Below are 51,945 nucleotides of genomic sequence, written 5' to 3'. Positions count from 1 at the left end.
CCCCTTTTCGGCGTGTCAGATGGAAGTGCGAAGCTGCTGATCACCCCCGATCAAAGACGTCCTCCCGGTTGGAGTCGCCGCATTCCATTCCAGCTATCGGGATTGCGGCTCCGCTCATCGCAGGCAAAACCCGGCTGGACATGTCGTTAATGTGAGAGACAGCTTGTCAAAGCATTGCTAGCCCGACCGTCGGTTAAGATCGGTAAAGGGGAGGGTTCCAAACATGACTTTCTTGCGGCTTTTCCGCGTAAGGCTACGCCCGGGCGCTGCCGGTCCCGACTGGTAGCAATATTCTTTAAAATCAAAGAGACAGCCTGTCAACAGCGGTTTGCCGTCTCTGCGGCAGCCCCTGTGGCGAATGGCGGAGACAATCATAAACCTTGAAACGCAATCATTGTGAAACATGGGTGAACGTAAAAGGCTGAGCTGAACAGCTGGCATTTCCTGTGTTTTCCATCTTCGGGTCCAAAAACATTCATCAGGAGTAAGCTATGCCTCATACAGGCATGTATGTTTTGCAGGGAATTGTTCCTTCTCAGATCGCCGCTGCGCCATTTGACGTCAAGGTCATCGATATTTACGATGATAATGGCAATGCATTCACACCCACGCAGGTTACTCAAATGGGTGGAGGGCCGGAAAGCTCTCTATTATTGGGTTATTTCAGCATTGGAGAGGCTGAGGATTACAGGGATTACTTCAAGACCATCCCTCAGGCAGCTCTTGGTCCTGAAAACCCCCAGTGGGAGGGCAACTATCAGGTCGCTTATTGGACGCAGGAGTGGCGTACCGTTGCCACGACATACATCGACAGGATAATCACGGCCGGATATGACGGGGTCTATTTCGACGTCGTCGACGAGTATCAGCAGGCCTGGGCCAAAGCCAATGCCCCTGGCGGTGCTGCCGGAGCGGAACAGGCCATGGCCGATCTGGTGGCTTATCTCGCGGATTATGCGCACGCAAAAAACCCGAACTTCAAGATCTGGGCCAATAACGCCGAGGAATTGCTGTCGAACAACACCTATTTCACTCACCTCGATGGCATGTATAAGGAAAATCTATATTATACGGACAGTGGATCCAAGCAGCCTGTCAGCGAAACGCAGGCGAGCCTCGATCTGCTGCATAAGATGATTGGCGCGGGCAAGGACGTCATCGCTATCGAATATGTCTCCTCCCAAACAGCCATCGCCGATGTGGAAGCGCAAGCGGCACATGATGGGGTCGGCTATTATACCGCCGACATCGATCTGAACGGGATCAGCTACAGCGGCGTGCTGCCGGGGCAAACCATTCACGCGGATTGGGGCACGACCACCGCTGCTCCGCCGCCTCCGCCGCCAGCCACTCCCGTTGATCTGGTCCTGACGGGCGATAGTTACGCCAATAATCTTGCCGGAGGTGCCGGCAATGACAAGCTATATGGCCGGGCTGGCAACGACAGTTTGACCGGCAACGCCGGCAACGACTGGCTGGATGGCGGCAAGGGCAATGACAAGCTTATCGGTGGCAGTGGCGCCGACACCTTCGTCTTCAACGCTTCCGGCAGCAAGAATGTCGATAAAATAATGGATTTTGAGCATAATATCGACACCGTGACTTTGGACCATATGACCTTCACGGCGGCTGGCCCGGTTGGCGATTTGCCCGTTAGTGCTTATTGGGAAGGAACGCGGGCTCATGATGCAAATGACCACGTCATCTACAATCCCGCGACGGGCGCCGTTTATTATGATCCTGATGGAACAGGCCGTGCATCCCAGGTCCAGGTGGCCATGGTGCAATTAGGCGTTCATTTGGATCATACGGATTTTTCCATATTCTAAGGCTTGTGGGGATTCAGTTCAGGGTGAGGCGAAAATGGTGGATTTCGAGAACCGGCGCGCAGCGACCTTACGGGTCGTGAGCACCGGAAGCGCAGAAAGCCGGCATTTGCAGCCCATCATGGGCTGAATCCCCACATATCCTAGAGCGGTTTTTGATCTGATTGGATCAGATTGCCGCTCTAACTTCCTTGTTTGCCGCGATTTCTTAACCAGCGATCGATTCCGATCGCTTGGAAATCGTTCTAAAGGCGCAAAACCGGTTCCTACTTTTGCGCACGATGCTTTATGACTGTTTGGGCCCGGCGGCGAAGCGTGATGGCATCATCGTGGCAGTCGCTGTGCCCATCATTGCCTGTCCCTGCAACTGCGGTATGCCGACGAATTCGTCATAGACATTATGCGGACTCTGGCCGCTGACCGCGGCGTTGATCTCGCCCCAATGGGTGGCGATGTCCTCGGCGCTCGGCGCGTCCGTTCCGTCCGGCGACATCCAGCCATCGCAGAGCGCCGCGTGCAGGGCGGCATAGCGGCCGCCGGCCGAGGTGAAGCAGCCCTTCGTTGTCGTGCACTCTTCGCTCACCAACCAGATCGCGAGCGCGCTGGCGAAGTTCGGATCGACGCGTTTGCCCAGCCATTCGAGGTCGACCTTGTGGAAATCCTCGGCGAAGCGCGGCGTTTCGAAAAAACCGCTGCCCATCTCGTCGCCAAAGCGCCCGCTGGCGACCGGCAGCAGCAGATTGCAGTTGATGCCATATTGTTCGCCTTCGAGCGCGATCACCTGCGTCATGCCGAAGATCGCGCCCTTGGCCGCGCCATAGTTGGCGGCCCAGGCATGGCCGAACATGCCGCTGCCCGATCCGGTGAAAAGGATGCGGCCATAGCCGGCCGCCCGCATGTGGCGATAGGCGGGCTGGGTGACGTTGAACCCGCCCATGACATGGACGTCGAGGACCGAGCGGATATCCTCTTCCGACATATCCTCGAAGCGGTCGGTGCGGATGATGCCGGCGTTGTTGATGACGATGTCGATCCGGCCAAAATGGTCCATCGCCACCTCGACGATCGCCTTGCCCCCGGCGCGATCCGCAACGCTGTCATGGTTGCCGACCGCTTCGCCGCCCGCCGCCTTGATCTGCGCCACAACCCTGTCGACCGGCTCGCTCGAACTGCCGACCCCGCGCGTTGATCCGCCAAGATCGTTGATGATGAGCTTCGCGCCGCGCTTCGCCAGTTCGAGCGCATGAGCCCGGCCGAGCCCGCTGCCCGAACCGGTGACAATGGCCACCCGGCCGGTGAAATCGAGTTGACTGGTCATGCTGGTCCTTGTCGTGGGAAGCGGTCGGAGACGGCGTGGGATCAGCCGTCGACCAGCTGGCGCTGCGCCGGGCGGTCGAACAGCCATTGCGTCGGTTCCATGTTGTTCACATGCCCGAAATGGCCGCGATACCGGCTGAGGCCGCACAGTTGCTGCAGGCGCGGCGGGAAGGTGCGCAGCTTCTCCATCTCGGTGCCGGCGATGAAATTGTCGCACTGGCGCATCCAGCCCTGGATGTAGTTCATGATGATGCTGGGGCGGCGTTCGCTGGTGCGGTTGCCGCCCGCGCCATGGAGCAGGCGCACGTCATAGACGATGACCGAACCCTTGGGCGCCTCCGCGATGATCGGCTTCCATCTGGTGCCGTAACCCGCCGGATGGCCACCTGGCACCTGCTTGTAGGTGGGATCGTCCGACTCATAGCTGATCTCTGCCTCGGTCCATTTGTGGGTGCCGGGGACGAGATTGGTCGCGCCGTTCGCCTCGGTGAAATCGGTCAGGCAGAAGATCGTGCCGAGCATGAAGGGGAAATCGAAGCGCCGACCGTCGAGCCACCAGTTATCGGCGTGGATCGGCTGCTGCGGTTCACCCGGCCCGATCGTCGAGCTGTCATAGGCCGAGATCAGGCACTCGCGGTCGATATAGCGTTCGGCCAGGCCCAGATAGGCCGGATTCAGCGGGATTTCCTGAAAGATGTCGTCATATTGCAGCAGGTTGAAGATGCGGGTCGTATTGCGCCCGGCGAAATCCATCTCCATCGGCTTGATGTCATGTTCGATTTCGATCCGGTCGAAAGCGCTGACGATCTCATCGCAATAGGATTCGCTCAGCAACCGATCGAGGATGACATATCCGTCGCGGTCGAGTTTCTCATAATCCTCGTCGATATTCCGGGGCATCGCATCCCTCTCCGTCATATATTTCATTGTACTGATGGCGCGAAGTCTGACAAAGCTCGGGTCATCCAAATAGTCCCCATATGGTGAGGGGCCGATGCGGCAGGACGATTATGATGCGGCGGTGCGCGCCGCCTATGATGGCCCGTTCGAGGCGCGCCCCTTCGCATCCCTGCTCGGCGTGCTGCGCTGGCAATTGGGGGCGCATCTCGTCAACATCGTGCTGTCGCATGGCGGGGTCGACGAACCGTCGCGTGACATGTGGGTGTGGGATGGCCTGAGCGACGGCGATGCGATGGTCCGTGCCTATCCCCAATATCGCGCGCTCGATCCGATAGATTATGAAGGGCTCGCGCCTGGCCGCGTCTATATCCATCGCGAGTTGATGGACGTGCAGGCGCGCGACCGCGATTTTTACCAGGATTATCTCGCGCGTTACGGGATGGAGCATGCGATGGTGACCAAGCTCGTTTCGGATCATGGCCAGCCCGCCTGGCTGACCTGCGCGCGCACCGCGGCGCAGGGTCCGTTCGGGGCGAAGGAGAAGGCCTATCTCGGGCGGGTGGCCGGGCATGTGCGACAGGCGCTGCGGCATTTCGATCTGTTGTCGTCGCAGGCGCTCAACAAGGCGATCATGCGGCGGCGCAATCCGCACAACACGGTCGTGACCCTGCTGCTCGACGATCAGATGCGCCTGCTCAACGGCGATGAGGATCAGCTACGCGCGATATCGAAGGGGGGACTCTTCCGGATGGCGAGCGACAATCAGCTATCGGGCGCGACCCCGCATATCCAGCAGGCGCTGCTCCGCGCCGCCCGGCGGGTGCGCAGTGGCAGCGTCCCGATCGCGCCGATCTGGGTGCAGGGCAAGGCGCTCCGCCTGAGCCTGCAGGCCTTTCGTGACGAGCAGATCGTCGCCGGCCGCCTGAAGGCCGCCTTCGCGATCCGCATCCGCGAGGCCGATCCTCCGACGATCGATCCGGGCGAGGCCGCGGCGCAACTCGGCATCAGCCCGTCCGAGGGGCGGCTGGCGGCGCTGCTCGGCGAGGGGAGGACGATCGCTGAGGCGGCGGGCGTAATGGGCGTCTCGATCGAGACTGCGCGGACCTATTCGAAGCGGATTTATGCGAAGACCTCGTTGCGGAACCAGGCGGATCTGGTGCGGGAGCTGATTGGCGGTGGGTTGTTGCAGTAGGAAGCTTTGCGGTGCCGGCGCAAAGATGCCGGGTGTGCTCCATTCGTCATAAGCTACGCGCCGCGCCACATCATATCCGGTTCGACCCAGTCTACGGTCCGGGCGAGCGGACATTCCCTACCTTCACCTTCATGTGATAAATTTGTGACATTGTATGGATTTATGCCATGGCCGGGAAATCAGGCCGGACATGTTTGTTTTACCCGTCGAAGGCGTTGAGTGAGGGGGCTGTTCGGAAATGGCAGCAACGGTGACGGCGATGCCATCTACGACAATATCGGCCGATTCATGTATATGGGCGTATCGGTCAAACTTTGATGGACGATCGGGACGGGAAAAGGTGCGGGAAGGGTCCCGCGCCTTTTTTCAGGCGAAAGCCATGATGCTGATTGCCCGTGAACGGCTTTCTGATTCCTGTCAGCCTTTCTGCCCCCGTTGGAGTGTGGGTGCAATGATCCCGGAAGGTTCGGCTGCCGCATGACGATTCCGCAATGGCTCTCCGTCGCTACGCTCGTCGGGATGATGGGCCTCTTTCTATGGGGGCGCTTTCGCTATGACGTCACGGCGGTGATTGCGCTTCTGACGGCGGTGTTCATCGGCATCGTCAAGCCGGCGGATGCCTTCAAGGGCTTTTCCGATGACATCGTCATCATCGTCGGGTCGGCGCTGATCCTGTCCGCCGCAGTCCAGCGCTCGGGCGTGATTGAGCTTTTGCTGGGCTTCCTGTCGCAACATATTCAACGCATCCGATCGCAACTGCTCATGCTCACAGCTTCTGTGGGCTTTGCCTCGGCTCTTATCAAAAATGTCGGCGCGCTCGCCATGCTGATGCCCGCCGCGCTGCAGATAGCGAAGAAAAACGAAACCAGCCCGTCTGTCTTCCTGATGCCCATGTCCTTCGCGTCACTGCTTGGCGGGTTGATGACGATGGTCGGCACCTCCCCCAACATCATCGTCAGCCGCGTGCGGGAGGAAATGACGGGCGAGCCGTTTCGCATGTTCGATTATTTTCCGACCGGGTTCGGCCTGCTCATCGTCGGCCTTGTCTTTCTGCGCTTCGGCTTTCCGCTTCTGCCGCGCAACCGGCGGGGAGCGCCCACAATGGGTGAGGCGCTCAACCTCTCGGACTATGTGACGCAGGCGACCGTCGGCGAGGGTTCGCCGCTCGTGGGCAGAAGCATTGCCGAATTCCTTGAACGGAACGAACAGCAGGTGGCGGTGACCAGTTTGCTGCGCGGAGACATGCGCGGCGAGGTGCATCCTGCCGTCCACTTCCAGGAGGGAGACATCCTCATATTGGGGGGTGCTCCCGATGCACTGGAGCGCGCGATTGCCCGCGACCAGCTTTCGCTCGTGGGACAGGACAAGGGCCGTGACAGTGAAGGCGACGAAATCGGCGTGATCGAAGCAGTAGTAACGACCGATTCCGCTCTGATCGGGCGGACGGCCGGACGACTGCTGATGCGCGAACGGCTGGGGATCAATCTGATCGCAGTCTCGCGCGCCGGCGAGCGCCTGACCGACAAGCCAGGCCAGATCGTCCTGCGCGCGGGCGACGTGCTGGTGCTTCAGGGGCCGGTAAGCCGGCTTCCGGATCGCCTTCGTCAACTCGGCGCGCTTCCTCTGGCGCAGCGATCGATCCGGCTTGGATTGTCCAAGCGCGGCTGGTTGCCGGTCATCATCCTCGGCATGGCGATGGCCGCCACCGCGACCGGCGTACTGCCCGTGGCTATTGCCTTCTTCGCTGCAGCCAGCCTTATCGTCATCACGGGAGCACTCCCGGTTGGCGAGGCATATGAAGCCGTCGAATGGCCCATCCTCATCATGCTCGGCGCGTTGATCCCGGTCAGTGGCTCGCTTCAAAGCACGGGAGCATCGGACGTGCTTGCAACGCAGCTTGCCCATGCGGCGACCGTGCTTCCGCCGTGGGGCGCCGTGGCGCTGATCCTCATCACCGCCATGGCCGTGACGCCCTTCCTCAACAATGCGGCAACCGTTCTCGTCATGGCACCCATCGCCGCCGTGTTCGCCCATGACCTCGGCTATCGTCCGGACGCGTTCCTGATCGCGACGGCAGTTGGCGCAGGATGCGATTTCCTGACGCCGATCGGTCATCAGTGCAACACGCTTGTCCTGGGCCCCGGTGGCTATCGCTTCAGTGACTATGCGCGCCTGGGCGCGCCCTTGTCCCTGCTGGTCATAGTGATCGGCACGCCGTTGATCCTGTGGACCTGGCCACTCTGATCAATGCGACAGGATTGCGTTCTGTGCCGTTTGATCAGTTGGAAACGATCATCAATCCCCCTCATTCGGGACTGGTCCAAGGCTCGTCGAAAGCAGACTCCAAGATAGCGTCAAATGAATGTTTCAGAAGGATAAAAAATGGGACTGTCGGATTTTCCCCTGTGAAATCAGTCCTGTTCTTTATTGAACAAACGGCCATCAATTGAGACAATGCCTTCAAAACCTATTCGGCAACTTATCAAAGATGAACCTTCGCTTGCGTGGCGCGGTCTGCATCGATTCGTCGCACGAGGCGCTCCGATTGCCTTCGCAAGCATCGGACTGACCGGCCTGTTCATGTGCGGGAAAGGTTAATCCGAACAGGCAGGCATCCATGGCGCTCATCGGTAGCGCCATGCGGCATATTTTACGAAGTTAAACGGAGGGGGTTCTGACAGCTGAATACGCCATCACGCGGGCGGCAGTCGGACGAAAAGCTGCGATCACGCAGGCCCGACTGGACGAATTTGAAGGAGTAGCGTGATGAATGTCATTTCCAAAGGCCCAAAATATCTCTTGATGCTTGCCCTGCTTTCCGGGGCATCCTCGGGCAGCTTCGCTGCGCAGACGCAGGACCCGCCCGCGGCCGACGTTTCGGCGACCGCATATATGCCCCCGGCCGAGACGACCCAGGGGCCGGAGATCAAGGGCATCATTTCCGCGCGCAGCGGTGACAAGATGCAGGTCACGGCCGCCGATGGCGCCAAATCCGTGATCGTCATCAACGACGCCACCCGAATCAGAGCCAGCAAGGGCCTTTTCGGCCTCAACCGCAGCAAGCTCGCCGCAGCCTCGCTTCTTAACGGCCTGCCGGTTACCGTGAAGACATTGCAATCGGGCGACGGCCTGGTGGCGAGCCAGATCACTCTTCAGAACAAGGATCTCAAGACCGCGTCGATGATCCATAACGGCACGGCTCAGGGCTTTGAGGAGCAAACTGCCGCGACGGCCGCGCTGCGTGGTCGCATGGGTGAGATCGACCAGTATAATGTCAAAAGCACGACGAACGTGAATTTCGACACTGGCAAGGCGGTATTGTCCGCGCAGGCGAAAAACGATCTCTGCGCCGCGGCAACCGCTGCCGAGGGGATGAGCAACGCCCTGCTGCTTGTTGTCGGATACACCGATTCTACGGGAGGCGACGAATTCAACCAGGAGCTTAGCGAAAAGCGGGCGGGTCGCGTCGTCAATTACCTGCAACAGGCCTGCGGCTGGAAACCCTATCGCATGCTGACCCCCACCGGGATGTCTGAAGCGGACCCTCTGGCGAGCAATGACACGGTTGAAGGCAAGGCGCAGAACCGCCGCGTTGCGGTGAATATCCTGGTTAGCAAGGGCCTTGACGGTCTGTGAGAAGCGTGGGGTGGGCTTTGCCCACCCCATTTCGGTTCGGAAGCGCCAGTTCGGTCGCGACCACAATTCAAACCTGGCACCATTGTCGCAAGCATGAGCTTGGGTGACGCAACCCGGCCGGGCACCTTCCTCTCCCTTTCCCCTTGGCCATCGCCACGTCCCGCTCGCTCCATTGTCGTGATCCTAAGAGTGATCAGGCTGAGTCCCAACCGAAACGCCACAAAATAGCGCAAAGGCTCCTGCGGCCCATATAGTATTATGGCATATCATATAAATATGCACTAAATTCCGTCATGCATCGCAGATGAGGGAGAGGATGTCATGACGGATTCGCTGAGGGGCAAGGCCGTGATCGTCACCGGCGCATCGAGCGGCATCGGGCGTTCCGTTTCGGTGGAATTGGGCCGGGCCGGCGCTCATCTCTGGCTGGTTGGCCGGAATCAGGCAGAGTTGGCGGCGACAGCCGGTCTGATCCGTGAAGCGGGCGGGCCTGAAGCGCAGGCGGCGCCCATGGACCTTCGGGAGCGGGGACCGCTCGCCGCGCTGGTGGAAAAGGTCGCCATCCAGCATCCGCATCTGTTCGCGCTGATCAACAATGCGGGCGTCATGTATCCGGAGCCGATCTTGAGCGGCTCGGTCGACCGTTGGCAGGCCATGCTGGATATCAACGTCATGGCGATGCTCGAAGGGTGCAAGGCGGCGGTCGACGCCATGCGCGCCCATGGCAAGCCAGGTCATCTCATCAATGTCGGGTCGGTACAGGCACGTTTCGAAGTGCCGGGCGTCTATGGCATTTCGAAACAGGCGGTGGAGGCGATCGGCGTGTCGCTGCGCGAGGAACTGGAGCAGGACGATATTCGCGTCTGCACCATCATACCCGGCGGTTTCGAAACCCAGCTTGCGCGGGGATTTCGCGCAGAGGAACTGGCGCATGTCGCATCTTCTTTCGAGAGCCGGGGGCTGGCCTTTGGCGGTAGCGGCGCGCAGCGGCTCGTCTCCGATCCGCAGCATATCGCCAATATCGTGCGCTATGTGCTGGAGCAGCCGATCGACATCAATTTCCAGGAAATCCTCATTCGGCCTCCGGTCAGTACCAAGGCCAGTTGAGCGACGGGCGTGAGGTGAGAGGGGGCGTCTGCGGGTTGCCCCTCCTTCCCGCGAGGAGGAATGAATGGAGATCGACCTCAGGTTGAACGCCTGTTCCGCGAGTTGATCCTGCCGCGCTTCACGCCAATCACCGAGCAGATGATCCTGAACTTCATCGCTGAAAAGGTGCTGGCTTTGCCGAAATCCTATTGAAGCAGTCTTTGCTGACCCAAGGGACAAGGGGTAAGGATAGACACGCAGGGGGCGATACAGATGCTTCTGCGTGTCAGCGGCCAGGATTTGGGAGAGGAAAAAGCCGAATGGCTCGGTTCGACGAAGGCATTTATTCCGATCGTCAGATTTCGGACCAGCTCGCCATCGCGACGAGGACGGCGGCTCACCCTTGCGGACCCGTTTCGCTCTCCGAAGTGCTGCTTCAGGATTTGCGCGTGGAACGGGCGCACGCGCAAATCCTGCATATCGGTCACGACACGGCCGTTCAGATGCCGGCGGTCCAGCTGCCGGTCCTCTACAGCATTTTGGAAGGGGCGATCCGCCTGGATATGTCCGGCGAAGCGCCGGTCGATCTGTTGCCCGGCGAGAATGCGCTCCTCTTCTATGGTGACCGCCATCGGCTGGGCCGGGGGCGGAAAGCGGAAAATGGCGTTCCTCCCCATGTTCAGACGCATATGCCTGAACTGATCGAGCACCGGCATATCGGACAGGGGCCTGCCCGGGCAGTGGTTCTGCAATCGGTGCTTGAATTGACCTATGTTCGAAAGAACGCCCATGTCAATCGTGCTGCGCCCGATCTGCTCGTGCTGCGCGTGCCGACATCGGATGATGCCGGGCCTTCGTTCAAATCCTTTCCCTATTCGGGCGCGCAGCTTGCGGAGGATCTGGACGGGCCGGGTTCCCTGGCTCTGGTGAGTGGCTTTGCCAATCTCCAGCTTTGCTATGCGCTGAAACAATGGTCGTCGCGCCTGTGGGGCGAGGGCATTCATGATGTCCGCTGCCCCAATATGCGGCGTGTGGCCACCGTGGTACGGGAAATACGCGCCCATCCCGACCGGCCATGGACCGTGACCGATCTGGCGCGCCACGTCGGCTTGTCGCGCTCCGCCTTCGCCGCGGCCTTTCATGACGTGATCGGCGAGTCCCCGATCGCCTTTCTGACCAGAATGCGCATGGAGCGTGCGGCGACATTGTTGCGCACCGATTCCCTCAGCATGTATGAGATCGCCCAACGTGTGGGCTATCCGATCGAAAGCAGCTTTGCCCGCGCCTTCAAAAGACATTGGGGCGTTGCCCCCCGTAGCTTTTCCGACGAAGGGAGTGGAATGGAGGCGGCGGAATAGCCGCCTCCATTCCGCCGGATCAGGCCGGCACCATCGAAGGCTCTGCGATCAGGCCGCGGGCATGCAGGTCGTCCAGATATTTATGGATATAAACCTCGCTCAACTGGGGAATATCCGGCCCTGCGGCCAGCGCGCGGACACGGGCAATGAAGTCGGCGTCAGAAAGGGGGCTGGCGGCCGGCGAATGGGGTTCCGCGAAATGCCCCAATATGTTGATGGAGCTGTGTGCCCGCTCCTCATCGGGCAGGTTGCGGAGTTTGTCCCCGAACCGCCGCATCCATTCGGCATGAGGGGTGATGCGGGCAACCCTATACCCCTTCGTCTCGATCCAGTCCGCGAAGGAGTCAAGCGACACCCCGTCATCATGGCTGTTGACCATGTTGAAGCTGCTGAAGCCATCATAGGGCTGCGCGCCGATCTGAACCATGACTGCCGCCAGGAAATCGACCGGAAGCCCGTCATAATGGGCGCGGGACGCCTGGCCTTCTGGCGTGAGCGTGTAGAAGGATTGCGGCGCAAGTCCGGTCTGCACGATGCTGTAGAGCAGGCGCGTCATCATGTCGGTGTCGTTATACTGCCCGACATGGCGGCTATGCGGCATGATCATGTTCGGGCGGAAGACATTGACCGGCAGCCCGAACAAGGCGTGCGCCTCCCGCAGCAATACCTCGCCGGCCCATTTGCTGGAGCCATAGCCGGAGGCATAGATGTCCGTCAGTGGCACATTGTCCGAAACGGTGCGGACATCGGTGGTTTCCGGCGCGGATGTCAGTTCGGGCAACATATAGGGGACCGCCACCGTCGACACATAGTCGAAGCGCTTCAACCGGTCCGTGAGGGCGAGGCGGATCAACTCGGCCGTGCCGGCGACATTGGGTTCGAACAGATTCTGATAGGAGAGCCTGTGGTTCACCAACGCGGCTGGATGGACGATATGGTCGATCTGCTCGGCCAGCCGGTCGAACTGCGCCTTGCCCAGCCCCAACTGAGGCAGGGCCAGATCGCCGCAGATCACCTCCATATGCGCCGCGGCGAGCCGTCGGAACCGTTCGAGAAGGGCAGCGTCGCCCGTGTCGAAAACGGCCTCCAGCCGCTCATAGGCAGCCTTGCTGTCCTTGCCACGCGCAAGGCAGGTAAGCCTGCCGCCCGTGCGGGCAGCATGTTCCAGCCATTCGATGCACAGGAAGCGCCCCAGAAAGCCATTGGCGCCCGTCAGCAGGATGTTGCGGGCCAGTTCCACGGGTGGTTTCGCGTGGGACGCTGCCGTCAGCACATCCTCACTCAGGAATTTGTATAGCTTCAGGTCGGAGGCGTGCAGGACGCCGTCATCCGGATGGACGTCGGCAAATTGCACGGCCTGGCCGGATTGCAGGCGCTCTATATGATCCGCCAGCCAGAGTATGCTGGCGGCCGGATGCAGAATTGCACTGACCGCCACCGGAATATTGAACATCTCCTCGAACAGCAGCGAGAGTCCGATGGCGCCAAGCGAGTCGCCGCCCAGATCGCCATAGCTGCGCGGATCGGCGGGATCGACTTTCGGCAGGCCGAGATTGGCCTTGAACGCGCCCGCGATGCGTTCCGGCAGCGATCCGGTCGCGCTCTCCCGCAGCCGGGCGAGTTCCGCCTGCTGCTGCTTGTCCATTTCCTCATACATGGCTTCCAACTGGTCCATGTAGCGGCGTTTGATATTGGGGCGCAACGGTTTGCGGGCGCTGGAGAGCAGGCCGTTTTCCAGGGTGAAGGGCTCGGTTTCGACGATCACGTCGCGCGGAATCTCGAAATTCTTGAGCTGTGCCTTGCGCGCGACTTCCTTGAATTCATGCAGGATGAGGGCGCGCAGTTCCGCCTCGGTCGCGGGCCGGCCGAGCTGAGCTTCGGCGACACGCTGGTCGGGCACCACCACCGCGAGCAGATAGGAGCGGTAGGAGCTGCCATAGACGAAGACCTGATCGATGAGCGCGCTATTGCCCAGATAGGCGGTTTCGAGCGGGCCGACAGCGACGAACTCGGCCTGGCTAAGTTTGATGACATTGCCGCGCCGGTCCACCCAGACCAGATGATCCGGCCCGCGCTGTTCCATGATGTCGCCGGTTTTCAGGAAGCCGTCCTCCGTGAACACGGATGCGGTCGCCTCGGGCCGTTTGAAATAGCCCTGGAACATCTTGGTTGTCTTGACCAGCAGTTCGCCACGAGGGAAAGGCTTGTCCGTCGTGTAATAGCCCAGTTCGGGGACGTCGAGCAGCTTGAACTCGGTGATCATATGTGGAGTCAGCCGGTTGCCAAAGGTCATGGCAGCCGCGCCCGCCTCCGTGCAGCCATAGCCCTCGATCAGCGGCATGTCCCAGCATTCGGCTATGAAGCGGCGCACCTCCGGCGCGGTCGGCGAACTGCCGACGCCGCCGCCGCATAGCCGGTTGCCCAGATAGTTGGCCCGCATATCCTCCCGCACGGCGGCATCGGCCGTTTCGGATTGTTCGCCTGCCATGATGCGTCGTTGATATTCCGATTGATAATGTTGATAGATGATCTCGCAGACCCGCGGGATGAAGAGGATCGATGTCGGGCGAACGACGCGGAAGTCCTCGAACAATGTCGACATGTCGCTCTTCAGCGTGAAATAGGCAGTCCCACCCTGCGCTAGGGCGCCATGCACCATGTTCCGGCCCATGAAATGGTTCATCGGAGCATAGGCGACAGCAATGGTCGGCAGATAGGTGCTGATCGCCTCGGACCAGAATTGCGCGCTGATCGCGTCGTGGATGATGGCGCCCTTGGGCGTTCCCGTGCTGCCGGAGGTATACATGATCATGGAGACATGATCCGATCCCGCCGCTGGTTCGGCCAGGGGTTGATAGGTGAAGCCCTCGCCATATTGGACGGCGTCGGCAAGAGAAATGAGCGCGATTCTGCTGTCAGCTCCGCCGAGCCGGTCGCGTGCTGCCGCTATCGCTTCGCGCTCCTCATCGATCCGTTCGTCGAGATCGAGGACGATCAGGCTGCGGACGCTGTCGGTGCGAAGCGCATGGCCGACGGCAAGCTCCAGATTGTCGATCGTGGCGGCGATCGTGACCGGCGCCGTGTCGGCCAATATCCCTTCCATCTCGGGTGCGGGAAGATTGGCTTGCAGCGGCACCGAAACCGTCAGCGCGTAATTGCATGCCAGGTCCAGTGTCGCCATCTCCGCGCCGGTGAAGGCGATGAACGCGATATTGTCGCCCGGTGCGGCACGATGATCGGGATGATGCCTCCAGAAATTCGCGAGCGCTTCGACCCGGCTGCGCAGTTCGTCATAGCTGATGGTGTCGAACCGTGCTTCATATTGGCGGACTGTTCGGCCGTTCGCATCCGTCACGATCTCATGATGCCGGGTGCCGAGCGCGGGGCGATCCGCATAGCCCGCCAGAACGGTGCGGATGATGTCGCGATAGCTGATGCCAGGCATGTCGATGGCGTCGGTCACGGCCCGGTCAGGCAAGCGCGCGCCAATTTCGGGATCAGCGGCGATCAGTGCCTGCATGCGCGCCCCGGCCCGGTCGAAGAGATATTGTTGGTCGAATTCAGTCGCCATCATCCTGTCCTTTTTTGCTGATGAGGCATTTTTGCCCTGCGTCAGAAACATATCCACCGTGATCTGCGCTCGCCAAGAGCCGCTAGAGCGCGAAATCATGCCATGCCTCCTCAATATCATGCTGGAACTCCCGCACCCTCGTGAGCAGATGAAAAGAAGCACCCGGGAGGGGAGGGCGGGATTTTGGAAAATTCCGATCAAAGGACGAAAGGTATGAATTTGTGGAGGATAAGTAATAGTGCGCCAGCTTCCTATTTCTTACGCTCGGCCCACCTTGTTCGCATATCGAACGACGATTCAAGGCCGATTTGATAGTGGGGGCGCGCATGTCGAAGTGAATGCGTTTCTGGAACCAAGCTGAAAGTGATGATGGGTTTCCCAATCGGATTGCGCTGATTGCAGTCTTTTGAGCTTTGTTCGAGTGCCATTTCAGTTCTCGTTACCACTGCCGATGAATGGAGATCATGAAACCACCAAAGGTGGTGCGTACGTGGGGAGAGGAAGAATGCGGATTGGACGCGCGACGTGCTTTGGGTTGATGGCTACATCGGCACTGGCGAATATCATTATATCTCCGGCAATTGCCAAGACATCCAATCAGAATCCAGAATCACAAAATATATTTCAGGACATCATTGTCACGGCAAGAAAGAGAAGTGAAACCTCTCTTCAGGTGCCAGTGACCATTTCCGCGATTGGCGGTCAGGACCTTCAGAACCGTGCGATCAATTCCGTGGACGCGGTTGCCCGACTGGTTCCCTCGATGATCACTGGCGAAGGTGGGGGAACCGTGCAGGGCGGCATCATTGCGATCCGTGGCATATCGGGCGCCGACAACAACCCGCTGAACGATCAGGCCGTTTCGTTCAATATCGATGGGGTGAGCGTGGGGCGGGCGAGCGTGCGACGCATGTCCGACATGGACATTGAGCAGATCGAAGTTCTCAAGGGACCACAGGCCCTCTATTTTGGGAAGAACAGTCCTGGCGGCATCATATCCGTCCGGACAGCCGATCCCACGGACGATCTGGAAGCGAAGGTTTCGCAGGCTTATGAATTCAATGCACGGGAATGGCGAACGGAAGGTTATATTTCAGGCCCGATCAGCGACGGTCTGGGTTTTCGCCTTGCCGGCATTTATTCCGATATGCAGGGATGGGCAAAGTCGTACGTTCCGACTGATTTCGTGAACACGGCGACGACGGGGGTTTTTCCGCCCCGCCGCGGTCGCGCGCCCAATAAACAGGACTGGGCGCTGCGTGGCACACTGAAATTTGATGAAGGTGGGCCGTTTACCGCGCGCATGAAGCTGGCCTATGCGCGGATATCCGGATCGTCCTCTTCGTCCAATACCCAGTTCGTGGCCTGTCCGCTGGGATTTCCGCAGGGTTCGCCGCCCTTGTCCACCGCGCTGCCACGTGACGATTGCCGTGCCGACAATCTGGTCGGACATGGCGATTTCAGTCCGAACCTCGCTTCGTTCGATCCCGGCGAATACCCTGCCGACGGAAGGGGATACCTCCGGCAATCGCAATGGCTCGGTTCGGCCGAGTTGACCTACCGGCCCAGTTCGACGCTGACCATTACATCGGTGACCGGGTTCTATAAAATGGACCTGAGCAATGTCGGCAACTTCACGCAGAATTATTATGACTCACCGACGCTTCCAGCCCAGATGCTGATCAGCCACAATCATCTTTCGCTGCGGGAAATATCGACCGAACTCAGATTAGCCAGCGAGTTCGATGGACCCGTCAATTTCATGATCGGCGGTCTTTATCAGGATACGATGGGCCGCAATGGATCGACAACGGCCAGATATTCCATCTCTCCTGTCTTCGTGAACAAATATGTCTATGAACAGGAAGGTAACGCCTATTCCGTATTCGGCCAGGTGACGGTCGATTTTACATCTCAATTGCAACTGTCAGGTGGTGCGCGCGCATCATTTGAAAATAAATCGCTGCCAGGATTGTCAACGGCTACGGCGGCTGCTCCCAGAACTCTTGTTCCGATCACGGCGTCGGGCTTGATCCGCGACATCAGCTTCAACAATCTGTCGCCGGAAGTCACCCTGTCCTACCGACCGGATCAAAATCTCAATTTCTACATTTCACATAAGGAAGGATTTCTGTCGGGAGGTTTCAGTGCTCTCGCGCCGACGGCAGGCGTGATCGCCGGAACCCAACAGGTCAATTACGATCAACAGATCACCAGCGGTTTCGAGGGTGGTATCAAGGCATCGCTCCTCCACAACAGGCTGCGCGTCAATATCGCGGCCTATAATTACAAGACGAATGGTCTTCAGGTCGGCGTCACGACGCAGGGGGTGCAGCAGGAATTGCGCAACGCGGGCAGTGTCCGGACGCGGGGCGTGGATTTTGACGTCAGTTATCACCCGCCGGTCGAGGGACTGACGATCAATGGTGCGGTCAATTATAATGACGGATATTATGTCGACTATCAGGCGAGTTGCTATCGCGGTCAATCCTCCGCGACCTGCTTCAACCAGCTCAGCCGGGTGACGGGCAAGGTCGCATTGCTTCAGGATCTGGGCGGTCAGCCTCTGGTGCGCGCGCCGCGTTGGACCGGTAATGCCGGATTCTCTTATGAACGGTCGATCGGAAACGGCTATCATCTGGGTCTGTCGGGCAATATCAGCCACAGCGACGCTTATTTCACTGATACCACCAATACCCCCGGTGGCCGGCAGAAGGGCTATGAACTGGTCGATGCCTCGCTTCGCTTCGGGCAGGAAGAAACAGGATGGGAAGTGGCCCTGATCGGCCGCAACCTGACCAATGAATATTATTTCGTGCGCAGCAGCGACACGCCCTTTACCGGCAGTACTCCCGGCGCATCGTTGAACGGTGTTCTGGGCGACACAGCGGCGTCGGTGGGACGAGGCCGGGAATTGATGGTCCGATTGAGCTATAAATTCGGCGGGAGATAGCAGGCTATAGTCCGTTCTCCCCGGCCCGGTCGTGCCTGGGCGGCACGGCCGGTTAACCGCGTCATCCGCGCTGGAAGGTCGCGGCTTGATCGTTGGCGCATACCCTGTAATGGTATGCTGACGAACCAAATGCATGGGACGCACGAGGGAGAGAAGCGGATGAAGCATCCTGTCCAAGTGACCGGAGATCATACAGGGATAGCATTCCCGGTCAGCTATGCGATGCTGGAGGAGGGGGGCGTTGCGATGCTGACGGCTCTTTTTCGGCAAATGGGAGCCATCTCTTCCGAAAATGCGGTTGTCGAGATCGTTCATTGGAAGGAGTTTTTTGGCGGGGGCATGGGACGAAAAATCGCGTTCGATGTGGCCTATGCCCGGAAGGAAGATGTGCCGACCCGCCTTTTCGCGAAGTTCACGCGGGAATTTGGCGACCCCTTGCGGGAGCTGTTTTCACCGGTCATGGACCCGGAAGTGCGCTTCGCCCTGTTGTCGCGCCGTCCGGGCTTTCCCCTGCGCGTACCGCGTTGCATGTTCGGGGACTATAATGCTGAATTCAAGACCGGCCTGCTGATTACCGAGCGCATTCCTTACGGTTCCGAAGGGATAGAGCCGGCGCTCGAAAAATGCGTCGATTATGAACTCGCCGATCCGCTTCCCTATTATGAAGCGCAGACCCGCGCGATTGCCGCTCTGGCGGCATACCATCGCGCCGGCCATTTCGGGGACGAGATCGATCGGGAATTTCCCTTCAATCCCTTTGAGGAATCGCTGCTGAAGGTCATCCCCTATGATGCGGAGGAGCTAGCGTCAAAGCTCGCCAGGCTGAAGGAATTTGCCGCCCGTGCCCCTCAATTGCTGCCCGACGGCTTGGCCGACCCCGACTTCCTGGATGATTTTTCGCGAGGAGCCAGGGAGGTGCTGGCCAAGGAGCGGGCGATCTGGCGCCATCTTTATGGCCGCCGGGATGCGATCGCGCTGGTCCATTGGAATATGAACCCCGATAATGGCTGGTTCTGGCGCGACGAAAATGGCGTGATGCAATCGGGGCAGCTCGATTGGGGCGGTGTCGCGCAGGCGAATATCGCGCAATCCTATTATGGCATGACCTGCGCGGGCGAAGCGGATTTCCTCGCCCGGCACGATGCGGATTTGCAGGCGTTGCTGCTATCCGAATATGCCCGTCTGGGCGGTCCGCAACTGGACGCGGCGGCGTTCGATCAGGATGTGAAGCTGGCGATCGCTGTTCTGGGGACGGCGTGGATGCTTGATGCGCCTGCGTTGCTGGAGGCGGAACTGCCCGATTATGGCAGGCTAAGCGACCGAACCGACCCGCGCCTGCGCGCCCTTTTCCTTCCGCGCGCGCAGTTGCAGCTGCTGAACGTCTTCTTGTCGGAATGGCGTCGGAAGAAAATTGGAGAGGCGGTCGGCAGCTTGGCTGACTGAACCGCCCCTCCAGCTCAGCGGCCACGCCGGAACAATATGGTCAGCAGGAACAACACCGTCCTCACATTAAGCAGCTTGAGCGCGGCGCGGGCCTGATCCGGCGTCAACACCGCGCGCACCGGCAGCGTGCCCATGATCTGGCCTTCGATCAGTAAATTATTGCCATCCGGCGACATTTTCTCGACCGTCATCAGGCTGTCATTGTCCTTGGTCAGCAATTCCATCGTGGATACTCCCTGCCCGGCTGTCGGGCTTTCAATAGGTGATGAAGCCCGTGTTCAGATCGATGCCGAGCTTCTGATAGATCTTCATGGCGGATGCGCGCCCGCCCAGTGTCGCAAGGCCGCCCGGATGGGTCGTGCAGCCGGTCAGGAACAGGCCATCAATGCCGGGTATCTGATATTGCGACAGTTCCGGTGTCGGCCGGGCGCCCATCAATTGGTCCGCCGTCATGGCGATGCCCATGATGTCGCCGCGCCGCATGATGCGGCTGTGCCGGTTGTGATCCTCCGGGCATTCGATCAGGCGGCCAAGAATCTTCGACCGGTCGATATTGCGCGTGAACTTGCAGAACCAGTCGAACAGGGCGTCGCCCGCGCGCTGTTTGTCGATCGCCCATCCGTCCCTGGTTTCGTAAGGCGCGAAGCAATAGAGGTAGAGGGCGGTCATGCCGTCCGGGGCGCGGCTGGGGTCGAAATTGCTTTGCGGACCGCCGAGCGGCTGCAACACGTCATAGGGAAATTCGTTGCGGCGATACGCCTCGAACGGCTTCATGAAATTGTCCCAGTCGGGTTCCATGCACTCGACCAATATGGCTTCGTCATAGGCCTCTCCACCGATCCACTGGATGCGTTCGGAAAGGGCGATCTGCTGGTTGATCGCGCCATATTCGGACAGCTTGACGGCAGCTGCACGCTGGGCGATCCCCTGGTCAATGCCGGGCACCATCCTGCCCATGTCCCAGGGATGCAGATTGGCGACCACCGCCTTGCGGGCCCGGATTTCCTCGCCGCTGTCGGTCATCACTCCGTCGATCCGGCCGCCGCCGCCGATCAGCTTCTCCACCGTCACCCCGGTGCGCAGTTCGCCGCCATGATGCTTCAGGCAGGCGATCAGGGCGTTGGTCACGCTTTTCGCGCCGCCGACGACGGTGGCCATGCGATATTTGTGACCCAGCCCGAGAATGAGGTACATGGTCAGGCCCGTGCCGGGATAATCGGGCGCGCTCATCACTTCCGACGCCCATTTCGCCATGTGCACCTTCACATGCGGGGATTCGAAGCGGGCATTGAGGAAGTCTATGACATTGCCTTCCAATTCGGCGCGGATCTTGCGTCCCTTGGCGCTGTCGTTCAGCAATCGCATGAACCCGTCATGCGGCATGGGCGGCATGAAGAAACCGCGCGACAGCAGGGGCAGCAGTTCGTTCGCTTCCTCCACCAACTGGATGTAGGCCCGGGCGTCCCGTTCCGAAAAGCGGGCGATTTCCTTCACCGCCCGGTCGACATCGGTGTAGCTGATCAGGCCTTCGCCATCGGGATACAGGGACGCGAAAGGCGCGGGGGCATAGGCGAATTCGAGCCCGAACCGCGTCTCCAGCTCCAGCTCATTATCCTTGAGCGCCGGATTGGCGAGCAGCATCAAATAGCCCATGGCATGGGAATCATGGGTAAAGCGCGGATCGGTATGGATCGACACGACGCCGCCGCCGCATTGTTCCTCGCGCTCCAGAACCAGAACCGATAGGCCGGCCTTGGCCAGATAGCAGGCGGTGGTCAGCGAATTGCTGCCCGCGCCGACGACGACGAAATCATAGGCCATCTATTTTCCTCTCACAGCGGCGGGCAGCAGTTGCGCGACGACCGTGCGCTTGAGTTGCTCCCGGAAATAAGCATCTGATCCCGCCGCATCGGACATGCGTTTGATGAATGGGCGGCCGGCGACTGCCGTCACGATCGCGCCATTGAACGTGAAGAACAGCAGGTCTGGATCAGGCGCGTCCTCAGCCGCGCAGCAGGCCGCCGCGATGAGCGGGGCCAGCAGATCGTGGATGGGCTTCACCAACCGCGCAAAGACATAGTCGCTCTGCTCATTCTGCCGCACCAGTTCGCTGAGAACGAATTTGGCGATACGCGGATTGTCGCATGTGACATCGACAAGGTGCGAAACCGCTTCGATGACCGCCCGTTCTGCCATGGCCGGGCCGTCCGCCACAAGGGCCCTGACCGGCTCCAGCGCGACAAGCAGATGATCCGACAAACTGTTCACAGCGGCACGCCAGAGATCGGCCTTCGACCCGAACTGATGCTTGATCAGGGCCGGATCGACATCGGCCTCCGCTGCGATATGCCGTACGCTCGCGCCATCGAAGCCTTGGGTTGCGAAAGCCTCCAGCGCCACCGCTAGCAGGCGTTCGGCGCCGCTGCCGTTGGCCGTGGTGGCCGCATTTCTTCTGGGACGACCGCGCGGGCGGGGACTGGATGTCGGGGATGCCATGGGCTTTTATTAAATCAACGATCGTTGAATATCAAGTACGCTCTTGCAAATGTTTTCAGGCTGCTGCCGGATGTCACGCAATCTGCGCCTGCCGCTTGAGCGCGCCGAGTATCAAGGTGCTGGTGATGACGATCCACACCCCGAAAATCGTCAGCGGAATCCAGAATACGAACAGCCCGTTCCAGGCGAAGGGACCGGTACGGGGAATGAAGCCGAAGGCTCCCAGTTCGAACATGATGGCGGTCCAGATCGTGTAATAGCCGAACCATCGCGGAAAGGGCGAAAGCGCGCTTTGCTGGCCGGTAAGGGCGATGACGGCGATCGCGACATATTGGAAGATGAAATATTGGTCGGTCGTGACCAGTGTCAGATTGGCGAGTTCATGAATGGCAAGCGTGATTTCCGCCGGCCGGCCGGGGCTGAAGGCAGCGACTCCCCACAACAGGGGCGGGAAGACCAGGAACATCGACATCAGGCATCCGCCGCACAGCTGGAGTACGGACCAGATGGGCCAGCCCTGTTCCATCCGGCGCATCTGCATGGTGATGACCATGGCGAGCGGCACCATGAAGGCAGCGACCCAACTGCATATGATGCTGCCGATACGGATGCTGACGCTGTTGTTGCGATAGATGGCTGCAACCTGCTCGGCGTTGAGTGTAGCGGCGGGCAGCGGGACCATTTTGATGAGAAAGACGAAGCAGAGCATGAAGGCGACCATCATGGCCAATGCCCACCATATCAGCGCGCGCTGAGCGTTGATCGAAACCTGCATAAAGCTCTCCCATTCTGCCGCGACCGTTTCCCTTGAAACGGGAAGGCAGCTTATAATTCATCAAACGTTGATTATACGATATTGGTTCGCTTGCAAACCTTGAAGAATAGGGGCGGGCTTCGCTGACCTTCGCAACGGCGTGCCGCAGACGAGCAGGTCACGCCATCCGGAACAGGATGACCAGCGTGATGGCCATGATCGCGACCCAGGCATCGAATGCAAGGCGCAGCGCCAGTGTGGAGTCATGCAGTTCCATGTAGCGCATGCCGATCAACCGGACCTTGAAGAAGGCGATGAGCAGGACGGCTGTGCCCAGCTGTTGCGGGTGACGGCCGATCGCTTTCAACTGGAACAGGTAAGAAGCCAGTGTCGCCGCGACCAGGATCAGCCAGACGGTATAGGGCGATGATAGACGAAGGTTCATGGCGCAATCACGGATGAAGGTAGAGGATGGCGAAAAGGATGACCCATAATATGTCGACCAGATGCCAGAATATGGCGCAGCCTTCGACTGCCTTATAGCCGTTCGCCGTCGGCACGGCTGCGCAGCGGGAGCGGATGAAGGTCAGCGCCCCAAGGCCGACCAGCACATGGAGCAGGTGGATCGCGGTGAAGGCGAAATAGAACATGAAGAAGTCGTTGCTGATCGGCGTGATGCCGGCGGCGAATTTTTCCCCATATTCGATCGTCTTGACGCCGACGAAACCGAAACCCAGCGCCATGCCGATATGGGTCGCCTGCCGTGCATCGTTCAACCGTCGTTCCCGCAAGGCCTTGACGGCGATGGCTATCGCCAGCGAACTGGTGAGCAACAGCATCGTGTTCAGCAACCCCAGACCCTGATTGAGCCGGGCCTGGGATGCCGCGAACGTCGCGCTTTGCGACAGGCGATAGACGCCGAAAGTCACGAAGAAGAGGCCGAACGCCAACAGGTCGCCGAAGATCATCACCCATAAGCCGGGTTCTCCCGGAACGCGCTGGCCTGCTGGCGCGCTGGCCGGTTGGGCCATGGTGGGTTCGCTCAGGATTTCAACCGGCTTCATTTGCAGTCCTGTTGATGGCGTTGATGGCGAGCGGAGTCATGAGGATAAGCCGCAGGGAAATGCGTCTGCCGCTGTGTGGTGGTGACGCAGACCAGCGCGATATAGCCCGCAATGATCGACCCTACTCATCCTTCCCCTCCACTCACCGTTGTTTTCAGGCTGCGTTACGCAGGCGCGCATCCTCCACGATCAGATCCGCCGCGCGCCAGCCGGTCGCCATGGCCGGGCCGTTGGTGTTGCCGGAAATGAGGCCCGGCATGATCGAGCAATCGACCACTCGCAGGCCGTGAACGCCCCGGACACGCGCGCGTTCGTCCACCACCGATCCCGCATCGCGGCCCATGCGGCAACTGCGCACTGCATGCGTCCCGCACAAAGCGATTTCCCGCACGATCGCCAATATCTCCTCATCGCTGACATGGCTTGCGCCGGGTGCGATCTCCTCGCCGACATAGGGGGCAAGAGCGGGTTGGCGCACATAATCGCGGATATAGCGCACCACTTCGATCGCGGCGCGGCGGTCATGCTCGCTCGCTAGCCAATTGGGCGTGATGGATAGGCGCGCGTCCGGATCGGCGGAGGTGATTTCCAGTGCGCCTTCGCTGTCCAGGCCGATCAACTGCGCGGTAAAGCTGAGGCCCGGTTCCCGTTCGACCGACTGCATCGGCGCCACCGTGTCCTTGTCGCGTTCCTTGGGGATATCGAGCGTCCAGCCACTGATATAGAGTTGCGCATTGGGGCGCGGTTCGGCCGGATTGGTCTTGATGAAGGCCCCAACCTCCATCGCGCCATTCGCCAGCGGCCCGGATTTGAGCAGCATATATTGCGCGACGCTGGCAGCGAGGCCCAGGCCGCGCAGGCGATGGTTCACGCCCTTTTCACCGCCCTTCAGCCGATAGCTGGCGATCATGCCCAGATGCTCCAATATGCGGCGGCCGACATCGGGACTGTCGTGAATGACATCGATGCCATGCCGTTTCAGCAGCGCGGCGGGACCGATGCCGGACAGCTGGAGCATCTTGGGCGAGGCGATCGTGCCCGCGCTGACGATGATCTCGCCATGGCAGGCGAAGCTGACCGGGCGGCCATCTTTCCGGCATTCGACGCCGACGGCGCGCTTGCCCTCGAACCGGATGCGGTCGGCGTATACATCTGTAATGATCTCGAGATTGGCCCGATGAAGCACCGGCTCCAGAAAGGCGAGCGCCGAACTTTGGCGGCGGCCATTCCTGATATTGTAGCAATAATAGCCGACGCCTTCCTGATCCTCGCGATTGAGATCCTCATAATGGCGCGGCAGGCCCATTTGCATGCCCGCCTCAATCGCGCGTTCCGCGAGTGGATAACGGAATTTGTTGGTGCAGATATGGACCGGCCCGCCGACGCCGCGCACGCCATCGTCGCCCAGTTCATGGTCCACGATCGACCGATAGGCCTGCTTCATCTGCGCCCAGGACCAGTCGGACCCGGCTTCCCGTTCCCAGATATCGAAATCCTGCGGCTGGCCGCGCACATAGATCATGCCGTTGATCGCGGACGATCCGCCAAGGCCGCGCCCGCGCTGCCACATTTCGGTGTGCTCCCCGTCAGGGCCGACGGGATAGGACCAGGCGTGCCTGGGGTCGGTCACCAGCTTGCCGATCCCCTTGGGCATGTCGACCATGAAGCTTTTGTTCTTGCCCCCCGCCTCCAGCAGCAGGACGCGATGCGCGGGATTTTGCGAGAGCCGGTTGGCCAGCACACACCCCGCTGAACCCGCTCCGACGATGATATAGTCATAGCTTTGCGCCATGGCGTCCTTTTCCTTTCATCTTCTTGGGTTAGGCGGGTCGTGTTGCGGGATCGTCGGTGGTCAGCAGCGGCATCGCGTCCGGCGGTTCGGCGGCGACTTCCGGATCGACTGTCCGCGTTCATCTTTGTCTCTCCTGCCGTCGCCGGTCACAATCGATGACTCGGCGTATCGGACGGCAGCTTAACCTTGACGATAGTATGCTGCAATATGATATGTTTGAGTATTAGAGTGGCATGGAACAGGAGCAGAGGAACCTTGAAAGACAATGGCATAGCGCATTCGCATCGACAGGTGGCGAATGCGCAGCAGCGCTTTGCATTGCCGCAGGGCGCGCGACAGATCATCCTGGTGCGTCACGGTTCCAGCGTCGGGCCTACGCTGGAGACGGTGGAACTGGGCGCGCTCACGATCACCAATCCGCCGTTGGCGGAGGATGGCCATGTCCAGGCGGAAGCCGTCGGTCGCGCCCTGGCCGGTGCAGGCATCGCCTCGATTTTCGTCACGCCCTTGCAGCGGACCCGGCAGACGGCCGACCCTCTTGTCCGGGCGGTCGGGATCACGCCCGTCGTGGTCGACGACCTGCGGGAGGTGCATATGGGCGATTTCGAGCACAGCTTCTATGAGCATGCGGCGGCGCGGCATCCGATCATCGACCGGATGTTCGTGGAAGAGACATGGGAAGTCATCCCCAATGCGGAAAGCGCCGAGCATTTCGCGGCACGCATCCGGCGCGGCATCCAGCGGGCACTGGAGTCCTGTCAGAGTGGAGAGACGGTCGTGATCTTCAGCCATGCCGGGACGATCGCGGAAATCTGCCGGCAGGCGACGGGCAGCCGTGCTTTCGCCTTCATGGGCGTGGAAAATGCCTCCGTTTCGCGGCTGATCGTCCAGGCGGACGGCAGCTGGCGTTTGCGCAGCTTCAACGAAGTCTCCCATCTCGTCTGAAACGCTTTGACCCATTTCTGCCTTTGGGAGGCTTGCGCTGCGCCGCGAAAAATGGTGTGGCACCATATCAAATTGGCAAGATGCTGACTCGGCATCGATTCAGGGAGGGATGGGATGAAGATATCGACGCTCGCACTGGGGATTTTCGCACTGGCGGGAGCGACCGCCGTACGGGCCGAAGCGCTCAATATTCCACGCAATGCGAAGGTCGTTTCGGCTGACGGACGCGATGTCGGTCTGGTCAATCGCGTCCTGACCAATGGCGACGACGTGACCGGCATCCGCATCATCATGGGCAGCCGATCGGTCACGGTTGGGGCTGACAAGCTGTCGCTGGATGGCGAGATGGTCAAGACGAGCCTGACCAGGAAAGAGATCGAACGTCTGCCCTGAACCGTCCAGTGGAGGGAGGGGGCGTCCTATTCCGCGAGGCTTCCCCCATCCACGACCAGCGCATGGGCGTTGACGAAGCTGGACTTGTCGGAAGCGAGCCAGACGGCGGCTTCGGCCATCTCCTCCGGCTGCGCGACGCGGCCGAGAGGGGAGAGGATATTTCGGGCAGGTCTATTTCATCAAGCACATGGCGCGATGCCCATCCCGGCCAGTGGCTCAGACCCTGGCTGCTTTGCCTTTGGCGATCTGCTCGTCCATCACCTTGTTCCAGTGCTGGATGATCATTTCCTGATAGGCGCCGAGCCGGGTATAGGGCTTTTCAGGGTCGGCGGCATGCGCGCCCTTCTGGATCAGCGGCATGTTGGACATGTCCTGATCGAAGATGTAGCCAAGGAAGCCGAAGCCCGGGCAATGGGCATAGACGCTTTGATCGGCGTCCAGTTCGATGGCGGGCGCGGCTGGGGGGACCGAGCCATCATCCGGGCAGGGCAAGAGCAGCCGCACGTCGAAATAGCTCATTTCCGGGTCGCTTTCGTGCGGCAGGAATTGATAGACGAATGGCACCGCTTCCGACAGCCAGAAACAGGCGTGCGGATAGACGAAATAGAGCGGACTATCGAGCATCACGGCGTCGGGCAGGTCGATGGCCCGGCCGTAAAAGCGCGAGGCGACCTCGCGATGCCAGTGGCCCAATTGCGCGCGAATATCGCCCTTTTCGTCAAGAACCGGTGGCTTTTCTTCGGGATAATGCCAGTCGCACATGCCTTGCGCGAACATCATGCCGGCTTTGAGCGCCGTATCTTCGCTGGGCGCGTGCATGCTGGGCACGGCCGAGCAGGTGAGGTTGCGGCCGACATGGCCATGTTCGCCGCGCCAGATTTCATATTGACCCTGCGCGTCTCCGGTGAAGGGTACGGCTTCGGGATGCGTGGCATAGAGATGATAGGCTTCCTGGAACGCCTCCTGCGTCACCTTCCAGTTCGCGCGGACGAGCTTGCGGAAGCGCGCCGCCGTATAGCGCCGTTCGGGCGCGAATTCCCTGAAATGATCGGGCACGACATGCAGCGCCTCTTTGAGCGGCGCGGCATCCTGGTCCGCGTTGATGAAAAGGAAGCCGCCCCAACGCTCCAGCCGGATTTCCGGTAGCGATCCGTTGAGCCGTGTGATCTCCGGGAAATCCCAATGGCTGGGAATCTTCTTGAGCCGTCCGTCAGCGTTCCATTCCCAGGCATGATAGGGGCAGCGGATGGTTTCGGCCGATTCTTTCTTTGAACAGAGCAAGGTTCCACGATGCAGGCAACTGTTGTGGAATGCCTTGAATTGATCTTCGCCCGACCGGATGATGAAATAGGAATGCGATCCCAGATGAAGTGGCAACCGGTCGCCGATTTGCGGAATATCCTCCTCGCGGCAGGCGAGCAGCCAGTTCATGGTCCATATATGGTCATATTCATCCTGCGCCCATGTCGGATCAAAATAGCGTGCATGATCGACATGATGATTGTCAGGCTCGAAATTGCCATGAGCGGACAATGCGGGATGTTCGGGGCGATGTGCCTCGCGTTTCCACATGTCGGTGGCCAGCGGGCGCTCCGCTGAACCATAGCCTTTCACCTTGGTCGCCGTGGCCATTCCTCTTCTCCGAATCACGCGCGGCCTGCGGCCACGCTCTTTTGATATGGTGGCATACTACTGCGCCGGACGCATGGCACAATGCAAAAGCGCCTGAACGGCTGTTCAGAGCATGCTGTCCAGCGTGTCGAGATCGTCCATGGCCGTTGCAATCCGCTGGATGAATTCCAGCGTGATGTCGCGCGGCTGCATGTCGGGGACATCGCCCGCCGGCGTCAGCGTCATCGTCCACCAGGCCAGCGTGGTCAGCAGCTGCTGGCGATAGTTGAGCCAGGCCTCGTCGAACGGGACGGCTTCACCGCCCGCCGCCGCGAAGGCCCGCAGATAATGGGCCAGCAAATCCTTTTCCCAGGCCCGCCGCTGCTCGACGGTGAGCGATGTGGCGATGGTGTAGACGACGTCGCGCGACCAATGGCCTTTTGACGTCACTTGCCAATCGCCAAGGCCCATGCGGCCTTCGCGCGTGATGTACCAGTTTTTCAGGTGCACATCGCCATGGATGATCGTGAGCGGCAGTTCGCCATGGCGCGCGGACGCCCGCAACGTGGCGGGCCATATCTCCGCTTCCCGCCTCGCCAGCCCGGGGGGAAGGACATTGGCGGCGGCGCGGAACCCGGCTTCGCACATGCCTTGGAAATCATGATCCCGGTCGAGAGCCGCGAAGCGCTGGTCGTAGCGGAACAGATGCCCCAATTCCCCATCAAGCTGGGGCGAGCGATAGAAGTGACCGTGCAGCGTCGCCAACAGCAGGAGCTGGTCCTGAACCTGCTCCTTCGTCATCCGCATGCGATGATTGCAGAAGGTCGCGCTGTCGCCCAGATCCTTCAGCATCACGATCGAGGCGAAGGACTCCGGGTCATATGTCGCCAGATAGGCCTCCGGCGCTTCAATGGCCAGTTGGGGCCTGATCTGGTTGTAGAAGCTGGTTTCGCTCATCAGGGCCGAAGTCGAGAGGAGGATGCGGTTGAGCAGGTCGGCCGTCGCCTTGCAGAAAACGGAGGAAGGCAGGCCAAGCGTCCGGCCCGCCTCATTATAGTCGAGGAAGATGCGGCGGCGGTTGGACGTGCCGGAATCCGCAGTGTCGAGCCTTATCCGGACAACCCTCGCTTCGGGATGGTCGCGGCACAGGATGTGGGTCATCCATTCAGGCGTGATCGCCTCATAGCGCCAGGGAATGTCGCCGGGCAGGATCGCGGGCGGATCATTGCGTGCATCCTCGGAAAAGCGCTGCTTGATGCGTTCGATCCGGCTCGTCATTTTGTCCTCCGCTTTTTCGGCTCAGGCCGGAATCGCGTTCCTGTCCACGGCTGCGGCGAAGCGATCCATGTGCAGATCGGCATCGCCAAACTGACGCGCGATGACGAACAGGCGCCGGTAATAATGGCTGATGTTGAGTTCTTCGGTCACTCCGATACCGCCATGGAGCTGGATCGCCTGCCCGCCGACATAGGGGCCAGCGGTTGAAACCGCCGCCTTGGCCGCCGAAATGGCAGCGGCGCGGGCGGCTGGATCGGAACTCGCAATGGCGCCCTGCGCGCGATAGAGCAGGGACCGGACCATCTCGGTTTCAATCAGCATGTCGGCCATGCGATGCTGAAGCGCCTGGAAATTGCCTATGGCGGTGCCGAACTGCTTGCGGACCTTGAGATAGTCGCGGGTAGCCCACAAGGCGGCATCCATGATCCCCAGGGCCTCCCCGCACAGCGCGACGATGCCATGGTCCATGCCGTGGTCGATGGCGGCTTCGGCAACCGCGCCGACGGCCAGTTCGAGGGCTGGCGTATCATGGAAATCGATGTCGGCAACACGCCGGTTGTCGACCGTGCGATAAGGCTTGAGCGTCACGCCCGGCACCTGCGCGTCCACCAGATAGAGTCCGACGCCCTTGGGCGACCGCGCCGACAGGATGAATCGGTCCGCAAAGGCGGCGCCTTCGACCAGCGTCTTGGTGCCGCTGAGCGTCCCGGATTCCGATGCCTCGCTCTCAATCACCTTCCAGTCGCCGCGTCCATTGGCCTCCTGCAAGGCGGGAACGATCCTCGTCTCTCCCATGACCAGACCGGCCACGGCATCGCTTTCCACCGCCGCCAATATCTGCGTGGCGACGACATGCGCGATGAAAGGCTCCGTGACCAATCCGCGCCCCAGCTCTTCGGCGATCAGCGCATTTTCAGTGGCGCCGCCGCCAAAACCGCCGTCCTCTTCGGAAAGGCCGGCACCCAGCCAGCCCAGTTCCGCGAAGGTCGCCCAATGGGCCGGATCGACGCCCGCGGGCGAGCGAAGGAGGGAAAAGCGCCGCTCCCAGTCATATTCGCGCTCGACAAAGCGTCGGACGCTGTCGCGCAGCGCTTCCTGTTCGGAGGAATAGTCGAAATCCATGGGATCAAAGCTCCAGAACGGTCTTGGCGATCAGGGTGCGCTGAATCTCGTTCGCGCCGCCATAGATGGTGGTGGCCCGGCGGAACAGCGCCTTGGCGGCGATGCCGATGCCATGATCGGGCACGGGCGAGGTCAGTCCATCTTCGAACAGGCGATCTTCGCCCTCTGGATTGAGGCAGAGAACAACGCCATGGTCACCGAGAGCATCCGCCGCCAGATCGGCAATACGCTGGCGCAGTTCCGACCCGCGGACCTTCACCAGCGATGCGATCGCGCCGCCGCCGTGGCCGCCTGCGGAGAGGGCGCGGAGCACGGCGGTTTCCAGCGCCATGGTGTCGATCTCGATCCGGGCCAGCCGTGCGCGGAAACGCGGGTCTTCGATCAGCGGGCGGCCATTTTTCCGCTCGATCCGGGCGATGTCCCGCAACTGGGCGATGTCGCGCTTCGTATGCGGCACCTCCGCGCTGTTGGTCCGCTCATTGACGAGCAGGAATTTGGCATAGGACCAGCCCGCGCCTTCCTGACCCACCAGATTGGCGGCCGGTACGCGCACCTCGTCAAAGAAGAATTCGTTGACGGTCAGCCCCTCCTCGATCGTCCAGATCGGGCGGCGGGTAATGCCCGGCGATGTGAGGTCGACCAGGATCGCGGACAGCCCTGCCTGCGGTTTCACCTCCGCATCGGTGCGGGCCAAAAGGAACATCATGTCGGCATGATGGCCCTCGGTCGTCCAGGTCTTCTGGCCGGACACGATATAGTCATCGCCGTCGCGGACGGCTCGGGTACGCAGCGACGACAGGTCCGAACCCGCGCCGGGTTCCGAGAAGCCCTGCGACCAGTAGGTTTCGCCGGTGCGGATTCCGGGCAACCAGCTTTGGCGCTGTTCTTCCGAACCGAAAGTGTAGAGGACGGGGGCGACCAGCTCGGTCCCGATTCGATCGATCGTTGGCGCATGGGCCAGCCGCATTTCCTCTTCGAAGATATAGCGTTGCAGGCCGGTCCAGCCGGTGCCGCCATAGGCGACGGGCCAATGCGGCACCGACCATCCCTTGTCAGCCAGAATGCGCGTCCACCGCGCCTGATCGTCGCGGCGAGGGTGATAGTCGTAACCGCCGCGCCGCTTCAGGTCATCGGGCAGGCTGGCTTGCGCGAAAGCCCGGATTTCCCGACGAAATGCCTCATCCTCTGCGCTGAATGCTGGGTTCATCACATCTCTCGATATTAATTTTCTAGTTCGCTAGCATATCATAACCCTATTTTCTACAAGAGATGCGTGGCGGGAGGGACAGGGCGATGCGAAGCTTCGATGAGAGCATAATGGAACAGAAATGGACGAGGGATATCGTTTCCCTGCTGGAGATGGACCAAATTGCGCCTGACCTGTTCCAGAATCGCTATAACCAGCCCAATGCCTATCGGGCCCTGTTCGGCGGCCAGATCGTGGCGCAAGCCTTGCGCGCGGCCGATCGCACCGCCAAGGGGCGCACGGTTCATTCGCTCCACTGCTATTTCCTGCGTGCCGGCATCCATACAAGCCAGATAGATTATATGGTGGAGCGGACGCGGGACGGTGCGCGCTTTTCCACGCGCCGGGTTGTTGCCCGGCAGGCGGGACAGATCATCTTCACGATGGAATGTTCCTATCGCACGCCTATCGAAGGGTTCAGCCATTATCGGCCAATGTCGGTCCCGTTCGAGCCGGAAAAGGGATTGGACGGGCGGGCGTTCGATCAATTGCTCGGCGCGGCCAATCAACGCTATGGCGGGTTGTTCAAAGGTCGCTACCCGATCGAGTGCGGGTGCCGGACCGATCAGGCTATCTTGACCCTGTGGCGGACGCCAAGCGGCATTATTGGCTGCGCGCGCCGGGGGCGGAGCGGGTCGACGATCCGGCGGTGCAACGGCAGATTTTCGCTTTTCTGTCCGACTTCATGTTCGCTGGCGTGCCGCTTTCGCGGCATACCGTTGCCTTGCCGGGGCCGCATCTGTTCGTTGCCAGCCTTGACCATTGCATATGGTTTCATCGCGACATGCGGTGCGACGACTGGCTGCTGTTCGAAACCGAAGGTCCCAATGCCGAGAATGGAGTGAATATGGCGCGGGGACTGGTGTACAACCGGGCGGGGGAACTGGTCGCATCGCTCGCCCAGGAAGCGCTGCAATATTCCGTTGCGGAGGAAGGCGACCCGCCGGGCTGAACAGCGCTGCGTCAGTGGCGCGCCAGAATATCGGCCAGCACGTCGGACAGGCGCTGATGCAGGCGCTGGATGAATCCCGCGCCCGCGCCTGCGATGACCACTTCATCCGTGCCCCCGCTTTCGAACGCCACGCGGCCATCGAACACAAGGACCATCAGCCGCAGGATCGCGCGCAGGGCGAAGAAATCCACTTCCTGCCGACTGACGGCGCGTCCGCCGCCTGCCTGATAGGCGGCGATGAAGCGGTCCCAGCCACCCAGCATCGCGACGACGGGATAGACATAGCCCAGATCTTCGGCCGGATGCCCCAACGCAACCTGTTCCCAGTCGAGCACGGCGGTGATGCGGCCATCTTCCGCCAGCACATTGTGGAACATGAAATCATTGTGGACGATCGTTTCGGTGTCGCCAATGCCGTCCACATGGTTGCGCAGCCAGTCGAGGGCGGCGGCGATCGTCACCGAGGGGCCATGGGAGTCGCACAACAGGCGGGTGGACAGCATTTCGGCTTCGGCCAGCCATCCCTCCCGCCCGGATGTTACGCGCGGGCGCGGCAGGACATGGGCCAGCCCCGCCGTCGGCTGGGCGTGCAATATCGCCATTTGCCGTGCCATTTCCTCTGCATAGCCGGGGGTGGGCATGCTCCAGAAGTCGGATTGGACCGGCGTTCCCGATGCGCGCTCCATGATCATGAAGCAGGCGCCCAGAATGGCGGGATCGCTGGACATGTGCAGGACCCGTGGCACGCGCATCCCGGCGTCATGCAGCGCCTTCAGCACCTCGAACTCCATCGCCGTGCCGCCAAAGCTATTGTCCAGGCCCGGCGTCTGGCGTTGCACCACCAGGTCGGACGGCAAGCCCTGGGCATGCGAAACACGAAAAATCGCCGTCTGACGCGACCGGCCGCCCAATATCGGCTTGAAATCGGACAGCAGCAGGTCCGGGCAGCCGCTGGCCTCGCGCAGAAATTGCTCGACACGCGCGGGGTCGATGCCGGACCGGGCATCGTCGGTCTTGGCGGGCGGCAGGGTCATCAGGCCCAGCATCCGATCCATCGCGCGCTGGCCCCGGACGCGCTCTGCTTCCAGCGCCGAGCGAATGGCGGGACGGTCGATGCCGTTGCCCGCCCTTATCGCTTCGACATGATCGCAATGCTCATCGGCTATGTCGCGGTGGACGCCGGGGCTTTCGACCGGCCCTGCGGCCAGCCATGCCGCGATCATGTCCTGATCCGGAACCGCGCCGGTTTCCAGCGCATTCGCAAGGGCGGCGAGGGTCGAGACGCATTCGTCGACCACATTGGCGGGCCTGCCGTCGAGATGCCCGCGAACGTGCAGGCGAAGGGCGGATGCAACCGCCGTCAGATAGCGCGAATACATGGGGACTGAGAGGCTCCAGAGTGGGACGTTGACAAGGGCTTCCGGACCGACCGGGTGCGCATCACTGTCCCCGGCCCATCAGGGGCAATGCGTCATAGGAACGGTCATCGGCGGCGCTGCCCATGATGCCGAGGGCAGCCAGCTGCGCCATGTCGGCCGGTGCGGCGGGCAGGGTGATGAAACTGTCCCAGACCAGCCGGCGATGCGCGATCTTCCACAGGCCTGCGCGCCTTTCGTAATTGTCGAGATAGCGGCCCGATACGATGATGTGGCTGCTGCCCGGCGCTTCCGTCCGGTGATAGGCGATGAAATAGATTTCCCCGTCCGCACGGTCGTCATCGATGCGATAGGACTGGTTGCACAGATAATGGGCGGTGATCGCAAAGGGAGCCATGATCTCCGGCTGCTGCGCGACGAACAGGGCGGCGCTGTCGCAAAAGACCACGCCATGATCGTCGATCGCATCGTCATGATAGACGGACCGGAGCAATAGCTGATCGCGCCGGTCGATCGCCCGCGCATAGCGGGCCGCCAGATCGTGCAGCGCATCCTTTGCGAGCAGCATATCGATGGCGTCGCGATACGGCACGATCAGGCCGGAACCGGGGCGGCCAGGGCATGGCGCGCTGCTGTGGTGCCTGCCCTGCGGCCGAAGACGACCGAGCTGCCGATGCTTGTGCCGCCCCCGGCATAGCGCTTGCCGTGAAAACAGCCCAGCACCTCGCCGGCGGCATAGAGGCCTTCGATCACCTTGCCGCGCGTGTCGCGCACCTCGCAATCGGCGGTGATATCCAGACCGGCGGCGGTGAAGCCGATGATCGCGGCGCGAACCTCCACCGCATAGAAGGGGGCAGTCCTGATCGGTGTCAGGGCGTGGCCGTTGCCATCCTTGCGGAACTGGCGATCCTCGCCATGGGTCAGGACATCGTCATTGTAACGTCGGACGGTTTCTTCCACCGCTTGCGCGTCCAGCCCGGCCATGCGGGCTACCTCCGCCAGGCTGTCGGCGCGATGGGCGACGCCCTTCTCCACCTCGCGGCTGATGGTGATTTCTTCCCAGCTCGAAATGGCGAGGCCGCTATTATAGGGATCGGCGTAGGACAGATCGTCGCCATTCTCCACCATCGTAGGATGGTCGAAAATGGCCCAGCATCTTTGGCCGGGCTGCTCGTTGATCAGATAGCCGCAGACGGCGTAGCTTTCCCACTCGGCCATGAAGCGTTTGCCATGCTCGTTCACGGCGATCAGCCAGGGCGGCAGGAAGGCTTCGACATAGCGGCTGTCGAAACAGGGGCTGGGGTTGAGCAGGCCAGTGTCATGGCCGGTGATCTCCGCGCCGACCGATTGGCCGAGCGTGATGCCGTCGCCCAGAATGAAGGGGGCATCACGATGCACCGCCCAGGTTCGTTCGCCATGATAGGCGGCGGTCGGATACCATTTGGCGAGCATCTCCGGGCTGTTGCCGAAGCCGCCGGTGGCGATCACGACGCTGGGTGCGCGCAGTTCCGTGCCGTCGGCGGTGATGCCCACCACCTTGCCCTGCTCGATGATCAGGCCGTCCACGCGCGTGCCGAGCGCCGTTTCGACGCCGAGCGCCCCGGCGCGGTTGATGAGCGCATCGGCAATGCCAAGGCCGAAGCTTTTCGAGGTATGCCCGCGCTGCACATTGGTCACATCCGAATGGACCAGCATATTGGTAGGGAATTCCACGCCCTTTTCCTTCAGCCATTCCAGCATCGGTCCGCATTCATCGGCATAAGCGCGGATCAGATCCGGCCGCACCGCATGCTGGTTCAGCGTCATGATATAATCGTAGACGGCGTCGGCGCTGTCCTCGATCCCCTTTTCCTTCTGGGTGCTGCTGTTGCAGGCATAGACCACGCCGGTCGAATTGCGCGTGGCGCCGCCCAGATGATCGTCCGCCTCCAGCACCATGACGCGGGCGCCAGCCAGACGTGCTTCGATTGCCGCAGACATGCCCGCGGCGCCTGATCCGATGATGATGACGTCATAGTCATGGGACATGATCTTTGCTCCGTTGAAGCGACTTGGAGCGGTTTTCGACCTGATTGCATCAGATCGACCGCTCTAATGGTTTGTTTTCCGCGATTTCTTAACCAGCGATCGATTGGCTTCGCCGAACTGCGTTTCCGATCGCTTGGAAATCGCTCTAGGTCAGACCGGAACCGGAATGCGGTTCAGATAGACCGGGTCCCGCCGGTCGCGTCGGCCCGGCAGGTTATAATAAGCGACCTGGCCCTGATCGGTGATCCGGGTGCTGGGGCGAATATCGTTCCATTCATTGGTGATCTTGCGGCGCAGGATTTTCCATTGTCCATCCCGGCGCTCGAACAGATCGATATAGCGGCCGCCGCAATAATAATCGTGGCACTGGTCGATCGTGCCGTCCGCCTTGGCGTGGGCGGCATAATCAGCACCGAAAAAGGCCATCACAGCCTCCTCGCCGCCCGGAGCGCGCTGATAGGCCCAATAATAGGATTCCGACGTCGCGAAATCGCCATTCACGTCGATGGTGCAATGGGTGACGGTGTGCATTCCGTCCAATATCCCCTCCCGCAGGGCAGGGATGATGGTTTCGGCAAATTCCATCGCATTGCCCGAGAAAGAACCATGATCATCGGTTCCGTCGGGATGGTAGATGGTACGTAGCAATTCGATGTCGCAGCGGTCGATCGCGCGGCAATAGAGCTTCAGGACATGCTCGATTTCCTGCCGGTCAAGGACCAGGCGCAGGCGGGCTTCCAGAGTGTCGTCCATTTCCGTCCTCTCCCACCGACTCGATGGTCATGATTATGATATGTATACATACCATATTGGCGGGAGAGCGCGCGCAAGTCAACGTGCCGGGATGCCTATTTGCCCGAGAATTGCGGGCGGCGTTTTTCCTGCACGGCGCGGACGGCTTCGCCGAAATCGGCCGTGTAGGTGGTGAGGCCTTCATAGGCGACGCCTGCTTCGAACACAGAGCTGAACAGCTGGCGCAGGGCGATGTTCGTCACTGATTTGGTGTAGCGAATGGCGGATTGCGCGCCGCGTGCAAGCTTTGCCGCATATTGGGAGACGAAGCCGTCCAGCTCTTCCGCTGCCACCGCGAAGCTGATGAGGTTGCACCGTTCAGCGTCGACGGCGTTGATCGGATCGCCGGTCAGCAGATAATGTTTGGCCTTGGCAAAGCCGATCAGCTGCGGCCAGATCAGCGCGCCCCCATCGCCCGCCACCAGCCCCAGCTTCACATGCGGGTCGGCAAAGCGCGCCTCGTTGGCCGCGATCACCACATCGCACAGCAGCGCGACCGACGCGCCGAAGCCCATGGCGTCGCCATTCACCTTGGCGATGACGGGTTTGGGGCAATCCAGCAGGCCCATGACGATCCGGCGCATGGTCCTGGCCTCATGCACAAAGGGGATGCGGTCGCCCTTCACCTGCTTGTCCAGCCATTCGAAGTCGCCGCCCGCAGAAAAGGCACGCCCTGCGCCGGTCAGGATGATGACGTCGCTCTCCGGGTCATCGGCCGCGTCGAAGAAGACGCGTGCCATTTCTTCATGCAGTTCATGATTGACCGCGTTCAACAGTTCGGGGCGGTTCATGATGATCGTCAGAACCCGGCCATCCCGGGAAAAGTCGAGTAGCTTATAATGGTCGAAATTCATGGTGACTTTCCCACAAATGGAGTCCGGCCCACAAATGGAGTCCGGATCGCAGAATATGTTAGAACACTATATGGAGATGATCGAGTGCATGAATCGCAAAATGGGGGATGAATTGCGGTTCGGGATGATCGGGCGATAGCCGCAGATCGGGCAGTCGTTCCAGGATGCGGCGGATGGCGATCCGCATTTCTCCGCGGGCAAGCTGATTGCCGATGCAGAAATGGATGCCGCGCCCGAAGGCCAGATGGTTGCGAACGCCCCTGCGCCCCAGCTGAACCTCTTGCGGACAGCTCCATTGCGCCGGATCGCGATTGCCCGCCAGATAGCTGAGCATCAGCACCGCGCCTGCGGGAATATCGACATCGCCGATCCGGCTGTCTTGCATGGCCAGCCGCCACATATGCGGCACCGGCGAATGCGAGCGCAGCACTTCTTCGACAAAGCCGGGGATGCGGTCATAGTCGGCCTGGATAGCGCTGCGCAGTTCGGGGTTGGTGAGCAGCAGCCAGAGGGCGGTGACGATTCCCGTGGTGGTGGTTTCATTGCCCGCGACCAGAAGCTGGTGCGCCACTGCGATCAGCGCGGGGTCGCTCAGCTTTTCGCCGTCGATTTCGGCATGGACCAGCCGGCTGAGCAGATTTTCGGTCGGTTCGGCGCGGTAACGGAGCGCCCGTTCATGCAGATAATTCTGCATGTCGATCAGATGATCCGTGATCTCCAGCTCGCGATTCGGGTCCAGCAGAGGATTGTTGCGTTCCACCGTGACATCGGACCACAGCTTGAAGCGGGCATAGTCGGCCCGATCGACGCCCAGCTGGTCGGCGATGATGTACATCGGTACCTTGATCGCGAATTCGGGAAGAAGATCGGCCTTTCCGGTCGGCAGCATGGTGTCGATCAACTCGTCCACCAGCGCCTCGATATAGGGTTCCAGCGATTTGACATAGCTGGGGGTAAAGGCTTTTTCGACCAGTGCGCGATAGGATGTATGTTCCGGCGGATCGTTGGTCACCAGCGTGTGCATTTCCGGAAAGCCCCGTTCGGCAAAGCGGCGGGCGACCTCTTCGGCGACAGGCGAATCATGGCGACCGACAACCACCGTGGTCTTGTTGGAATAAAGTTCCGGATGCGCGGAGACATGGCCAATATCTTCATAGCGCGTGATGATATACATGCCGGTCAGCGGGTCCTTGTAGACAGGCGCTTCCGCAAGCAGCTGATCGAGGAAAGGGAAAGGGCAGACCTGCACCTCCGCCGATGCCAGACTGCCCATATCTTGCTGCTTCGTCATTGCCAGTCCCACGATAATATGATGTGCTAAGGAAGGATGCTGGCATATAGCATGCATGCATACTATGCAATCGTGGAAGAGGATGAGGATGCAGAACCCACTGGCAATGTTGCTCGCGATCGAGGAGATCAAACGGCTGAAGGCACGCTATTTCCGCACCATGGATACCGGCGACTGGGATGGTTTTGCGTCCCTTTTCACGCAGGACGCCCATTTCGACGTGCGCGGCGCGCTGGAGGAAAAACCGGACCTGTCGGCCCTGGGCGATCCGATCCGGGGTCGCACGGCGATCGTCGATTATGTCCGCAGCGGCATTTCTCCGCTCACCAGCGCCCACTATGGGCATATGCCCGAAATCGAAATCCTGTCCGAAGACAGCGCGACCGGCATCTGGGCGCTGGACGACATATTGCGTCCGCCAGCGGGTGGCCCCTTCACGCTCTTCCGGGGCCATGGCCATTATCATGAGCGCTACAGCCGGATCGATGGCCGCTGGCATATTGCGGATCTTCGGATCACGCGGTTGATGGTTGAGTTGAACTGATGGAGTGGTTGGCCTGTTTCGGCCGGTAGAACAGGAAAGTCAGGCCAACCGCGACGAAGGTGGCGACATGCATCAATAGGGTCGGTGTGTAATTGCCGAACCGGTCGAACATGGCGCCTGCGAGCGGTGCGGCGGCGAACAGGAATGGAATCTTGAACAAATAGCACAGCCCCATGCCGAGTCCGATATTGGCCTGACCCATCCATTCCCCCATGGTCACGCCAAACAAGGTGATGATGCCGTTGCTGAACAGACCGATGGTAAAGGCAAGCAGGAGCAAAAGCGGCAGATTAGCGCCGGCGGCGATCAGGCCGAGCCATGGCACGATCTGGACAAGGGCCAGCAGCGCAAAGCTGCGGCCGCCGCCCAGCCGGTCCGAGAGCCAGCCGAAGAGGGGCGCGCCGATCAATCCCGCAAGACCGAAGACCGACAGGAGCAGGGAGGCCGAGCCAAGCGGTACGCCGCGGTCGGAAGCCAAGGCGACGAGATGGGTGACCATGGTGAGGCCGCCGGCGCTGAGCAGCCCGACGCCCAGCGTGAGAATGAGGAAGCGCGGCGCGCGGACGATCTGTGCCGCTGACAGGGCGGGCTCGACCCTGTCGGTGGTTTCAGATGTGCCGCCCGAAGCCTGTTGGCCGATCTGCGCAGGCCGATCAACAAGGAACCAGGCGAAGGGCAGCAGGCAAGTCAGCACGACGCCACTGCCCCAAAGGGCGCCCTGCAACCCGAACGCGATCAGCAGCGCTGCGCTCATCAACGGCAGCAGCGCGTTGCCCAAAGGGATGTTGATAATGCCCAGCGCCTTGCCGCGTCCGGCAACGAACCAGTTGGAAATGATCGCCGTACAGGGCACGACTCCCGCCAGCGCCAGTCCCGGACCTATCATCAGCGCATAAACGGCAAGAAAGAGCCGGATGTCATGCACCTGGGTCAGCAGGAAATAGCCGCTCGCGTTGAGGGTCAGGCCGATCATGATCAGCGTCCTGATGGACATTCTGCGCAGCAGGCCGCCGACCAGAGGCCCGATCAGCCCGAGCGATAGGGTCGTCATGCTGATGCCCATGGCGGCGAAGGCGCGGCTGGTGCCGAATTCCCGCTGAATGGCCTCGACCATCGCGCCATAGGCGGCGAAGTTGACGCCCAATGTGCAGTTCATGATCAGGAAGCATATTGCCACCATGCGCCAGCCGGCAAATGGCGTGATTCCAGCCATGTCGATCCTTTCTGCTATCCTTTGGGGTGCCGGTTGACGGCGGCCCCGTTTAAACAGTATGCATACATATGGTATTCTATGCAACAATATGGAGGGCGACATGAGCCACCCCCTGGGACAGCAGCCCGTTCGCCAGATCGCTTATTTCGTTCCCGACATTGTCGCGGCGGCCAAGGCGCATATGGCTGCCTTTGGTTCAGGTCCCTTCCATATCGCGGAGCATATTCCGCTCACGCTCAGCCTGCATCGCGGGCAGCCGGCCGAACTCGATCACAGTTCCGCCTATGGCCAGTGGGGCGAGGTGATGGTGGAATTTGTCCAGCAGAATAATGACGGCCCGTCGGTATTCCAGGATTTATATCCGCGAGGCGGGCAGGGCATGCACCATGTCGCGCTGATCGTGGACGACATCAAGGCAGCCATGCGGCATTTTGAAGAGGCGGGGCATGAAACGGCGCTCTACGCCGAAGTTGCGCCGGGTGTCGGCTTTGCAATGATGGATTGCGTCGATGCGCTGGGCCATTATGTGGAGCTTTACGAGCCCACGCCGCAGCTCTTGGCGGTTTATGATCTGGTCCGCGCTTCTGCCGAAAATTTCGACGGCGCCGATCCGATCCGCTATTTCGCCGTTGCTTGACGGACCTCTTCGTCAGTCCTCGACGGCTTGCGGATAGGCATTGACGAGCATTTCATTGGCGTGCCGCAACAATTCGGTCAGCTGGGCGACGCGTTCCTTGCCGAGACGGTCGTCCAGCAGTTCAGCCTGCTCTACGGTCGCCACACGCAATGGTTCACGCAGTGCGCGTCCTTTTGCCGTCAGATGGACCATGACGACCCGCCGGTCCGACTTGATTCGCCGGCGCTCGACAACGCCGACCCGTTCCAGCCGTGCCAGCGTCTGGCCGACGGTCGCCTTGCCGATGTCGAGGCGGCGGGCGAGATCGACCTGGGAAAGCGGCTCGTTGAACCAGAGTTCCCCCAGCACATAGGCTTGCGCCGGGGCGATACCCGTACCGCTGATCCTCGCCATATAGTCATTTTGCGCGAGGCGCGCGAACAGTTGCGCCTGATAGGCCAGGCTTTCCTTGAACAGGGGAAAGGGTGCTTCCTCCTCGATCGTCGATATGTTGGTCTTCTTACGAACATCCGTTTTTGAAGCGCCCACTGACCAAGCCCCGTTTGTTAAATTCATTCACTTCAGCGAAAGATTAGCGGTTGTGCGGCCTGAATGCCAGCCCTCAGCCGCTCTCAACTCCTCAAATGAGCCGTCGCTTTTGCCGCAATTTCACCCAATTCGGAAAGACTGGGATTGCGGCGCAGGGTCAGCCCGCCATTCACCTGCAAATTCTGACCGGTCATGAAACATTCGTCCGAAGCCAGCCAGACAACCGCTGCGGCAATATCATCCTTCGTCCCGATGCGGCCCAGGGGATATTCGCGTTCAAAGGCATGCAGCAGTTCCGGCACCTCGAACGTGCTGCCGGCCATCGGGGTTTCCGTCAGGCCCGGCGAAATGGAATTGGCACGGATTCCCTGCGCGCCATATTCATTGGCGACGGTACGGATGACATGGTCGATCCCTGCCTTCGTACCCATATAGGCGGCATGCTGGTCGAGCATGATCGTGGCGGTGGCGGATGAAATCTGGATGATCGAACCCCCTTTCCCCATAGTGCGAAGCATCGCCTGGATGAAGAAGAAGGGCCCCTTGAACTGGATGCCGAGCATCCTGTCGAGATCGGCCTCGGTCGTCTCATGGGTTGCCTTGAGCAGGCCCCAGCCGGTGGCATTGACGCCGATATCAAGCTTGCCGAAGCGTGCGAGGGCAAGGTCGGCGGCGGCATCCACCTCCGCCCTGGAGGTGATGTCGGCCAGCGCATAGGCGCCGTCCAGTTCCTTCGCCAGATCCCTCAGCGCCTCTTCATGCCGCCCGGCGACAACGACCCTGCATCCTTCCGCCGCCAGCCGACGCGCGATGACCTGGGCCATATTGTCCCTGCCCGCAGCGCCCAGGACCAATGCAACCTTGTCTTTGAGCCTCATCGTCGCTTCCTCTCCTGCTGCAAACTGGTTCTTATGCACATCATATGCTACCATCCTAATAAGCGATATGTACGCAGGACAGTCAAGCCGCGAATGGGCTTGACGTTTCCTCCGGGAAAGGCTTGCCTGATATCGTAAATAAGCATACCATATTGTAACATTCTAATAACGAGTCATGCTGGAGAGCAGAATGCGGATGGGTGACATCAGCTGTTTCAATCCGTTCGATCCCGAACATCTTTCCGTCCCGGCCAAAGGCTATGCGCTCATGCGCAGGGAAGCGCCAGTCTTCCGCCTGGATTTGCCAAGCCCGGCGCCCGTCTTCATCGCCACGCGCAAGGCCGATATCGAAGCGATCGCTCGCGACACCGCGACATTTTCCAGCAATCCCGTACCCTCCGTCTGGCGCTGGGGAGAGTTCGATCCGGAGATCGGGGAGATATTCGCGGAGTCGGGATATAAGGTCGTGCAGACATTGCAGGCGTCCGATCCGCCTCTTTCGCTCGTCTATCGCAAGATTGCGGAACAGGCCCTCAACCGCAAGAAGGTGACCGATCTGGCGCCGCAGATGGACGCCATCATCGACCGGCTGATGGCAGCGATCCCCGATGGCGAGCCGGTCAATTTCGTCGATGCCTTTTCCGTTCCCCTGCCACTGGAAGTGATCTGTCTGATCCTGGGCATGCCCTATCAGGATGCCGCTTTCCTCAAATTCTATTCCGACGAATTCACGCATCTGGTGGACCCGGTCCATCCGCTGCCCCGCGCGATCGAAGCCACGCGAACCGTGGTCAAAGGCTATCGCTATTTTGCCGGGATGATCGAGCGATTGCAGCGTGAGCCCCAAGATAATCTGACCAGCGCCATCGCCAACGCGGAAGTCGACGGGAAGCCGCTGTCGATGGAGGAGCGGCTCTCGATGGTCCATGTCCTCATCATCGCGGGCAATGAAACGACCCGAAACGCCCTGTCCTCCGCCATGTTCGTGCTGACGACGCGCCCCGACATCTGGGCGACGATCCAGGCCGAACCGGGCAGGATTCCCGATTTTGTCGAGGAAGTGCTGCGTGTCCATGCACCCGCCGCCACCACGCCGCGCACGGTCATGAAGGACACGATGCTGCATGGCGTCGAACTGCCGAAGGGGTCGACCATTTTCCTGATGTGGGCATCGGGCGGACAGGACGAGGAGACGTTCGACGCACCGATGACCTTCGACATGGACCGCAGGAACAAGCGAGCGCATGTCACCTTCGGCATGGGCGTGCACCATTGCCTTGGCAGCTTCCTCGCTCGCGCGGAAATGATCGCCGCGGTCAAAAGGTGGACGGAGGAATTCGCCAGCGTGTCGCTGGCCGTGCCGGCGGACCAGGTTCGGTATGATCCGGTGTTCGGATTCCATGCGCTGAGCAATCTGCCGGTTCGCATCACCCGCAAATAACAACAGGCCGGATCGGGCAGGGGAGACGGATATGACGATCGACTATGACATCATCGTGGTGGGTGGCGGCGGCGCGGGGATGACGGCGGCGCTGTTTGCTCATGCCGCAGGCGCTTCGGCGATCATATTGGAAGCGGACGACAAGCTGGGCGGCGCGACGCGATTGTCAGGCGGCGTGGTCTATGCTGCCGGGACCAGCGTGCAAAAGGCGATGGGGATCGAGGACAGTCCTCAGGCGATGTTCGATTACATCATGACGCTGAACGGCTGGCAGACGCGTCCCGATATCATCCGCCTCTTTGCCGAGCGCAGCGCCGCGACGGTCGAATGGCTGGTCAGTCTGGGCGCGGAATATCAATGGGTGGTGAAATCGGGCGTCGACACTGTGCCGCGCGGGCACTGTACGGTCGGCGCCGGGGACACGATCGGCCGCCTGCTGGTCAATGAAGTCGGCGCGAGAGGCATTGAAACCGCGCTCAAGACCCGGGTAGACCGTCTGCTCATGGAGGACGGGCGTGTCGTGGGCGTGCACGCGTCGGGCATGGACCTGCGCGCCCGCGCGGTCATCATTACCACCGGCGGCTTCGGCAACAGTCCGGGAATGCGCGCCAGATATTTTCCATCGGCAGCACAGCATGGCGATATCGTCTATTCCGTGCATAGCGACGCCCCGTTCATCCTGGGCGACGGCATCAAGCTGGGCGAACTGGTCGGAGCGCGCATCACCGGGCAGGATACGGGCCTGGTCCTGCCATCGGCCGGTCTTGTGCCCAATTCTGTGGAGGCATTCCTTCCACCCTGGTGCATGTTGGTCAATGATGAGGGGCGACGGTTCATGCCCGAAAACGCGCCCTATGCCGTTTCCGGTTATCTGATCAACGAACAGCCGGGCGCCCATGCCTGGGCGATCTTCGATGAAAAGACGCTGGTGGAAGGCAGCGCCGACAAACGCTTTTCCGACCCCTATCATACGGGCGAAGTGTCCCAGACCTGGGACGAGGATCTGATCCGCAAGCATGTGAAAAGCGGTCGTATACGCACGGCCGGAACGCTGGCCGGTCTGGCCGATCAGCTGGGCATCAATCGTCTGGCGCTGGACGAAACCGTCTCGCGCTATAATGCGGATGCCCATGCGGGCGTGGACCGCGAATGGGACAAGCAGGCGCCCAAATATTTTGCGATCGACAAGGCGCCTTTCTTCGCTGTGGAGGTGCGCGCCTCGGTGATCGGCCAGACGAGCGCAGGCCTGGATATCGACAGCCGGGGGCGTGTGCAGGACCGCAATGGCGTGGCGATTCCAGGCTTGTTCGCGGCTGGGGAGATATTGGGCTGCGTTCAGGGCAAACGCTATTCGGGCGGCGGCATGGGTGTCGGCAATGCGCTGACGTTCGGACGGTTGGCGGGCGAGGAAGCGGCAAAAGCCGTTCGCGCCTGACCGGCTGCATGGATTGACGGAGAGGAAGAATGTCGATTTCGGCGCGGCTGCTGCGTTCCCTGAATCTGACGGCCGTCAGATTATATGGCGAGGATACGGCCTATGCCTCCGACGAGGAGGCGATGCTTGCTTCGCTGAAGATATTGGAGACGCGGGAATTATGTGCCGACCGTCTTTTCAGCGGTTGGCGCGAACGGCTGCTTGGCCAGTTGGCGGCCCTGTCGGATCGGCTCAACCTCTCCGTTGCCGCACCCGATCTGTTTGCGCGGCTGGAGGCGATCATGGCCCGTCTGTCCTCCCCGCCGGACGATCCCGGCCAGTATGAGGCCGTGCAGCAGGCGATCATGCGCGACTGGTCGCTGCTGGTGGAAGCCCTCGCATCCGATCCGCGCGTTTCCGCTGCGGATCGGATGCGGATCGTTTTCGAGACGGCGGACGCGGAACTGGCCCGGATAGACGAACTGTGCGGCGGCCTTTTGCCTGACGGACAGCAGGCGGACACGGCCATCACGCCCGATCGGCTGCAACGCTATCTGGCTGACCGGTTTGCCGACAACAGCATCCGCCTGTCCGATTTTCGGCCACTACCCGGGGGTTATGGCAAGGAAACGATCCTCTTCGCGGCGGAAGGCGCGGCGCTTGCCGGGGCCTTCGTCATGCGGCGGGACCGGGACGAGCCGACCATGGACAATGACTGTCATCGCGTGGCGAAGGAATTTCCAGTCATTCGTGCCGCTTTCGACCACGGCTTTCCCGCGCCCGAAGCGCTGTGGGTCGACACGGATCACAAGCTGCTGCCCGGCGGCGACTTTCTGATCATGACACGCGCGCCGGGGACGAGCGGAGGCAGCGTCCATGGCGCAAGTGGCGTGGTTGATGCCGCGCTGGTCACCTTGCTGGCCGGGAGCGTGGCGCGGCTGCATCAACTGCCGCCCATGCGCGAATTGGGCGACCTGACCAACGGCATCGCATCGGGCCTGTGGGACTTGCCCATAGCGGAGGTGACGCGGCGCTATATCGGATCGATCCGCGATCTCTATCTTCAGGAGATGGCGATGCCGTCGCCCGCGGTGCTGGCGCTGTACGGATGGCTGCTCGACAACATACCGGACGCGCCGGGCCGTCCGGTGTTGCTGCACGGCGATATCGGCTTTCACAATTTCATCGTCGATGATGGCCGGCTGAGCGCCGTTGTCGATTGGGAATTCGCGCATATCGGCGATCCGGCCGACGATGTGGGCTATGTACGTAACACGGCTGGCGCTTCGCTGGACTGGGGGGAGTTCATGGCCGCCTATCGCGCGGCGGGCGGCCCGGAACTGGAAGAAGAGCGGGTGCGGTTCTTCCAGATATGGGGGCATGTCCGCAATTTGACGGCCAGTCAGCTCACCACCAACTGTTTCGAGGCGGGCCGGTTGGCCGAATTGAAGCTCGGCCATGTCGGGCATTCGATGATGGCCGGCTTCCTGCGGCCGATCCGCGACATGATGGGGGGCTGATGGAATCAGTCCCGCCAGGGATCGACCATGATCTTGGCGGCGTGGGACCCGCTGCGCAGCGCCTCGAACCGCTCGGGTAACGCGGACAGCGGGATCGTTTCTCCAACCAGAGCGCGTGGTTCCACCCCCCCGGCATCCAGCGTTTCCACGCATTGCAGGAAATCGGCATGCCCATAGGCGACGCTGAAGCGCAGGGTGATGTCCTTGAACATCGCGACGGCTGGCATGATCGTGTCGGGGCGGATGCAGCCACCCAGCGTCAGCACCGTGCCGCCGTTGCGGACAAGCATGATCGATTGCTGGATTGCACCCGCTGCCCCGGCGCCTTCGATCACCACGTCCGGCGGGCCACCCAGAGCGCGGTTCAGCTGTTCGGGCAGATCGTCGCCCACGGTGAGGAAATCGTCCGCGCCCATCGCCGCGGCCAGCCCTTCGTTGCGGCGCGTCCGGGCGATCATGGCGATCGGCCCTGCGCCCAGCCGCCTCGCCCAATAGGCGGCCGAGGCCCCGATCGCGCCCGCGCCCAATATGGCGACGCGAAGGTCCGCGCCAAGACCGGGAAGCCGCCGCACGCCGCGCAGCGCGGAGGCCAGCGGCTCCACCAGTGCCCCATCCTCGAAACCGAGCGCTTCGGGCAGGCGAATGGCCTGGCGCGTGTCGATCAGCGTATATTCGCCATAGCCGCCCGCGAGCGATTCCAGTGAGGCGCAATGCAACGGCATGTCGGCAAGACACGCCGGACATTCGCCGCAGCCCGCCATGGGAAGGGCCGTGATCCGGTCGCCGACCTTCACCTGGGCCACGCCGGGGCCGACCTCCACCACTTCGCCCGCATATTCATGGCCCAGGGCAGTGCCGCAGGGCACGTCGAAGGCGCTGCCGCTGGTCATGTGCAGGTCTGACCCGCAAATACCGCATCGATGCACCCGAATGACTGCCCGATTGGGACCGGGGTGCGGGATGGGGCGATCCTCGATCGACAGGGGTTGGCCCGCGCCGACAAAAATTGCGCTTTTCATCCTTTCCCGAATCCTCTTTCCATCATAAGGTAAGTTAACATACAATATGCTATGCTGCCAATGGGCGGCTGACAAGGAGAGAAGCGTGTCCGAAGCTCATCGCGTACCCCTCAGCTATGCCGATGTCGATGCGGGCTGGGTCACATCCGCCCTGCGCGACGCCTGGCCCGGCGTGACCGTGTCGCGGGTCGAGCGCGGCCCTGTCTTCGGATACAAGCAGAACAAGTTCCGCATCAGCGTCGACTATGCGGAGGGCGGCGAGGGCAGGCCGCGGACTTTCATCGTCAAGGGTAATTTCCCCGGCGAGAATGATCCGTCGACGGGATCGGCATGGGCGATGGCGAACGAATTGCGTTCGATCCGTGACGTCGCGCCGCTGGTTGCCGCGCCTGCCGGGCCGCAATGGCATCATATCGGCATTACCGAAGAGGCGTCCGCCATCATCATGGAGGATTTGACGCCCACCGGCGCCACCTTCTTCCACGCATTCCATACGCTCGATCTGGGGCAGGCGATGGCGTTCATGGACGCCTTTGCCCGGATGCATGCCAGCGCCTGGGACAGTCCCATTTTCGCGGCGGGCGGGGCAATGGGGCCGGGCACCCTGGCCCATGAGAACCGGCGACTGGTCAATGATGTCTATTTCCCGACCTTTTTCACTCCGGAAAATTGGCAATCCTATGTCGAACTGCCGCGCGGCCGGGCGCTCCCCGCGCGGTTTCAGAATCTCGATCGTGCAAAGGACGCTTGGGGACGTCTATGGGCGATCATGCCGCAGACCGCGATGGTCGTCATCCATGGCGACGAACATCTGGGTAACCTGTATGTCACAGGATCTGGCGAGCCGGGACTGATCGACTGGGTGGCGCGGCCGGAACATTGGCCGATCGGTCTTTCCTATTTTCTCCTCTGCGCGCTCGACATTGCGGACCGGCGCATGTGGGAGCGGGCCTTGCTGTCCCATTATCTCACACGGCTGCGCCATTATGGCGCGGACGATGTCCCTTCCTTCGAGGAAGCCTGGTTCTTCTACCGCTGCGCGGCCTTCTACCCGGTCGTGACCTGGCTCAACAACAGCGCGGTCTGGCAGCCGGAAGCGATCAACACCGCCAATGCCGTGCGCGCGGCGACGGCCGCGCTGGACCATGACTCCTATGGACTGCTCGGCCTATAGATGGGGAGCATTCGCACACTTGCGCGATATGGTGCATCAATATATGATATGCTATAATACCAAATGAGAGGATTTTTATGGGCGCTTCCATCGAAGCCATCAAAACCGCATTCGAAGCGGAAAGCGATCATGACAGTCCAGTGACCGCTGCGCATCAGGTGCCGACATCCTACAAGGCGATCACGGGCGAGTGGTTGACCGCCGTGCTGTGCAAGGATGTTCCGGGCGGTGCGGTCACGGATTTCCATTTCGATGCGCGCGACGATGGATCGTCCAATCGCCGCCGGATTTTCCTGAGCTATAATGAAGCAGCGCAGGCGGCGGACCTGCCCGCCACCGTATTTTGCAAGGCGGCTGAAACGCTGGAGAACCGCATCGTTCTGGGCGTGTCCGATACGGCACAGGCCGAGGCGGATTTCTACAATCTCGTCCGGCCGCGCATCGATTTCGAGGCGCCGCACCCCCGTTTCGCACGTTTCGATCCCGATAGCTTCGCCTATTTCATCATGATGGATGATATGGCGGGCAAGGTGCATTTCCCCGATGAGCGGACCACCTTGACGCGTCCGCAGGCGGAGGGGCTGGTGACTACGCTGGCGAACCTGCACTCCCGCTTTTACGACAGTCCTGAACTGGGAACGGAAAGCCTGCCGTTCAAGCACTGGCCGCGCTGGTGGCGCGACATGATGACCGGGGCGCCGGACTTTCCCGATTTTTGCGACAAGGGGTTCGAGGCGGCGTCCTCGGTCCTCCCGGACGGGCTGCTGCGCCGTCGCGGCGAGATTTGGGAGGCGACGGAAAAGTCCGTTGCGCGGCATCTGGAACTCCCCCGCACGCTGATCCATAGCGATGTGCATTTCAAGAACTGGTATATCACGCCGGACGACCGCATGGGTCTGGCGGACTGGCAATTGACCACCATCGGCCATTGGAGCCGCGACTTCATCTTCTCCACCCTGACCTCGCTCACGGTCGAGCAGCGCCGGGATTGGCTGGAGGATTTGCTGCGCCTCTATCTGGATCTGATGGCGGCCAGAGGCGTGCCGGCGATCGGATTCGATGAAGCGTTGCGCAATGTTCGCCAGCAGATGTTCACGGCCTTCGCCTTCTGGACGATCACGATGCGGCCGACGGGCGACATGCCGGCGATGCAGCCTGAGCATACGACGATCGAATTCCTGCGGCGGATGGGCACTGCGATTGACGATTACAGCGCGCTCGATGCGTTTTGATTGAATAAGGGAGAGTGAAGTGATGGCGGGAAAATTGGCTGGCCGCATTGCGGTGGTGACGGGTGGATCACGCGGGCAGGGGGAAGCGACGGCACGTCTGTTCGCGTCCGAAGGCGCAAGGATTGTCATCGCCGATATGCTGGAACAGGAAGGGCGGGCGGTCGCGGACAGCCTTGGCGAAGCGGGCCTGTTTGCGAAGCTTGACGTTTCGGACGAGGACCAGTGGTTGGCGCTGGACGCGGCGGTGAAGGCGCGCTGGGGAGAGGCCGCGGACATATTGGTGAACAATGCCGGCGTCGTGCATCCCGCGTCGATCCTCGATCTGACCAAGGCGGATTTCGAACGCGTGCTTCGGATCAACCTGATCGGCGCATGGCTGGGGATCAAGACGCTGGCGCCCGGCATGATCGCCAAGGGCAAGGGCGCCATCGTCAACATCGTGTCCTCTTCCGGCCTTTGGGGCATGAACGGCCTCAGCGCCTATTCCTCCAGCAAATGGGCGTTGCGCGGCATCACGAAGACGGCCGCCATGGAATTGGGGCATAAGGGCGTGCGGGTGAATGCCCTTTTCCCCGGTGGCATCAACACCGTGATGGGCAACGTCACCAATGAAGAGGTGTCGGAACTGGCGAAATATTATGTCGGCCAGCCGATCCAGCGCATTGGCGAACCGGAGGAGGTTGCGCGCACCAGCCTGTTCCTGGCGAGCGATGACGCCTCCTATATCTGCGGGGCGGAACTTGCCGTGGACGGCGGCATGACGGTGGGGGTGTACACGCCGTTCCTTCCCGGCGCTCCGGGCGCCTGATGAACTTTGGGGCGGCCGTTGCGATGGCCGCCCCTCTCATGATCACCCAAGGCGGCTATGAACGCCGGTGAGCGGCGCGAGCCCGGCGGCGTATCTTAGCGGGTCAGTGCTTCGAGGGAGTGTCGCGCCATCGCGGCAATGCGCATGACCCGATCCTGGCTGTGGACCATGACCCGGACCGAAGCGGTGCCATCCTGCGCGCGCTTTAGGCTGTAGTGACGATTTAATCATTTGAGCCATAGCATGATGCTTGCGAGCTTG

Annotated in this window: 46 protein-coding genes and 1 pseudogene; 21 read left to right on the top strand and 26 right to left on the bottom strand. The window is 61.0% G+C overall.

What is annotated here, in order from left to right:
• Positions 1-491 precede the first annotated feature (491 nt).
• Positions 492-1,829 (top strand): endo alpha-1,4 polygalactosaminidase, encoded by a 1,338-nt coding sequence (locus RUH75_RS11680; protein WP_313806021.1) that lies wholly within the window; start codon positions 492-494, stop codon positions 1,827-1,829.
• A 283-nt stretch (positions 1,830-2,112) separates the two neighbouring features.
• Here RUH75_RS11680 and RUH75_RS11675 read toward each other — a convergent pair whose 3' ends face one another.
• On the bottom strand, positions 2,113-3,144 hold the full coding sequence (locus tag RUH75_RS11675; protein WP_313806019.1) for an SDR family NAD(P)-dependent oxidoreductase: 1,032 nt from the start codon (positions 3,142-3,144) through the stop codon (positions 2,113-2,115).
• A 41-nt stretch (positions 3,145-3,185) separates the two neighbouring features.
• A complete protein-coding gene (locus RUH75_RS11670; protein WP_313806017.1) occupies positions 3,186-4,070 on the bottom strand; it encodes a phytanoyl-CoA dioxygenase family protein in 885 nt (294 codons plus the stop codon).
• Between the two features lie 67 nt (positions 4,071-4,137).
• On the opposite strand from RUH75_RS11670, the gene RUH75_RS11665 reads away from it, so the two are divergent.
• Complete coding sequence (locus RUH75_RS11665) at positions 4,138-5,235, top strand: hypothetical protein (protein WP_313806015.1); 1,098 nt, start codon at positions 4,138-4,140, stop codon at positions 5,233-5,235.
• A gap of 477 nt (positions 5,236-5,712) precedes the next feature.
• Entirely contained in the window at positions 5,713-7,479 is a 1,767-nt protein-coding gene (locus RUH75_RS11660; protein WP_313806013.1) for an SLC13 family permease, read from the top strand.
• 216 nt (positions 7,480-7,695) lie between these two features.
• Here RUH75_RS11660 and RUH75_RS11655 read toward each other — a convergent pair whose 3' ends face one another.
• On the bottom strand, positions 7,696-7,863 hold the full coding sequence (locus RUH75_RS11655) for a hypothetical protein (RefSeq protein ID WP_313806010.1): 168 nt from the start codon (positions 7,861-7,863) through the stop codon (positions 7,696-7,698).
• 138 nt (positions 7,864-8,001) lie between these two features.
• Between RUH75_RS11655 and RUH75_RS11650 the strand changes: the two genes are divergently transcribed.
• The 4 genes from RUH75_RS11650 to RUH75_RS11635 all read left to right on the top strand — a co-directional run bounded on the left by RUH75_RS11650 (position 8,002) and on the right by RUH75_RS11635 (position 11,315).
• Positions 8,002-8,871: an OmpA family protein gene (locus RUH75_RS11650; RefSeq protein ID WP_313806008.1), complete on the top strand. Its 870-nt coding sequence runs from the start codon at positions 8,002-8,004 to the stop codon at positions 8,869-8,871.
• 321 nt (positions 8,872-9,192) lie between these two features.
• Positions 9,193-9,978, top strand: a complete 786-nt coding sequence (locus tag RUH75_RS11645; RefSeq protein ID WP_313806006.1) for an SDR family oxidoreductase — start codon at positions 9,193-9,195, stop codon at positions 9,976-9,978.
• Positions 9,979-10,038: 60 nt separating this feature from the next.
• Positions 10,039-10,170, top strand: coding sequence for a hypothetical protein (locus tag RUH75_RS11640; protein ID WP_313806004.1), 132 nt, complete (start codon positions 10,039-10,041; stop codon positions 10,168-10,170).
• Between the two features lie 107 nt (positions 10,171-10,277).
• Positions 10,278-11,315, top strand: a complete 1,038-nt coding sequence (locus RUH75_RS11635) for an AraC family transcriptional regulator (RefSeq protein ID WP_313806002.1) — start codon at positions 10,278-10,280, stop codon at positions 11,313-11,315.
• A 19-nt stretch (positions 11,316-11,334) separates the two neighbouring features.
• Here the strand turns inward: RUH75_RS11635 and car are convergent, their stop codons facing one another.
• Positions 11,335-14,886: a carboxylic acid reductase gene (gene car, locus RUH75_RS11630; RefSeq protein ID WP_313806000.1), complete on the bottom strand. Its 3,552-nt coding sequence runs from the start codon at positions 14,884-14,886 to the stop codon at positions 11,335-11,337.
• A gap of 421 nt (positions 14,887-15,307) precedes the next feature.
• Between car and RUH75_RS11625 the strand changes: the two genes are divergently transcribed.
• Complete coding sequence (locus RUH75_RS11625) at positions 15,308-17,839, top strand: TonB-dependent receptor (RefSeq protein WP_313805998.1); 2,532 nt, start codon at positions 15,308-15,310, stop codon at positions 17,837-17,839.
• A 159-nt stretch (positions 17,840-17,998) separates the two neighbouring features.
• A complete protein-coding gene (locus RUH75_RS11620; RefSeq protein WP_313805996.1) occupies positions 17,999-19,282 on the top strand; it encodes a hypothetical protein in 1,284 nt (427 codons plus the stop codon).
• Between the two features lie 14 nt (positions 19,283-19,296).
• Here the strand turns inward: RUH75_RS11620 and RUH75_RS11615 are convergent, their stop codons facing one another.
• From RUH75_RS11615 to RUH75_RS11585, 7 genes are all read right to left on the bottom strand, one after another.
• The gene (locus RUH75_RS11615; RefSeq protein WP_313805994.1) at positions 19,297-19,506 is read right to left on the bottom strand and encodes a hypothetical protein; all 210 of its coding nucleotides are present in this window, start codon (positions 19,504-19,506) and stop codon (positions 19,297-19,299) included.
• Between the two features lie 31 nt (positions 19,507-19,537).
• A complete protein-coding gene (locus RUH75_RS11610) occupies positions 19,538-21,103 on the bottom strand; it encodes an NAD(P)/FAD-dependent oxidoreductase (protein ID WP_313805992.1) in 1,566 nt (521 codons plus the stop codon).
• Complete coding sequence (locus RUH75_RS11605; protein WP_313805990.1) at positions 21,104-21,778, bottom strand: TetR/AcrR family transcriptional regulator; 675 nt, start codon at positions 21,776-21,778, stop codon at positions 21,104-21,106.
• A gap of 73 nt (positions 21,779-21,851) precedes the next feature.
• On the bottom strand, positions 21,852-22,553 hold the full coding sequence (locus RUH75_RS11600) for a hypothetical protein (RefSeq protein ID WP_313805988.1): 702 nt from the start codon (positions 22,551-22,553) through the stop codon (positions 21,852-21,854).
• Positions 22,554-22,710: 157 nt separating this feature from the next.
• Positions 22,711-22,977 carry a cytochrome C oxidase subunit IV family protein gene (locus tag RUH75_RS11595; RefSeq protein ID WP_313805986.1) on the bottom strand — a complete coding sequence of 89 codons (267 nt, stop codon included), beginning with the start codon at positions 22,975-22,977 and terminating at the stop codon, positions 22,711-22,713.
• 7 nt (positions 22,978-22,984) lie between these two features.
• Positions 22,985-23,596: a cytochrome c oxidase subunit 3 gene (locus RUH75_RS11590; protein WP_313805984.1), complete on the bottom strand. Its 612-nt coding sequence runs from the start codon at positions 23,594-23,596 to the stop codon at positions 22,985-22,987.
• A 154-nt stretch (positions 23,597-23,750) separates the two neighbouring features.
• Complete coding sequence (locus RUH75_RS11585) at positions 23,751-25,388, bottom strand: GMC family oxidoreductase (protein WP_313805982.1); 1,638 nt, start codon at positions 25,386-25,388, stop codon at positions 23,751-23,753.
• Between the two features lie 291 nt (positions 25,389-25,679).
• On the opposite strand from RUH75_RS11585, the gene RUH75_RS11580 reads away from it, so the two are divergent.
• The gene (locus RUH75_RS11580) at positions 25,680-26,333 is read left to right on the top strand and encodes a histidine phosphatase family protein (protein ID WP_313805980.1); all 654 of its coding nucleotides are present in this window, start codon (positions 25,680-25,682) and stop codon (positions 26,331-26,333) included.
• Between the two features lie 114 nt (positions 26,334-26,447).
• The gene (locus RUH75_RS11575) at positions 26,448-26,726 is read left to right on the top strand and encodes a hypothetical protein (protein WP_313805978.1); all 279 of its coding nucleotides are present in this window, start codon (positions 26,448-26,450) and stop codon (positions 26,724-26,726) included.
• A 26-nt stretch (positions 26,727-26,752) separates the two neighbouring features.
• Here RUH75_RS11575 and RUH75_RS11570 read toward each other — a convergent pair whose 3' ends face one another.
• From RUH75_RS11570 to RUH75_RS11550, 5 genes are all read right to left on the bottom strand, one after another.
• Complete coding sequence (locus tag RUH75_RS11570; RefSeq protein WP_313806023.1) at positions 26,753-26,884, bottom strand: SDR family oxidoreductase; 132 nt, start codon at positions 26,882-26,884, stop codon at positions 26,753-26,755.
• 58 nt (positions 26,885-26,942) lie between these two features.
• Positions 26,943-28,358 carry an aromatic ring-hydroxylating dioxygenase subunit alpha gene (locus RUH75_RS11565; RefSeq protein WP_313805976.1) on the bottom strand — a complete coding sequence of 472 codons (1,416 nt, stop codon included), beginning with the start codon at positions 28,356-28,358 and terminating at the stop codon, positions 26,943-26,945.
• A gap of 105 nt (positions 28,359-28,463) precedes the next feature.
• Positions 28,464-29,615 (bottom strand): phosphotransferase, encoded by a 1,152-nt coding sequence (locus tag RUH75_RS11560; RefSeq protein ID WP_313805974.1) that lies wholly within the window; start codon positions 29,613-29,615, stop codon positions 28,464-28,466.
• Between the two features lie 21 nt (positions 29,616-29,636).
• Positions 29,637-30,737, bottom strand: coding sequence for an acyl-CoA dehydrogenase (locus RUH75_RS11555; RefSeq protein WP_313805972.1), 1,101 nt, complete (start codon positions 30,735-30,737; stop codon positions 29,637-29,639).
• Positions 30,738-30,741: 4 nt separating this feature from the next.
• A complete protein-coding gene (locus tag RUH75_RS11550) occupies positions 30,742-31,944 on the bottom strand; it encodes an acyl-CoA dehydrogenase family protein (RefSeq protein ID WP_313805970.1) in 1,203 nt (400 codons plus the stop codon).
• A gap of 62 nt (positions 31,945-32,006) precedes the next feature.
• Here RUH75_RS11550 and RUH75_RS23670 point away from each other — a divergent pair.
• A pseudogene (locus RUH75_RS23670) lies at positions 32,007-32,315 on the top strand (acyl-CoA thioesterase); the annotation flags it as partial.
• A 56-nt stretch (positions 32,316-32,371) separates the two neighbouring features.
• A complete protein-coding gene (locus RUH75_RS11540) occupies positions 32,372-32,935 on the top strand; it encodes an acyl-CoA thioesterase domain-containing protein (protein ID WP_313805966.1) in 564 nt (187 codons plus the stop codon).
• Positions 32,936-32,946: 11 nt separating this feature from the next.
• Here the strand turns inward: RUH75_RS11540 and RUH75_RS11535 are convergent, their stop codons facing one another.
• The 6 genes from RUH75_RS11535 to RUH75_RS11510 form a co-directional block, all read right to left on the bottom strand.
• On the bottom strand, positions 32,947-34,314 hold the full coding sequence (locus tag RUH75_RS11535; protein ID WP_313805964.1) for a phosphotransferase family protein: 1,368 nt from the start codon (positions 34,312-34,314) through the stop codon (positions 32,947-32,949).
• Between the two features lie 61 nt (positions 34,315-34,375).
• Positions 34,376-34,903: a nuclear transport factor 2 family protein gene (locus RUH75_RS11530; RefSeq protein WP_313805962.1), complete on the bottom strand. Its 528-nt coding sequence runs from the start codon at positions 34,901-34,903 to the stop codon at positions 34,376-34,378.
• Positions 34,904-34,905: 2 nt separating this feature from the next.
• Positions 34,906-36,339: an FAD-dependent oxidoreductase gene (locus RUH75_RS11525; protein ID WP_313805960.1), complete on the bottom strand. Its 1,434-nt coding sequence runs from the start codon at positions 36,337-36,339 to the stop codon at positions 34,906-34,908.
• Between the two features lie 150 nt (positions 36,340-36,489).
• Positions 36,490-37,092: a nuclear transport factor 2 family protein gene (locus RUH75_RS11520; RefSeq protein WP_313805958.1), complete on the bottom strand. Its 603-nt coding sequence runs from the start codon at positions 37,090-37,092 to the stop codon at positions 36,490-36,492.
• A gap of 95 nt (positions 37,093-37,187) precedes the next feature.
• Positions 37,188-37,985 carry an enoyl-CoA hydratase-related protein gene (locus tag RUH75_RS11515; RefSeq protein ID WP_313805956.1) on the bottom strand — a complete coding sequence of 266 codons (798 nt, stop codon included), beginning with the start codon at positions 37,983-37,985 and terminating at the stop codon, positions 37,188-37,190.
• Between the two features lie 58 nt (positions 37,986-38,043).
• On the bottom strand, positions 38,044-39,276 hold the full coding sequence (locus RUH75_RS11510) for a cytochrome P450 (RefSeq protein WP_313805954.1): 1,233 nt from the start codon (positions 39,274-39,276) through the stop codon (positions 38,044-38,046).
• 88 nt (positions 39,277-39,364) lie between these two features.
• Here RUH75_RS11510 and RUH75_RS11505 point away from each other — a divergent pair, with 88 nt between their 5' ends.
• Positions 39,365-39,820 (top strand): nuclear transport factor 2 family protein, encoded by a 456-nt coding sequence (locus RUH75_RS11505; protein ID WP_313805952.1) that lies wholly within the window; start codon positions 39,365-39,367, stop codon positions 39,818-39,820.
• On the opposite strand, the gene RUH75_RS11500 is transcribed toward RUH75_RS11505, so the two are convergent.
• On the bottom strand, positions 39,792-41,033 hold the full coding sequence (locus tag RUH75_RS11500; RefSeq protein ID WP_313805950.1) for an MFS transporter: 1,242 nt from the start codon (positions 41,031-41,033) through the stop codon (positions 39,792-39,794). The genes RUH75_RS11505 and RUH75_RS11500 overlap by 29 nt on opposite strands.
• 100 nt (positions 41,034-41,133) lie before the next feature.
• On the opposite strand from RUH75_RS11500, the gene RUH75_RS11495 reads away from it, so the two are divergent.
• Entirely contained in the window at positions 41,134-41,670 is a 537-nt protein-coding gene (locus RUH75_RS11495; protein ID WP_313805948.1) for a VOC family protein, read from the top strand.
• A gap of 12 nt (positions 41,671-41,682) precedes the next feature.
• Here the strand turns inward: RUH75_RS11495 and RUH75_RS11490 are convergent, their stop codons facing one another.
• Positions 41,683-42,198, bottom strand: coding sequence for a MarR family transcriptional regulator (locus RUH75_RS11490; RefSeq protein WP_313805946.1), 516 nt, complete (start codon positions 42,196-42,198; stop codon positions 41,683-41,685).
• Positions 42,199-42,281: 83 nt separating this feature from the next.
• Positions 42,282-43,076, bottom strand: coding sequence for an SDR family oxidoreductase (locus RUH75_RS11485; RefSeq protein ID WP_313805945.1), 795 nt, complete (start codon positions 43,074-43,076; stop codon positions 42,282-42,284).
• A gap of 196 nt (positions 43,077-43,272) precedes the next feature.
• Between RUH75_RS11485 and RUH75_RS11480 the strand changes: the two genes are divergently transcribed.
• The 3 genes from RUH75_RS11480 to RUH75_RS11470 are packed head-to-tail and all read left to right on the top strand — an operon-like array spanning position 43,273 to position 47,451.
• Complete coding sequence (locus tag RUH75_RS11480; protein WP_313805943.1) at positions 43,273-44,517, top strand: cytochrome P450; 1,245 nt, start codon at positions 43,273-43,275, stop codon at positions 44,515-44,517.
• A gap of 31 nt (positions 44,518-44,548) precedes the next feature.
• A complete protein-coding gene (locus RUH75_RS11475; RefSeq protein WP_313805941.1) occupies positions 44,549-45,952 on the top strand; it encodes an FAD-dependent oxidoreductase in 1,404 nt (467 codons plus the stop codon).
• 29 nt (positions 45,953-45,981) lie between these two features.
• A complete protein-coding gene (locus RUH75_RS11470) occupies positions 45,982-47,451 on the top strand; it encodes a phosphotransferase family protein (RefSeq protein WP_313805939.1) in 1,470 nt (489 codons plus the stop codon).
• A gap of 5 nt (positions 47,452-47,456) precedes the next feature.
• Here RUH75_RS11470 and RUH75_RS11465 read toward each other — a convergent pair whose 3' ends face one another.
• Positions 47,457-48,470: an alcohol dehydrogenase catalytic domain-containing protein gene (locus RUH75_RS11465; RefSeq protein WP_313805937.1), complete on the bottom strand. Its 1,014-nt coding sequence runs from the start codon at positions 48,468-48,470 to the stop codon at positions 47,457-47,459.
• A gap of 85 nt (positions 48,471-48,555) precedes the next feature.
• Between RUH75_RS11465 and RUH75_RS11460 the strand changes: the two genes are divergently transcribed.
• The 3 genes from RUH75_RS11460 to RUH75_RS11450 all read left to right on the top strand — a co-directional run bounded on the left by RUH75_RS11460 (position 48,556) and on the right by RUH75_RS11450 (position 51,684).
• The gene (locus RUH75_RS11460) at positions 48,556-49,644 is read left to right on the top strand and encodes a phosphotransferase (RefSeq protein WP_313805935.1); all 1,089 of its coding nucleotides are present in this window, start codon (positions 48,556-48,558) and stop codon (positions 49,642-49,644) included.
• Between the two features lie 77 nt (positions 49,645-49,721).
• Positions 49,722-50,876: an aminoglycoside phosphotransferase family protein gene (locus tag RUH75_RS11455; protein WP_313805933.1), complete on the top strand. Its 1,155-nt coding sequence runs from the start codon at positions 49,722-49,724 to the stop codon at positions 50,874-50,876.
• A gap of 22 nt (positions 50,877-50,898) precedes the next feature.
• Positions 50,899-51,684, top strand: a complete 786-nt coding sequence (locus tag RUH75_RS11450; RefSeq protein ID WP_313805931.1) for an SDR family NAD(P)-dependent oxidoreductase — start codon at positions 50,899-50,901, stop codon at positions 51,682-51,684.
• Positions 51,685-51,945: the final 261 nt, after the last annotated feature.

Source organism: Sphingobium sp. (assembly GCF_032153725.1).
Taxonomy (GTDB): domain Bacteria; phylum Pseudomonadota; class Alphaproteobacteria; order Sphingomonadales; family Sphingomonadaceae; genus Sphingobium.
This window is presented reverse-complemented; position numbering and strand designations above follow the sequence as displayed.

Bases quoted from the DNA above. Each gene is read 5' to 3' on its own strand.
- car (WP_313806000.1), bottom strand. From the start codon at position 14,886: ATGGCGACTGAATTCGACCAACAATATCTCTTCGACCGGGCCGGGGCG.
- RUH75_RS11455 (WP_313805933.1), top strand. From the start codon at position 49,722: ATGGGCGCTTCCATCGAAGCCATCAAAACCGCATTCGAAGCGGAAAGC.
- RUH75_RS11595 (WP_313805986.1), bottom strand. From the start codon at position 22,977: ATGAACCTTCGTCTATCATCGCCCTATACCGTCTGGCTGATCCTGGTC.
- RUH75_RS11450 (WP_313805931.1), top strand. From the start codon at position 50,899: ATGGCGGGAAAATTGGCTGGCCGCATTGCGGTGGTGACGGGTGGATCA.
- RUH75_RS11510 (WP_313805954.1), bottom strand. From the start codon at position 39,276: ATGACGAAGCAGCAAGATATGGGCAGTCTGGCATCGGCGGAGGTGCAG.
- RUH75_RS11480 (WP_313805943.1), top strand. From the start codon at position 43,273: ATGGGTGACATCAGCTGTTTCAATCCGTTCGATCCCGAACATCTTTCC.
- RUH75_RS11525 (WP_313805960.1), bottom strand. From the start codon at position 36,339: ATGTCCCATGACTATGACGTCATCATCATCGGATCAGGCGCCGCGGGC.
- RUH75_RS11640 (WP_313806004.1), top strand. From the start codon at position 10,039: ATGAATGGAGATCGACCTCAGGTTGAACGCCTGTTCCGCGAGTTGATC.
- RUH75_RS11505 (WP_313805952.1), top strand. From the start codon at position 39,365: ATGCAGAACCCACTGGCAATGTTGCTCGCGATCGAGGAGATCAAACGG.
- RUH75_RS11560 (WP_313805974.1), bottom strand. From the start codon at position 29,615: ATGACGAGCCGGATCGAACGCATCAAGCAGCGCTTTTCCGAGGATGCA.
- RUH75_RS11670 (WP_313806017.1), bottom strand. From the start codon at position 4,070: ATGAAATATATGACGGAGAGGGATGCGATGCCCCGGAATATCGACGAG.
- RUH75_RS11655 (WP_313806010.1), bottom strand. From the start codon at position 7,863: ATGAGCGCCATGGATGCCTGCCTGTTCGGATTAACCTTTCCCGCACAT.
- RUH75_RS11475 (WP_313805941.1), top strand. From the start codon at position 44,549: ATGACGATCGACTATGACATCATCGTGGTGGGTGGCGGCGGCGCGGGG.
- RUH75_RS11650 (WP_313806008.1), top strand. From the start codon at position 8,002: ATGAATGTCATTTCCAAAGGCCCAAAATATCTCTTGATGCTTGCCCTG.
- RUH75_RS11500 (WP_313805950.1), bottom strand. From the start codon at position 41,033: ATGGCTGGAATCACGCCATTTGCCGGCTGGCGCATGGTGGCAATATGC.
- RUH75_RS11485 (WP_313805945.1), bottom strand. From the start codon at position 43,076: ATGAGGCTCAAAGACAAGGTTGCATTGGTCCTGGGCGCTGCGGGCAGG.
- RUH75_RS11535 (WP_313805964.1), bottom strand. From the start codon at position 34,314: ATGTATTCGCGCTATCTGACGGCGGTTGCATCCGCCCTTCGCCTGCAC.
- RUH75_RS11515 (WP_313805956.1), bottom strand. From the start codon at position 37,985: ATGAATTTCGACCATTATAAGCTACTCGACTTTTCCCGGGATGGCCGG.
- RUH75_RS11680 (WP_313806021.1), top strand. From the start codon at position 492: ATGCCTCATACAGGCATGTATGTTTTGCAGGGAATTGTTCCTTCTCAG.
- RUH75_RS11635 (WP_313806002.1), top strand. From the start codon at position 10,278: ATGGCTCGGTTCGACGAAGGCATTTATTCCGATCGTCAGATTTCGGAC.
- RUH75_RS11565 (WP_313805976.1), bottom strand. From the start codon at position 28,358: ATGGCCACGGCGACCAAGGTGAAAGGCTATGGTTCAGCGGAGCGCCCG.
- RUH75_RS11555 (WP_313805972.1), bottom strand. From the start codon at position 30,737: ATGGATTTCGACTATTCCTCCGAACAGGAAGCGCTGCGCGACAGCGTC.
- RUH75_RS11605 (WP_313805990.1), bottom strand. From the start codon at position 21,778: ATGGCATCCCCGACATCCAGTCCCCGCCCGCGCGGTCGTCCCAGAAGA.
- RUH75_RS11465 (WP_313805937.1), bottom strand. From the start codon at position 48,470: ATGAAAAGCGCAATTTTTGTCGGCGCGGGCCAACCCCTGTCGATCGAG.
- RUH75_RS11575 (WP_313805978.1), top strand. From the start codon at position 26,448: ATGAAGATATCGACGCTCGCACTGGGGATTTTCGCACTGGCGGGAGCG.
- RUH75_RS11470 (WP_313805939.1), top strand. From the start codon at position 45,982: ATGTCGATTTCGGCGCGGCTGCTGCGTTCCCTGAATCTGACGGCCGTC.
- RUH75_RS11520 (WP_313805958.1), bottom strand. From the start codon at position 37,092: ATGGACGACACTCTGGAAGCCCGCCTGCGCCTGGTCCTTGACCGGCAG.
- RUH75_RS11610 (WP_313805992.1), bottom strand. From the start codon at position 21,103: ATGGCCTATGATTTCGTCGTCGTCGGCGCGGGCAGCAATTCGCTGACC.
- RUH75_RS11675 (WP_313806019.1), bottom strand. From the start codon at position 3,144: ATGACCAGTCAACTCGATTTCACCGGCCGGGTGGCCATTGTCACCGGT.
- RUH75_RS11665 (WP_313806015.1), top strand. From the start codon at position 4,138: ATGCGGCAGGACGATTATGATGCGGCGGTGCGCGCCGCCTATGATGGC.
- RUH75_RS11585 (WP_313805982.1), bottom strand. From the start codon at position 25,388: ATGGCGCAAAGCTATGACTATATCATCGTCGGAGCGGGTTCAGCGGGG.
- RUH75_RS11540 (WP_313805966.1), top strand. From the start codon at position 32,372: ATGTTCCTATCGCACGCCTATCGAAGGGTTCAGCCATTATCGGCCAAT.
- RUH75_RS11590 (WP_313805984.1), bottom strand. From the start codon at position 23,596: ATGAAGCCGGTTGAAATCCTGAGCGAACCCACCATGGCCCAACCGGCC.
- RUH75_RS11495 (WP_313805948.1), top strand. From the start codon at position 41,134: ATGAGCCACCCCCTGGGACAGCAGCCCGTTCGCCAGATCGCTTATTTC.
- RUH75_RS11645 (WP_313806006.1), top strand. From the start codon at position 9,193: ATGACGGATTCGCTGAGGGGCAAGGCCGTGATCGTCACCGGCGCATCG.
- RUH75_RS11660 (WP_313806013.1), top strand. From the start codon at position 5,713: ATGACGATTCCGCAATGGCTCTCCGTCGCTACGCTCGTCGGGATGATG.
- RUH75_RS11600 (WP_313805988.1), bottom strand. From the start codon at position 22,553: ATGCAGGTTTCGATCAACGCTCAGCGCGCGCTGATATGGTGGGCATTG.
- RUH75_RS11615 (WP_313805994.1), bottom strand. From the start codon at position 19,506: ATGGAATTGCTGACCAAGGACAATGACAGCCTGATGACGGTCGAGAAA.
- RUH75_RS11620 (WP_313805996.1), top strand. From the start codon at position 17,999: ATGAAGCATCCTGTCCAAGTGACCGGAGATCATACAGGGATAGCATTC.
- RUH75_RS11550 (WP_313805970.1), bottom strand. From the start codon at position 31,944: ATGAACCCAGCATTCAGCGCAGAGGATGAGGCATTTCGTCGGGAAATC.